Genomic DNA, 41,974 nt, shown 5'->3' on the forward strand with positions numbered 1-41,974 from the left:
ATGCTGACTGCTGAACCAGTCGCCTTGGGCAAACGAATTCCCGCTTCACGGAGTGCCTCGAACATGAATTCCATCAATAATGCTTCAATGACGCTGGGAAACGGAACGCCTTCTCGAGCCGTCGTAATGCTGAAAAGGAAATTCGTCGGCATGAGCTGTGAATGAAACGTTGTAATCGCTACAAACAACGAAGGAAGATAGAGCGAGACGGAGAAGAGAATGAGCCTTGTCCACCTCATAAGAGAAGCGAAAATGAATCGTTCGTAATAATCATCTGCTGACTGAAACGTTGACCAAAACGTCATAGGGACGATTAATGCATTTGGCGAACCGTCCGTCAGTAAAGCGACTTTGCCTTCCAAAATATTAGCCGCAACAATATCTGGGCGTTCTGTTAGTTGGATTTGAGGGAATGGAGTAAACGATACATCCTCAATCATTTCTTCGATATAACCCGAATCTAAAATCGCATCCGTTCGAATGCGGTTAACCCGTTCCTTCACCTGACTCAATACATTCTCCTGGACAATACCTTCCACATATACGATAATGACGCTTGTTTTGGATAACGAACCGATTTTGACGGATTCAAGTTTTAAGCGAGTCGATTGAATTCTTTTACGAATAAGCGATGAATTTACTTCAATTCGTTCCGTAAAACTCTCTCGAGGACCTCGAATTGATTGTTCAAATGTCGGCTCGTCAATGCTTCGGCCATCTTTTGATTTCAAATCCAGCAAAATACAACTGGATCTTCCTTCGATAAATACAGCTGATTGGCCTTGAAGAAGCAAATTGCAGACTTCTTGAATGTATCGCGTCTCGCTACTTGGGGCAACGGAAGAGATGTGAGCAGTCGTAAATAAACCACACCACTCAGAGGAATCGGGTCGAAAGAGTTCATTGTTTAGTTTGTCCGTATCGACTAATCCCGCGATATAAATGATCAGTATGCTTGGACCGCCAGGAGGATGGATGGAGCGAAACGTAATATCGAAACAAGCATCGAACAGTTGACGCAGCACTTGTTCGTTCTCCGCTTGAATTTGAGAAATGAGTGTGTCCAACTTGATTTCACCTCACATATCTTTGCCAAAGTTATTTTTCCATTAATTCTCATATTTATGCATGATGAGCATGATGACTGAAGCAGATGAAGCAAGTGAAGGACTAGCACATTTTATCATTAAGGATCCAAACGGATTCAAGTTCTTTTCGATCAACATCGGTAAAAAACGGTAATGCCAAAAGGCCCGTCCGCATGAGGTCGGGCTTTTCTGTATGGAAAGACCAAGAAATCGGTTGCCTTTGTTATATAAAATGACAATAAAACAAGCATAATCATAGATTCATGGAAACCAGCAGCTAACTTCAAAAAAACAATGTTATTTTACATGACATGGAGTTCGAAATTCCTTGACAGAATTTTGAACTCCTGATACGATCTTATTAATAACACCACAGCACTAATTATTGTCGTATCGTTGCACAAAAGGGTTGGTTTTAAATAAATCAATCTATAATTCTTGATTTTTTTAATCTATTAATAACATCATGGTATTAATCGAAGGTGGCAAAGTAATGGATATCAGCAAACACGATCAGGAGTTTATAAAGAAAAAAAATAAGAATATGGTGCTCGACCTCATAAAGAGCAGCCGTCCGATATCCAGAGCGAAGATTGCGAAGCTCACCTCGATGAGTGCCACTTCTGTAGGGCGTATCGTCAACGATCTTTGTCAAATGGGTATGGTGAAGGAAACGGAGCAATACTCCTCGGGTGTAGGAAGAAAAGCGACGATGCTAGATATTGATGCCAGTTCCGTGCTCACGATCGGTGTCGAGATGGATAAAGGATTGATCCAAATCGGCATCGTCGATTTTGACGGTCACATTATTGCTGAAAAAAGTATAACGAAGCTTTATCACTTGGATGAGCCTGCCCAGGTGGCGAGCGAGCTTTCCAAGCACATTCAAACGCTTATTGATCAGAATGATATTGTTATTTCCAAAATCATCGGAATTGGAATCGGCGTTCCGGGCATCATCGATATGTCTAAGGGAACGATTGTTTTCTCTTCGCAATTAGGCTGGGAGAATGTTCATTTCGCTGCTTTGCTGGAGGCTCATCTAAATATTCCGACTGTTATCGATAATGACCTGAAGGTCAAAGCGCTGGGCGAAACGTACTATGGCTTCGTCAAAGGATCGAAAAGAGCGGTATTGCTCGGTTTCGGCAGCGGAGTCGGTTCCGCGCTCGTTATTGATGGGATCGTGTACCGGGGAGAATCGAACATCGCCGGCGAGATTGGCCATTCAACGGTAGACCCGAATGGCATGTTATGTGAGTGCGGGAAAAGAGGCTGTCTGCAAACGTATATTGCTGACTTCACCATTATTCAGGAAGCCAATAAAGTGAAGCCTGTCACAAGTATTCAGGAAATATTCGACAGCGCTCATAATAATGAAATGTGGGCAGCGCAAATTATCGACCGTGCCTGCACGTATATCGCGATTACCGTCAGCAATGTGGTATGCATGTATAATCCGGATACGATCATTCTCGGTGGGCATTTGATTGAACAGCATGGAGAAATGCTTGAAACGGTGAAGCAAAAAGTGAATCAGTTCATTTGGGGGCCATTTAACGGGACATATAAGCTGGTGAGTTCCAAATTGCAAAGCAAAGCGGTGCTTATCGGAGCGGCGACCCTTGCGCTGCAGCAGCGATTGGATCATGAAATGTAATCAACCATCTATCATGAGGAGGAAGTCATATGGATCAAATATTGCTGGAAGAGTATCGCGGAGACACGCTCGAATGCGTGCATCGGGGACACATTTGCGGAGTTTCTTATAGCGGGGACGTGCAATATGCTGTCGGTGATACGAACGCCGTGACATTTCTGAGATCGGCCGGCAAGCCATTTCAAGCAATTCCCGTGCTGCGCCATGGCGCCGATGTCCACTTCGGGTTAACCGGAAAGGAAACGGCCATCATGATGGGGTCACATCGCGCCGAGCCGTTTCATGTTGAAGCGCTCGAGTCAATGCTGAGGAAGATTGGCGTGGTGGAAGAGGGGCTTGTCTGTCACCCGACTTACCCGCTCAGCGTCTACGCGACAGAGGATTTACTTCGCAAGCAAGCGCCTAAGCGTTCGATTTATCATAATTGCTCCGGCAAGCATCTGGGGGTTTTAGCACTCTGCAAAATGATGGGATATCCCTTGGAGACCTATTTTGAACCTCAGCACCCTGCACAGCTGGAGATTATGGAAACGCTCTCATATCTGTCGGAGTGTCCGGTTGACCAGATTCAGCTTGGCACGGATGGCTGCGGGTTCCCCGTCTTTGCGATTCCTTTGAGAAACTTGGCCACCGCTTTTCTCAAGCTGGCTTGCCCGGAGCTCATTGAGGATATGGCGACTCGTGCCGCTGTTCAGAAGATGGTAGGCCTCATGAATGAACACTATGAGATGGTTGCTGGTTCAGACCGTATCTGTTCGTCTTTGCTCATGGATTCGAATATCGTAGCGAAGGGCGGAGCGAAGGGCGTCTATTGTTTTGGACTAAAAAAAGAAAAGCTAGCCTTTGCCTTGAAAGTGCTCGACGGTTCCGAGGACGAATGGCCGTTAATTGTCGCCTCGATTTTGGAGCAGATTCAATATGTCAATACGAACACGATCCGCAGCATGTACGAGCTCGCACCGATAGAGATCAAGAATGATAACAAGAAGGTTATTGGGCGCAACACCGCTGTATTCACGCTTGAAGCCCACTCATAAGCGATATGAGCATTGTCGGGTCCGCACAAGTAAAGCTCCGGCAAGTTACATATATAATTTCGAGAAACAACGGGAGGGGTTATTTTGAAAAAAAGAATGTCAACTATGGTGATGAGCATGGTTCTTGTGCTGACGGTCGGACTTGTCGGCTGTTCCAGCGAACCTGCGGGAAGTTCCAGTAATGCCAGTGGTGCAGCTCAAAGTTCAGGCAAAAAAGAGAAAATCTCCTATTTAGATCCGCTTCCAAGCCCAGAGCGAACAGCACTCATGCAGGATTTCATCAAACAATTTCAAAGCAAAAACCCGAATATTGAAGTCGAATACACATCCGTTCCTTGGGATGAAGCGAATAAAAAATGGTTGGCGCTCGGTGCTGCCAAGCAGCTCCCGGACGTCATCAGCATCGACGACACATCTCTCGTAGCCATGTCTGCGGCTGGGTATCTCGAAAATCTGCAGCCTTACTATGACAAATGGGATCAAGTAGGCAATGTGACCGAGGCGTTCAAGCAGGCAAGAAATAAGTATCAAGGGAAGGTCTATGCCATTCCCGATGGATTTTTGCTTCAAGGCCTATTTATTCGCAGCGACTGGTTCAAAGAAAGCAACTTGCCGGAGAAAATCGATACATGGGACGATTACTTCAAGCTTTCCCAACAGCTGACGGATCCTTCCAAAGGAAGATACGGCATTTCCTTCCGTGGCGGTGCGAACGGTATTCTTCGGGCTATGGAATACGTAATGGCAGCGACGCACAGCGACAGCTGGTTTGACAAGGATGGCAAATCGATTCTTTACAAACCTGAGGCGCAAGCGGCATTCAAGAAGTTTTATGACATCTATTTGAACGGTAATTCGCCTAAAGAGTCGATAAACTGGGGCTTTAATGAAATGGTTCAGGGATTCCTAAACGGCCAGACCGCCATCCTGAATCAAACCCCTGAAGTCATTATTACGGCGCAAAAGAACATGAAGGAAGGCACATGGAACGTCGTGCCGATGCCGAAATCCGATGACGGCAAACGTTATATTTTCTGGGGGTACACAGCCGCATATGCGATGGCAGCCAACTCCGAACACAAGGATGCAGCTTGGAAGTTTATTCAATTCCTTAGCTCCCCTGAGATTAATTTGCAATATTCCATTAAAAATTCGACCATTCCGATTTACAACGACAATCTGAAGGATCCGAATTTCAGCAAAGGCCCGATCGCTGGTTATGCAGCTGCGATGGCGGACTCCAATATTGTATTCGCCGGACCGCCGAGCCATCTGACGAAGTTGGGACAATTCTCGGGTACGTTTGCCGTACAAGAGACCCAAAAATATTTGAGCAAAACGCAATCCCTCGAGGATACAATCAAGCATTTGGCTGATTTCCTGACACAGGAGCAGCAAGAGTATTTGAAAAATAATAAACAATAACATCAAGAAGCAGATAACCGGGGCGGAGTTCTGTCCCGGTTGTCTTTTCCTTATCCCAAAGGGAGGTGAAGCGGCTTTGAAATTGAGATTGAAACTATGGGAACCTTACTTGCTGATAGCACCTGCCGTCCTGATTTTGTTAGCTTTTTTTGCCTATCCGCTGCTCCAAGGACTGAAGCTGGCCTTCATGCACTATATTTTGTTTGAACCGAATGACGTTCGTTTTTCTGGTTTGGCAAACTTCAAAGCTATACTTACAGACAATAATATTGTCCGAATTTTGTTGAATTCTTTACTGTGGGTCGTTTTGACAGTCGGCTTGCAATTTGTTCTCGGATTTATGCTGGCGTTAGCTCTGAATACCAGATTTAAAGGCAAAAACATCTACCAATCGATCGTATTTCTTCCATGGGCGGTCTCTGCCTTTTTGATCGGGATGATTTTCAAGTGGATGTTCAGTGAACAGAATGGTTTGATCAACTACTTGTTGATGAAGCTGGGAATAGTGGATAAAGGCATTCCGTTTTTGGCGCTTCCGGGCTTTTCGATTTTTCCCATCATCATTGCGATGGTCTGGTACGGCGTACCGTTTTTTGGCATCATGCTGCTGGCCGCCTTGCAATCGGTGCCCAAAGATATTTACGAATCAGCAGATATCGACGGTGCTGGCCGATGGACGAAGCTATTTTCCGTGACCATTCCCTACATTAAGCCAACCATCATTCTTACGGTTCTGCTTCGGGTTATTTGGGTGTTCAATTCAGCGGATCTTATTTATATCATGACAAATGGGGGGCCTGCTAACACCTCGCATAACTTATCATCCTATATTTTCAATCAGATTTCCTATACAACGGATTTCGGTCAGGCGTCTGCTCTTGGCGTAATCATGTTAATCATCCTCATTCTATATACGTTAATTTTCCTTCGAACAACCAAATATGACGAAGCAGGTGATTTCTAAAATGACTTCCTTCGGACGAAAAGCGGCTCCCGAATTCGTTAGAATTGTTGTATTGTTGCTTTTTGCATTAGGGACACTGCTTCCGTTTTATTGGATGATTGTGACTTCTTTGAAAACAAGACAAGAAATCTATAGCGGCAAGTTGACTTTGTGGCCCAAAGCGCTAACCTGGGTGAACTATGTAGATACGCTGCAAAATACAAGTTTTCCCCGATATTTATTGAACAGCTTTACAGTTAGTATGTGTAGTGCAATTCTGGTTTTGCTTGCTTCCATCTTGGGAGGTTACAGTTTGGCCAGATATCAGTTTAAGGGAAAAAAACTGGTGCTCGTTTCCTTTTTAGCAACCCAAATGGTGCCTGTCATGGTGATTCTCGTGCCCTTGTTTATTACCTTTGGCCAAATCCATTTGTTGAATAAGCTACCTTCATTGATTATTACTTACACGGCGATGAATATACCGTTCTGCTTGATTACGATGTCCAGTTTCTTTCAGCGTATTCCGGTTTCTTTGGAAGAAGCGGCCATGATTGACGGCTGTAACAAATTCCAGACGATGACTAAAGTTGTACTGCCGATGATGCAGCCGGGGATCGTCGCGACCTTTGTGTTTGCTTTTATTGGGGCTTGGAACGATTTGTTCTTTGGCGTTATGTTTACAAATAGCGAATCTGCCAAGACGGTTCCTGTCGGTTTAAGCAGCTTTGTTCAAAAATTCGATATCAATTGGGGGCAGATGAGTGCGGCAGGTATGATCTCGCTCATTCCTGTCATTATCATGTTTGCCATCGTGCAAAAATATATCGTTGCTGGTTTAACACAAGGTGCTGTGAAAGGTTAGGTGAAACGTGTGCTACTCGAAGTTATTGCTACAAGTATGAGGGACGTGATTGCGGCGGAACGGAGTGGTGCCGATCGGATCGAACTCATTACCGGAATGGTGGAAGGCGGATTGACGCCAAGTTATGGGCTGATCGAAGCAGCGGTTCAGGCGACTAAGCTCCCCGTTCAGGTGATGATTCGCCCACACAGCTATTCATTCTGTTATGATCGTCTAGACGTTGCTGCAATGATTGCGGATATCCGCATGGTCAAACAACTCGGGGCCGCTGGCGTCGTGTTGGGTGCGCTTACCCCGGAAGGGCGTTTGGATGTGGAAGTGATAGCAAGATTGCTGGAAGAGGCCGAGGGGCTTTCCGTCACCTTCCATCGAGCGTTCGATGAGGTTCGGGATGTTGAGGAAGCGCTAGTCGAGCTTGAGAAGTTCAAGCAAATCGATCGTATACTTACCTCCGGCGGTAAGCCCAACGTCTTGGATGCTGTCGTGGAGATGAAGCGTTTGGTCGCTTGGAGTCAACAGACGTCAATACAGATTTTGGCAGGAAGCGGTCTTACAATTGCGTCACTGCTCGCATTTGTAGCCGAAACAGGCGTTCAAGAGGTGCATTTCGGCAAAGCTGTGCGCATGAATGGCGATGCGCTTAGCCCGATCGATCCCGCTCGGATCCAACAGATTAAACAACTACGGTACGAGTCTGCTAAGACGGATGCATGAAGGAGCAACTATGACAATCGATGAGTACTTTTTAGGAATAGACATTGGTGGAACCAAAATGTTGACTGCCTTGGTGGATGCTCAAGGGCGTGTACTTGCCAAAGATCAACAGCCCACTTTAGCTGCAGAAGGGGAGCATGAGGTCATCAGACGGCTGATCGATATGATTGAGGCGCTGCTGTCCTCTGTACCCAATCTCCAAGCTCGAAGCATTCAAAGTCTAGGTATCGCAACTGCGGGTATACTTGATATGAGTACTGGAACAATCGTTCTGTCGACCAATTTAGGCTGGAGAAATGTTGCCTTAGGGCCAATATTGGAACGGAGATTCGGCGTTCCGGTTCGTTTAATCAATGATGCTAGTGCAGCGGCACTGGGAGAATGGCTGGTTGGTGCAGGCAAAGGAACCGAAGACTGTGTGTATGTTACCGTGTCCACGGGAATAGGAGGCGGTGTCATCAGTGGTGGCCGCATGCTGCTGGGAGCTTCGAACAATGCAGCGGAAATCGGTCATATTAGCATTGATAGGAATGGGCCCGTTTGTAAATGCGGGAATAGAGGTTGCGTAGAAGTATATGCCGCCGGCAACTCCATAGCTCGTCAGGCCGCTGAAGAACTACGCGCCGGTAAGCTGCAAACTCCTTTGCTGGCCGATTTGGCCGGACAGGATCCGGAGAAGGTGACAGCGAAGCTTGTGGCAGAAGCCGCTTCAAGCGGTGACCCTTATTCTGTCTCTTTGCTGCAAAAAGCGGGGGAGGCGCTCGGGGTTGCGATGGTGACGATCATTCATCTATTCAATCCGGAGGTCATCATTTTCGGTGGCGGGGTTTCGCAAAGTGGGGATGTGCTCTTCGAGCCCATGCGGAGAACGATTCAAGAACTAGGAATTGAAGGCATGGTAAAAGATGTTCTGATCACCCGTTCTTCGCTCGGTGTGGAAGCGGGGGCAATCGGTGCTGCATTAGTATGGAAGTATGTAAATCAAGCCGATAAGGAGAATTCACTTGAAAATTGAAGTCATACCTGAAGAAGCCATTCGTTCCAGAGTTGCGGACTTGCTAACGGAGCAGTTGAAGCACAATCCGAAATCGGTACTGGGCATGACCACTGGCTCATCGCCGTTAAAGTATGGGATTTATCGCGAATGGATCCGGCGAGAGCAAGCAGGTGAGCTTGCATTTCATGAAGCGAAATTCGTGAATCCCGATGAGCTGGTTGGCATTCCCGCCGATCATCCGGAAAGCTATCGCTCCTATATGCGAGAGCATTTGTTCAGTCAACTTCAGACGCTTCGATCCGAGCCTCACATTCCGGATGGCTATGCAACGGATCTATTGGCTGAATGCCGGAGGTTTGATCAATTGTTGGCCGATCTTGGTTATGTGGATTGGCAACTTATGGGGTTAGGCTTAAACGGACATATTGCTTTTATAGAACCAAGTGATCACATACCGGCGAAAACGTATATTTCGCAGTTGTTCGAAGAGAATAGACCTACTCAATCGCTGCATTTTCGTTCTGAAGATGAGGTACCCAAGCGTTCGATAACGATTGGTTTGGAGGCCGTTATGAAGGCGAAGTCCATTGTTCTGGTGGCTGCAGGGGAGAATAAAGCCGACATGGTGGCCAGAGCTTTTTCTGGACCAATCACGACTTGCGTGCCAGCCTCTTTCTTACAGCTGCATGCGAATGCAACGATCATTCTCGATCCTGCAGCTGCTCGGAGAATTTCATTGTAACAAACTGTCAGGTGTTAAAGTTGATCTCATTTAAGGCCGCGTAAATCGCGGTTTTTTGTTTTAGTGGAAGTTATAAAACAAGTCTTATAGGAGTTAAGAGAACTGTAGCGCAGTCCCTGATAGTTTTGCATTCAACTGTTAAAAGGGGCTATTCTTTTTTCATTCCAGTAGCGTAGAAATGATGGTTTATTGTGCATAGAGAAAATTAGTATATTTTTCATTGACAGAACATTTTGGCAGCAGTATGATGACATAGAAAAACGAAGAGGTCCTCGTTAGGTGAGGCTCCTATACGAACATAAGCCACTGCCCGGAAACATCGAAAGATGCCAATGGGTAGAACAGGAATTGCCGGACTAAGGCTCTTCTTAAGGTGGCTAAAGAAGCGTTGTTCTTTTACGTCGTGTAGTGCCAAAGCTCGACTTGGGGGATTCCGGATATTTGCATGCTTATTTAGTATGCAGTTCTATGTCCTTCAGTTGAGCTGGGGGGCATTTTTATTTTCAAGGATTTGGGTAATTGCAGTGGCATAGCGTCAGTACGAAGAGTAAAATACTGGAGAACTAAATGATAAAAGGAGAGGGGTTGAGCCAATTTATGGGTAGTCGAGGTTTGTCTGAACCAGAACCGGAACCAACAAGTATATCGGCAGTCAGGTTAAAACTAAATACCGTAACAGAGTATGGTTCTAACTCCTCTCTTACGGGGTAAGTTGGATCTGGCTGCCTTAAAAAAGGAGGTAGTCAACATGTCCAAGATGAATTTTTTCCATAAAAAGATACAATTTAAGAAGGCTGCTCAAATTCAGGGCTTTGATATTGAGTTAGATAAGGAAAATACACGCCGCATTGACAGATTAGTGGATAACTACGAAAAGAGTATCTTATCTCACTTAGATGAAGCTTATCAAAGAAAGACAAGTTGGTCTGACCGAATTGCGGATCGCATCGCATCGTTCGGCGGTAGCTGGAGATTTATCATTTACTTCGCAATTTTTCTAATTGTCTGGATTCTCTGGAATGCACTACCTTTTACAAAGATTCATTTTGATGAACCACCCTTTATACTTCTTAACTTGTGTTTATCTTTTATTGCTGCGTTCCAAGCACCCGTAATTATGATGAGCCAAAACCGCCAAGCCGCTCGGGATAAGCACGAATCAATTATTGATTTTGCAATCAACTACAAAGCTGAACAAGAGATTGACGATATGCAGAGCCACCTTCACCGGATCGAAGGCGAGCTTATGGAGATAAAGAAACTTTTACTTGCATCTCGACAAACGAATGAATGATTGAATGACCCTACGGATGTGAACCCGCAGGGTCATTTTAGATTTGGCTTGACTTCAGGATCCTCCTGTAACTCCTCAATTTCTGTCCATCGTCGTTCAACATTAAGAATAGAGTAGCCGTTACGAGGCTACTCTATTTATAATGTTGACGGCGTTTTCATGATTAATAAGGAGGTACCCCATGAGTCCAATTAAGCCTATCGCAAATTGCTTGTCTGCAATTACTATCTTCTTGTCACTGTCGGCATGCAATCATACACCTTCCGAGCAATCGGAAAGCTTGAAGGAAAAGAGGAGTCAAACATCCGAACGTATCGGCTCTCCCCAGTTGCTGTCAGCTAGCACGCCCATTTCCGAGGAGAAAAAGTTAGCTCAGGAACAAGCTGATGTCGTGCTGATTGGGAGCGAGCTAGAAGGACTTTATTTGGCAAAAGCGGCTGCTGATGAAGGGTTACGCGTTTGTATTCTGGATCCCAGACCTGCATTTGGTGGGCAAGTATTGCAAGGAGAAATGCTATTCCTCGACGCGACAAGGGACGCCCATCGAAAGTCACTCGTCCAAGGCCGGGTAAAGGAATTATTCGACGGCTTTAAGAACGGCCAAATAAGAAAGATCCACGATTTTCAGCACTATATGGAGAAACTGGTCAAGGGTATTCCTGTTACGCAAGCAGTAAGAATTGGTCAAGTGGGTAAAGTTACTGGTGTGGATGGAAACGAACATATATCCTCTCTCACTTACACCACTAGCGATGGGGTGCAACACCATATTACAGCGTCGTCATGGGTTGAGAATACTGATTACGCTGCTTTTGTAAATCAATTACACGTGACAAGAGCGCCTGGACTTGAAAAATTATACGGACAATCGAAGATTGAATATATGGGCTCAAGTTACATGATGAAATTCAAGCATGTAAATTGGAAGAAATGGCTCTCTGTGTTTAACTCGATGAAACTGGAAGAGCGGAAGAAAAAATTCGGCACGGCTTTTTTAACGGAAAGCTATGCACTCTCATTCGACGCAGTGACGAAGGCTTATAAACCAACGAGCGATCGACTCTTTTTACGTGGCTTCAATGCGATCAATCAGTTGAATGGAGACGTGCTAATTAACGGTTTGCTTATTTTTGACGTCAATCCAGCGGATGATGCTTCTGTTAATCAGGCGATCGCTCTTGGCCAAAAGGAGATCCCGTTCATTTTAGAGCTTTTTCGTAAGAACCTCCCCGGATGGGAGAACGCTGAACTGAACGGCTTTCCTCCTTATCTTTACATTCGCGAATACAATCATTATGAAACTGCGTATACGCTTCAGGCGTCGGATTTGTTATCTGGTCGGATGTTCGACGATAACGTTAGCATCGGCGGTTACCCGATAGATTTGCAAGGTATTACGGCTAACAAATGGGGGGTCGAGATGGGGCGTCCTGACAAATACGGAATACCTCTTCGAAGTTTTGTGCTGAAGGGCTACGATAATGTCTTAATGGCCGGCAAGAACGTAGGCGCATCGGCGATCGCTTATGGAAGTGTGCGTATTCAGCCGAATACGAGCACGGCAGCCGAATCGATCGGGGTGCTTCTGGGTGAACTACGTGGCACAAAGTATACTGTTGCGAACGTACCGGCTATGGAGATGGAGCGCGTACAGCATTTGCTGGCAATGAAGTATCACATCAATGTAATAGGAGTTAGGGGAGAGAATAGGGTGCAAGGGTGGTCTAAAGATGAGTTGCAAAAGCTTGATACGGGCGAGATTAATATTACGACATACAAGCACAAAAAATAGCGAAAAAGAAGCAGTCACAGCTATGAGTCAGCTGCTGTCGGGTGACAAGAACATGTTCTCATTAACAACCGCATTAAATGCGGTTTTTTTGCGTTAGGGGATAAAATTCTTGTCAAGACCAACTGACAAGAACTTTTTCTCAATACCGAAGGAGAGGAGGGAATCAACATTGACGAGTTCCGTGGAAGGATTAGTGGACATTTAAACGAATTGATTAATAAAGTGTCAAAAATCATTTAAGGAGATAAACTCGAAAATGTTGGATATGGATAAAATCTTTTTAATTTCAGATATCCCTGGGTATACGCCCCAAATTAGCCGGCTAATGTCAATGATGAATTATGCAAGGTATACTACCTTTCAAAGCGTTCAAGGACTAACGACAGAGCAGTTAGATTTTACAATTGATTCAACAAGCAATTCAATTGGTTCATTATTATTACATTTTGCTGCAGTTGAGTATGCGTATCAATTGTATACATTTGAGCATAGAGATCTAAATGAAGATGAAATGAAGAAATGGGGAGCGGCATTAGACTTAGGGGAATTAGGTAGAGAGCAAATCAAAGGAAATAAACTTGAATACTATATTCATATATTAAATGAAATAAGGGATAAGACTTATGATTTATTTAAACTAAAGACAGACGAGTGGTTATACGAAGAGCATGAATTTTGGAATCAGAAAACGTCTAATTATTATTTTATGTGGTTTCATGTCCTTGAAGATGAGATCAATCATAGAGGCCAAATTCGTTGGCTAAGAAAAAGACTACCAATTGATATTAGATCAGGGAAAGATTGAACTAAACTTAAAACGAGAACTCGACAAGATATCATTTTTTATTAGAAAGAACAAGCCTTGAGGTTTGTTCTTTCTTTTTATGGGTATTGCTATACCGGGGGATTAAACCTTGTCAATGTTTATTTGTTAATGATCAATTCAAAGGTGGTATACTTAAAAAAGTGTATGATGAATAAACGTCCCAAGTAGCTGGAAAAGTATTCCATAGATTTCCGTTCTATTTCGCTTAATCTAGACGGAACGCTTCTTTAATAGTCAAGATGGCAAAAATCCAATGGATGAGTTTTTTCACGCATGCTTTACACTATTGTTATAATTATTTTGAGTAATAGAAACGGAGAGAGATAAGTTCTTTGAAAGCAATTTTCATTGGTATTTGCGCAGCCTTTTTTTTTGCTTTTACATTTGTGCTTAATGCATCAATGGAGTTATCTGGCGGCAGCTGGATTTGGAGCGCTTCGCTTCGATATTTCTTCATGATCCCTTTTCTTCTGTGTATTGTAATCATAAGAAAAAATCTACGATCACTCTTAAAAGAAATGAAAAAACAACCAGCAAAATGGATGTTATGGAGCTTTGTCGGTTTCGGCTTATTTTATGCTCCATTATGTTTTGCGTCTGCATACTCACCTGGTTGGTTGATTGCTGGGACATGGCAAACTACGATTATTTCAGGTTCATTGCTGGCACCGTTATTTTTTGAAACGATACACACAAAGAATGGACCGTTACAGATTAGAGGGAGAATTCCCTTTAGAGGTCTGATGATGTCATTGATTATTCTGTTAGGAATTGTTCTCATGCAAATGGAACATGCAAAGCAGCTTTCTCTCGAGAATTTATTACTGGGGGTCATCCCGATTCTGATCGCATCATTTGCTTATCCATTGGGCAATCGTAAAATGATGGACGCGTGTGAAGGCCGTGTAGATGCTTATCAACGGGTGCTAGGAATGACTTTGGCAAGTCTTCCATTTTGGTTGTTACTTTCCTTATATGGTTTACTAACCGTCGGATTACCGAGTGTAGGGCAAAGTATTCAATCTCTAATGGTGGCACTTTTTTCTGGTGTCATAGCGACGAGCTTGTTTTTCATGGCAACAGATATGGTAAGGGGAGATATGAAAAAGCTAGCCGCAGTCGAAGCAACCCAATCAATGGAAGTGTTTTTTACAATAACTGGGGAAATTGTAATTTTATCGATATCACTTCCTACTCTCTTGTCTTGGTTTGGTATTTTTATCGTCATCCTAGGCATGGTTTTACAAAGTTATGTTTCAAATAGAAAAGAGGAAGGTCTTAATATGAAATAGTCATTCAACGACATTTCAACGGCTGGTTGTACTATGTTAAAGGTTCGTTCGGTATTATGGGATCGGCTGATATTGAGAAAGACGGAAAAGTATTCTTAATGGAGCAGTTTGCTTAGGCAACTGCTTTTTGTTTGCCAAATTTACCGAGGAAGACAAAATTAGAGAATAAGTAGTGATTGATTAGTTATTTCCAGGATAAGCAAAAATATATGTAAACTTAATAGCTGCGTAACAATGAGTTTTTAAATGATAAATCGAGTCTAAATTGAACATTTTCATCAACAACCACTCTTCAATACGGAGTTTTTATTGTTGTTGTTGTTGTTTTTGCTACGTATTACAATCAAATGAGGTTACAGGTATTAAATAGGAGGGTTTTGTGATTGAAACGATTGCTCGGAGTTATCGCAGGGGCCATAGTGACTTATCAAGAACAACATATTTTAAAAGCCTACGCATTCGGATACAGTAACGCAGATCCGTTGAATCGAATCGGCGCAGTGTTATTCGGAGTTATACTTTTGGTAATTATCATGGAATTGGTAAGGCGGATATGCAGTTCAGCTTTCTTTAATGGTTTCATTGTTGCGACAGGTTTATTTCTTAGCTTCGATATCGTCGTATTCCATTGGATCTTCAAGCTTCACCGAATCACAAGTGGGTCGGAAGCGAATTTCTTGGAACCTATATTTGTTCTGTTCGGGATATTCCTCTTATGGCAAGGCATCCGCAGAGAAATGGGGAACAAAGTAAAGCCTAACCAAGACATCAGGCTCTAACCTGATAAAATTAGAGAGAGACGCACTTCATCGCGTCTCTCTCTGCAGTTAAGTCAATTGTCATAGTGGAGTAGGACTAGGTGGTACTAAACAAGGCATAGCTGTCAGAGGAATCTGGCACAGCCTTCTACATTCGTAAAGGGCCTGAAAAAAGCACATTGCCATATCTGGGTTTAGGATGGACTATCAGGTTCCACTCATCGAATACGGAAAAATACGCCGATATTTTTCTGTTCCGTAATGACGAACCCATGTTGCAGAAGACAGAGTACTGCATCCTTTACGGGGGCCCCTACTCTTAAAGATCTGCGACAAGGGAATACGCTTCCTATAATGCGTACCTTGCCGATGTTGGCAAATTTTTTTTTACTTCTGACGATAATGACCACATCCGGAAACCGGCTCATGATATCAGCTCCTTATTTTAAAGGGATATCATAAGGTATTCCTTTTCACGCAGGAATGCTTGGACACAATGAGGCATTCGGAGACGCCTCCCCAACTCGTTAAGGATTCGTGAAAGTTGAAGCGAAAGAAGCATCATGGGGAGCAATGGAAATAAAAGGACGAGCTAAAATTTGCCATTACAGACGGCGATCAACCGCAACCTATTTTAGAAAAATAATTGTACTGTATAAAAATTCCCTTCCTGGCTAATAGTAATCAAAAAAAGGAGAATCCTTTGGTGAAAAAGGTATTATTTGCTCTTTTGTTACTATTTTTATTCATAGGATGGGTTTATCTAGACATAGAAGAGGGTGTAAAAGAAGCTGCTGTGACACACCAAAGTCCTTACCACTATGCCGATTTTCAGATGTATAACGAGGGTGAAAATTTATATGATGCGCTCTTTTCCGATATTCAAAAATCGAAAGACTACATTTATATACATTTTTTTATCATCCGAAATGATGAAATTAGTAATATATTTCTTGGTTTATTGGAGGATAAGGCAAAACAGGGTGTCGAAGTCAGGTTGTCGACGGATCGAATGGGAAGCTTTCTGTTTAAGAAATCGATGCTAGAAAGATTAAGAAAGGCTGGAGTGCAATTCTCGTTTAGCGGAAAGCCTACTTTTCCTCATATCTTCTATACATTACAAAATCGGAATCATCGCCGAATGATTGTGATTGACGGGTCGACCGCATATATTGGCGGTTTTAATATGGGGAAGGAACATTTAAATCAAGGTAAGCGATTGGGGCATTGGGAAGATTATCACTTTCGTATCAGTGGAGACGGTGCTCAAGAAATGGAAAGACAATTTTTGCTTGATTGGAAAGATAACACTGGTGACAGTTTTCCTGTACATACTAGCTTCCTTAAAAGTGGAAATACACGGTATGAATATTTATTTACGGACGGAAAAGGATTGGCGGAGCAATATCAAGACTGGATAATGAAGGCAAGTAATTCAATAGTGATTGCTTCACCCTATTTTATTCCTGGGAAGAAAATTGAGGATGAACTGCTTGAGGCAAGAAAACGAGGTGTTTCTATAAAAATTTTAGTTCCGCTTAATAGTGATTTTCCTTTGATAAAACAAGCTGCATATCCATACTTAAGAGAACTCTTGAAACATGGAGCGGAAATTTATTTATATCAAAATGGTTTTTTTCATGGAAAGGTTTTTAGCGTTGATGGAAAGTATGTGATGACGGGTACCCCTAATTTTGATACTCGCACCTTTTATCTTAATAAAGAATCGATATGCTCGATTTATGATGGACCCATTATAGCTGAAATTCAGAACAAGTTACAGGATGATTTTCGGATATCCAAGCGTATTCCTGATACTTATTTTGATGAATTGAGTTTATGGGATCGTTTATTGGAGAGAACGATTTCGATAGTCTCTTTCTATCTCTAGCGAGTAAAAACATTGGATTAACGAAGGCAATGAAGTATGTACAAGCCATATTTGATGAGCTGTCAGCCTTGTGGATACTTCTACCGCCTTCGTTATCTAGAGGTACCCACTACCCAAGTGAAAGGAGGCATTCCTGCTTACTCCCTTTATCCCCCTCTGCAGGGCGAATCGCCTTAATCTTCACTTAGCTTGGTCTGCAGTTGTATTGAATTTCGGATAGGAGCATCAATCGAATCATTGTCTTGTATTACAGCAGAAATCCCTTTTGAAACATTTATTCCTTGATTTTCTCCTTCTCCTACATTCGTTTTACTATGTGAACTCCAGCCAGTCTGCTCTATGTCTCCAACAGAAATGGTTGAATTATTAGTTAGCGCATTCACGTTGATCTCAGAGAAGTTAATCACTGTATTTGTAGGTTTGTCTTGATTCCCTGTATGAATGGTAAATTGATCCGAATCGTCTATTGGAGAATCAATAACATCGTTATCATGTACAGTTCCTATACAGTTGATAACAGATGTATTTGCAAATTTGCCTAGCCCATTATTGGTTTTACTATGAGAACTCCAGCCAATAGAATAATTTACTGAGCTAACGAAAACACCAGAGCTGGAGCTGATGGAGTTAATATTAAGAGTTGTAAACGAAATCGTAACTTGCTGAGATGAGACGTTCATAAGCACTTCCTCATTTCATTTAGAGACTTTGTCCCTGGTTGGTAATTGTACCATCGTCGTCCACGATAGGTGAATCGATTAGGTCGTTATCCATAATATTCGTAATTATTCCTAACGAGTTATTCACCCCAAATAACATTCCTTGACCGATGTTCTGTTTTTCATGAGCTGACCAACCGCTTTGAACAATTTCTCCAACAGATACTGTACCGTTTCTTTGCTGCCCAGCGACATTAATCATGTTGAAAAGAATAGAAAGAGCCATGTTATCTCTCCTCAAATCTTAATACAATAAGGTATGCGCCTAAGCTTGGATTGTTTAACTTTCTTTTTTGCTATAAGTAAAGCGACAAAAAGTTAAATAATGACGAACATTGCTGGCTTCTGTTTACTGAATCCTGGTCTTGTCCCAAATGGTACTAGGAGGAATAATTTCGCCCAGCGATTTTCAATAAAGAATACCCATATCAATAACATTAAAATTGCTTCGTGCATTTGAGGATTGATATTACAAGGGCATCGGAGTTTCACGGACCATCAGTCTTCATCGAAGTCATTAAGCCAGAAAATAGAAGGTAATATCCCCGCAGTCGCAGCAGACATAGGGGATTTAACGTAAGTATAATTCCGAAAATGGACAAATTCTAATTGGCGAGGATACTTGGGGCCTACGTTTCTTGTGAAAAAAACATATTCTCGGCGATATGTCCCTGATCTGTTTTCATCTTTTCGAGCATGGTGCGCAATTCTTCAGGGCTTGCGGTTGACGTTATACCAATGTTGAGTGTTCCTTTCAGCTCGTTTACGTGCAGTTCCTGTATTTTGTAGGTGATATTTGGAGGCGTTGTATGTTTGGAGTGATCATTCATCTTCTCTTTGAGCTGGTTATCTACATGTTCTTTTAATTGAGTTTTAATTTGATCCGAAAGGTCAAATAGTAGGGGGCCGAGCAATTGATCTTTTAATTTTTTATTTTCCGCCTCTAGCTCACATTGCTTGAACTCCAACATGGCGATCCTTTGCTCAAATTGACGTATACAGGAGAGCAGATAATTATTTGCATCATACATAATGTCGCCTCCTTCAGAAATAAAATTCAGCAAATGATCACTCGTTTACGACTGGGTGTGGTGGCGGTAATTCATCGTCCTTTTGACCAGTTTCAGGCGTCTTTTCGTTTACTCCTTCTGCAATTTCAGTTGCCCTGTTGTCTGATAAAATGTTGTATCCAATATTGAGGGAACCCAAGTTGGCAATGGAGTTCACTTTAATGTGGTTAATATAAAAGTTCATACATGAGTTCTCCTTATACCAGATTACTGTTTCCCTGATCACTGATGTCAGGATCGAAAACATTGTTTCGGTCCGCATTCACAGAAGATGTGGCGTCTCCAATTACAGTATTGCCTCCCACTGCCTTAGAATTTGCAGCATTTCCTCGTAATAAATTGTCTCCGAAATTAACGACGCCTCCAGTAGCAACTTCGTTGATTCTGATGTTTATAATGTTAAACACGTTTGGCATAAAGTTCATCCTTTGTGCGTTTTAGCCGATTACATCGGCCAACTGCGCGATTGCAGTATTTGTAATGATAAAGTCCAAAATAAAAATTTCAGAAGGCTCAAAAAACTTATGAATGGGTTCTACTACTGGAAAGGGAAATAACCTGCAGTTCTAAGATAAGTGCTTTGTTACGCACAAATCAGTAGTTACCGTCTGGTTCATCCGATCCCAACTCCCATTCATTCACTCTGTGATGTAGTGTATTCATTTTCCTGGGCATCTGTGTCTGAAATTGCTGAGGTTGGATAAGGGTAACAGATTCAAGGCAAAGGAAAAGTGTTTAGTTCACCTATAAGCTCGGTAGAGAAAGGAGGTACCCCAAATGAAGACGTAATTGTGAGGGCATTCCCCCTTAACTGTTCAAGATTATGAGTGAATTCAATCGGGTGGCTAGTCGGATGAAGGTCGATTAGAAGAGTAACCAAGACTATGCAAAAAAAAAGTTCACCAATAAAGGTGAACTAGGGAAAAATAATTTAAGAACGCATTCCTATCTCAGCTCTGCGAGACTATTCGACGATTCAGATGCTTGTGTTATGCGAATAGCTTAGGGTTCGGACCATATTGATTATCATGGGAATCACTATCCAAGCAGCTAAATACAAGGAGAATAATCGAGCCGACAATCGGGATCAAACCTATTAAAATCCACCATCCGCTTCTTCCCGTATCATGAAGCCTTCTGAATGTAACAGCCAGCGAAGGCAGGAGAACAGCCAAGGAATAGATTCCTGTAAGCACACTTCGAAGTCCAACAACTAATTCCAAAATTGTAAGTACAATACCGATAATTGCACTAAAAAGTGTGAACATCCAATACTCTTTGCGTCGTGCCCTTCCTGAAAATCCTACGTAATTTTGCAATACTTTCAAATACCATTCCATTTTACAACCTCCTTCATCATCTACAAAAACCTACAATTACCCATTTGTCTACTATATATTACAAAATTCGCGGCAATTTGTGAACTAAAATTTCGTAAATTTTTGATTAAATCGACATAAAAATACATCGTTATCATTCTGTGAATACGGTTTACAGATGAAAGTGACATTAAACACAAACAGATCTTGATTATGAGGTATGCTTCTTTTTATGGAAAACCACTTACCGTTCATAAACTACGGCACACCTTCGCTACCCGCTTCTACAGAGAAGAAAAAGATCACCTGCAGCTGCAAAGCTACTAGGCCTTTCTGACCCTAAAACTACAGTAATTGATTCGCAAATAGGTCAAAGTAAGATGGACGAAGCAGTTGAGCGAGTTGATAAATGAGTGGAATTGTAGAAGTTCAATAAGTAATTGCTGATTAAGTAATCCTCTTTTGTTATGCCAATGAAATGACACAAAGTTCCCCCGAAATTCAGAAGAGTAGGGGACTTCCTGTCATTATTTACATTATCGCAATCACGACTTATACTATTTGCATACCATTCAGCAGGATACAGCTGTAGAAAACACTTCAACGCCTAAATAGCATTTAATACAAAGGTGGGTTGACTTTCGTTGTCATATACAGGAGTCACTCTAGGCAGAGTAGCGTATCAATGTTTGATCCCTATACGTCTATTTTATCAAGTAATAAATGAAAATAGGGTTCAGAAATGAAATAAAAATTACTTATTATCGCCTTATCTTCGTTGGATGTTTTTGGAAATCGAATGACGAGAATCCTTCGTATAACAAAACCAGCAATGCTGAAATGGTGATAAGGGAAGAGACATGAGGTGTATCATGAATAAAAAAGCGCTAAGCATCATTTTCCTTGTCATAGGCGGCCTGGCGCTGCTGCCATATCCTTTCATGATGATTGGAAACATCATGCAGATTGCTGGGAGTCGATCGGGCGACGAGAGCGCGATGTTAATATTCGTCGTATTCTCTTTCGTGATCGTATCGAGCTTGTATTTGATTACTTATTTGGTGTGTTTGATTCTCGCTATCGTCAAGCGGAAGCGAGGAATCTTACTGATTTCGACCATTCCACTTTTTCACCTTCTCCTGCTTTTTGCGTTGCTATTGGTTTGGTTCTTAATTGAATAATAATCAAACGTTACATCGGGATCGGTCAAAGGCTAGGGTTCAGCAAATAAGAAGTGATGATAAAGTCCAGTTAGTTCGGGGCAATTCCTCCAATTGGAGCGAATTCGTACGAGTTAGCCGGACTTTTTTGTTAAAAGAGCGCTAATACTCGCCAGTCTAAGGGGAGAATAGAATTTTGTCTGGCAAAATAAAGGGGGGTTTAACGATAAACCATCCATTGGGTTGTTTAACGAACTTTAGCCTGAAGTCTCTATTCCTCAAAATTAGTAACATTTTCGGATGGGGGATGGCTTCTTTGTTATAAGAAATAATAAAAGTTGTAGTAACAAAACTTGGAAATTGATATACTGGTGATGACGAACGTGCGTTCTATTCTTGGCGGAGTGATTTTCTGCGCAAACGATCGCGTAATATCTCCAAAGTATATTCGTTGGTTTGTGTCGAAAACATTAAAATCAAAAATTGGAAAAAACTGACTTACATGCCAAAAGTGGAGGGATAGTTAATGTCAAATGGGGGATTTCCAAGAAATGAGATTGAAAGATCGGGTTATACACTAGTATTTCAAGACGATTTTGAGTTCGATGACTTAAACCATGCGAAGTGGCTTCCTTATTATTTGCCCCAATGGAGCAGCCGTGAAAGCTCCAAAGCAAAGTATAGAATCGAAAATAGCCTTCTCATCTTACAAATAACCGAGGACCAGTTACCGTGGTGTCAAGAGTTTAATGGAGATGTGAAAGTAAGTAATCTTCAGACAGGGGTATATTCGGGTCCCGTTGGCAGTCAATATGGTCAACACAAGTTTTCAAGTAACTGTCTTGTCCGAGAAGAGCAAGCGGTTGAAAGACTGTTTACGCCTCAGTATGGATATTTTGAAATACGGGTAAAAGGAATCAGAAGCCCCTATAACGTTTGTGCATTTTGGATGATCGGCTTCGAGGATCAACCCTATAAATCAGCCGAAATATGCCCTTTTGAATTGAAAGGTTGGAATGTGAGTTCCGATAGATGTACGATTGGTTTTGGCATCCATCCATTCGGTGATCCGGAGATTCATGATGAATTTTTAGAGAAGGAATTTCGCTTTGACCCTACTCAGTTTCACCTTTACGCTGTTGATTGGACTGAACAGGGCGTTGAATTTTATATCGATAACGAATTGATATATACATCTGACCAATCACCGCGATATCCAATGCAATTGATGCTTAACATTTATGAAATTCCTTCACCCGATAATGCTTCGGTTGTGACGAAAGTATATCCCAGCGAGTTTATTATTGATTATGTGCGTTGTTATCAGAAAAATGGTTGATTCCAAAGCATTCTGCCTATAAGTACTACTATTTAGTTAATTAAGTTAACGGCGGGCTTTAGTTCAACAAACTACAAAGTGAGGATGTAGGACTTACATTTAATGACGACTCCAACATACCCGATGAAGAAAATGTAATAGCGATTGCAAAAAGATGGTCTGTGTCACCATTCCATTAATGGATAGTGGAAATACAAAATAGGAATTGGTCTGATCGACAAGACTCAATAATCTATTTGTGCCTGTTAAAGTAACGGGCAGCATGCGCAACATTGTTGTCTTCAAAAAAATTCAGATTTCCACTTGTATATTACGTAACGTAAGGATTTATAATGAACGTAGCAGCAGGACAAAACACAGGACAACGGAAAAAAAATCGAACAAAATAAACTTGAAATCGAAGGAGGAACGAACATGAGAAAACTCGTATTGTTTATGCATATGTCGCTGGACGGGTATGCGTCGGATTCGAAAGGGGGACTCGATTGGATTCCGTACAACGAGGAATTAGAGAAATACGCCGAGGAGATCGTAGCAGAAGTCGGAGCACCAGTTTATGGACGCACGACGTATCAGATGATGGAGAGCTACTGGCCCACGATGCTGGATGATCCGAATGCGTCGAGTCACGAAATGGAGCATGCCAAATGGCTGCAAGATGTTAAGAAGATCGTCATTTCCGGGACGATGGACAAGGTGGAATGGAACAATACAATGCTGATCAAGGACAATATCGCAGAGGAAATCAAGGTGCTCAAGGAGCAGCCTGGCAAAAATCTTGTCATCTTCGGCAGCCCGGGAGCGGCGAAGACGCTGCTTGAGCTCGGCCTGATCGACGAATTCCTACTGACGATTTGTCCAGTCGTCCTGGGCAGCGGAAAATCGGTATTCGACGGCGGCGTCGAGAAAATTAGGCTCAAGCTGCTGTCCAGCCGATCGTTCAAATCGGGCATTATCGCGACCCGCTATGAGTTGGAGAAATAGTCACGCTGTACAAGGTGCTCCGCTCTAACGGGGAACGTTATTTTAATTAAACAGCCTGCCGGCGTTATCCGGCAGGCTTGATCATTAGCGGCATTAGAGTCATTTCCAAATTTAAACCGCTCGCTACATTATAAAAAACCGAACGCATAAAGAAAGAACAGTACCCAGAGCACTGATAACATATATGCGAAATGAGGTTTATTAAAATGCAATCTAAGCATAGGAAACATTGCACAATACAAGAAGAAAGACCACCAATAATTCCATCCGCCCTCGTATGAAATAAAACCGAAAAGATATTGAAACCCCTCCAACAGTGAAAAAGCTAAAATAAACCCAACTGTATAAAAGATTTTGTTCCTCGCGTTTGTACTTGGAAATTTAGATAAAAATATAAAAGCAATTAATGGATTTATGATGTAATTATGAATGGTTTCGTTGATGGTATGACCAAGAGCCGAATGGAGAATCCACAATTTATTTTGGTTGGTATAAAAATAATAAGTAAAGTTCATTAGTGCTATGTATAACATAGTAGCTTGAAATTCTCTTATTTTAAACCAATCGCCCAAGCGTAAAGAAACTAATAATAGGCAAGTCGCTTCAATAATATAAAACATCGGCGGTATCTCCTTGAAAGTTACTTACAGTAGTTTCTCCAATAAAGTTTATAAGTAACTTACTTTATTAAATTTTAAGTATATGTTCGCTTAATTTAGAACAGGGGCGCTTTATTTTGGATTGCAGGAGGTTAGATTATGATATCTGTTAAAGCACGGGCAACATTTAGTCCGGATGGTCCGTTCAAACTGACCACGATAAAGCGCAGGGATCTTGAGCCGCATGATGTCCTTATTGAGATTAAATACGCTGGTATTTGCCACTCTCTCTGATATCCATACGGCTCAGTTCGGGGACACGAGATTGCTGGTATTGTTACTCAAGTTGGTTCGGAAGTCAAAAAATATACCGCTGGTGACCGAGTTGGGGTAGGCTGCATGGTTGACTCCTGTCGGGAGTGTGATCCTTGTCGTAAGGGAGAAGAACAATATTGCCTCAAAGGAAACACAGACACCTATGCAGCATTCGACAGATACGGGCAATATACGCAAGGCGGCTATTCCACACACATTGTCGTGACGGAAGATTTTGTGGTTAGAATTCCTGATGGTATGGAGCTTGACGTAGCTGCGCCGCTCTTGTAAGATCGAGGTTATTTCCGCTAAACAGATTGATGAAGCCTGGGAGCGCGTATTAGCTTCAGATGTCCGATATCGATTTGTAATCGACATCAGTACGATGGAGAATTAAATAACGAGTAACCCTAGTCGCATAATTGGGCACACCTACATCGGTGTGCCTCTTTGATTGGCGTTGAACGCTCATCTTGAATGGACATACCAATATGTTTTCTGTAAAGAGAATAGAAAAACTGGACTCATGAATTTTTTACGGAAGTGTTAGAGCAAATCTTAGGTGGGAGTTTTTTACTGCAGAGGAGAAACATCAGCGAGTGTGTAATGCGCGACGCGGAGGGGAGGTATATAAATTGGTAATTTTCCAATAATATAAAGATATCTCATATCGGAGTGAATGTTGTGCATAATTCTTATTGGTTTTTTGCTTTACTTATTTCAAGCACAATAATATTCTGTTTTTTATTATTAAAGAAAAGAAATTTCCAAACTGTATTACTTTATTTAACAATGGTTGGATATGGTTATATCATCGAAACCACGATTTTTAATTTCTTAGGAAGCTATGATTATTACCCGAACCTTATTAGGCATAATTCATTTTATGATAGTGAATTGGGAGCATTTTTCTCAAACGCGCTATCTTTACCGGTCATTGCAACCCTGATAGCAACTTTCCAATTAAATTGGTTTTGGATCGTCTTTTTTTCAGGATACTTTGTTGGCATTGAATGGTTATTTTTAAAGCTCCATATCTATACACATCACTGGTGGAGATTAGAATATACGGGATTGGGTCTACCGATATATTTTGTTTTAGCTAAAGTTTTTTATAAATGGATTTTACTTCCTTCAAAAGGATTCAAACATTATTTTATGCTTTATTTAATTACTGGCTCCATTTCTGCGAGCGCCCATATTCTTCCGATGCTCTTTTTCTTGAATCGATTTTATCGCCCTGGATGGTTCGAAAATGAAGGTCGCGATTCCATCGCATTCTCAGCAATTTATTATTTGTGCGCAAGCCTTTTCTATTGTTTAATTGTTAAAGTCAAGTGGAAAACGAAATGGATAAAATACATCTTATCAGGTTTATTTACTTATATCGTGAATCTAGTTCTAATAAAGTTTGGAATCCTTTACAGTCTTGTTTGGTGGGACCAGATGTATTATGTTTGTTTATCCTTATTGCTTATCGTGCTTGTTAAGATCATAGATACAAGATTATTTAATCCGAACTAACCATCAGGTGCTACTCTCATTAGAGAAATGCACCTGTTTTGCCGTTTAGAATATGTTTAAGATCTATCCAACAAGAGCTTTTTTATTGATTCAATAGGCAAAAGCTTTTGTAGTGTTCATTTAACTTTGATTTGAAATTCTGTAGACTCATTTTTTTATTTTGTAATTCTGCTCCTTTTAAGAAACTTGTATTTTCCTTAATTGTTCCCGGGCATAAGAGCTTGATTAGAATTGGAGTTTACAAGAAACGAATCATAATTGCTCATACCACTTTTCCTAAAATTATAATTATTGTACTCAAAGGAAAATCATTATTAATCTGATTATCCGCTTTTAATTCTGTTTTATGTCAAAATAGACACGCATTCAGCCTAAATGTTTCCATTAAGTATATTTTATATGAAGTCCATACAGATGAGTTTATTTAAAAATAAACTTCTACTCAATAATTACAAAATTATGTTTCCTTAAAGAAAGCGAAGAAAAGCGTTTCACGTGAATTTTCTGCCGCGTGGCAGGCACCGGATCTACGTAGGCAAATTTGTGTCATTAGACAACAAGTGTCCGGCGATACAAACATGAGTGAACGTTCTTATCAAAAGCATGAGTAATCTTGGGCAATGAATCTGATACTGCATAGTTTAAGATCATTCGCACTTAACCGTATCACAAAATGGCGAATTTTGTCGAATGCTATTAGACCTCTAATTTAAATTTAGAGGTTTTTTCGTGCGCTTGGCAGCGCATCGACTAAAGAATGAAAGTCTCTAGCATGCGACGAGGAGGCGGAAGTGTAAAGCTGACCAATAGTGCTCTGTCTGTGAGGTAGGGTGCGGATGATTGTGTAATCTGCTGTGGGTTAAAGTTCTTACCTGCAATACCCATACCGGCTTTAATCAACGCAATAGTAATCTAAGAATAGATCAATAATCGATGGGGATAGGTCATTGTTTAGAAGAAATCAATGACGTAAGATATCAATATCGCAATCAAATGAAAGCGAATTCAACTCAAGTATGGCGTCAAAATCCTTGATAAGCCGTTGGGCTGAGTAGAGTTGACTGCTGCCATTTCAGCACTTCATATTTTTTTTGGATATCGTTATTTGTCAATAAATTCGTTGAATATAAAATAGGGGGCCTGACATGGTACGAATAGAAAAATACAGCAAGAAAAGCATCCCAATAATAAAATTCCTCTTTATTATGCCTTTTATGGTTCTACTTGGTGTCTTTGCATACTACCCGCTATATGGTTGGGTTTATGCATTCTTTGACTATACGCCGCCGATTCCGCTATCCCAATCGCCGTTTGTGGGTTTGAAGTGGTTTCATACCTTGGTCGAAAACCAAGTAAAGATCGATCAAACGCTTCAAATTCTCAAGAACACGTTTGGGATGAGTGGCTTGAATCTGCTATTCTCCTGGCTTCCAATGATTTTTGCCATATTCCTGACTGAGATCAAGTCTGTACGGTTCCGGAGGTTCATACAGACGGTAACAACCTTGCCGAACTTTATCAGCTGGGTATTGGTCTATTCACTGGCATTTTCAATGTTCTCTAGTCAAGGTATAGTCAACAGCCTTTTGAAACAACTTGGATTTATCGATTCCCCGATTTTACTTCTTCAAAATTCCGACCATGTTTGGATTATGATGTGGATATGGACAACCTGGAAAACATTGGGTTGGTCAGCCATATTGTATATAGCAGCAATTATGGGCATAGATGATTCGCTATATGAAGCGGCCTATGTAGACGGTGCGACAAGAATGAGGGTGATCTGGCATGTTGTATTGCCAAGTATGGTGCCAACCTATTTCGTATTGTTGATGCTCCAAATTGCGAGTTTCCTGAATAATGGTTTAGAGCAATATTTTGTATTTCAAAATGCATTTAATAAGGATTCCATACAGGTTTTAGACTTATATGTTTACAACCTTGCAATGGGAGGCGGCAGCTATTCGGTGTCCGTTGCAATCAGTGTGCTTAAGAGCTTGATCAGTGTTGTGCTTCTCTTTTCTGTGAACGGACTATCAAAAAGATTAAGGGGAGAGAGTATTGTATGAGTCATACAGCAGCAGGGCTGGCGCCAAATGATAAAGTGCCCGGTAGTCATCTCACCAGAAAAATGAAAGTCCAAGTCAGCGCAACAGACAAGATGATTACTGTTTTAATATATGGGTTGTTTTCTCTGTATGCGCTTATATGTGTATATCCATTTTACTCCATCATTATTAATACCATAAGCGCTAATGATATCAGTGCCAAAGGTGATGTTATCTTCTACCCGATAAATATCCAATTCCATAACTACGTGGATGCGTTTAAAATACCGGGATTGTGGGATGCTGCCGTTGTATCTGTAGCAAGGACCGTGATTGGAACCACGTTGACGGTAGGGGCTTCCGCTTTTCTGGGATTCATGTTTACCCAGGAGGATATGTGGAGGAGAAAATTTTGGTATCGCTATACGGTTTTAACCATGTTTTTTAATGCCGGCGTTATTCCTTGGTATTTGACAATGAGGTCTTTGCATCTGACAAACAATTTTTTGGCCTACATTCTGCCGACGATTGTAGCTCCGTTTTTTATCATTCTTGTAAAAACTTTCGTGGAATCAACGCCGAAGGAATTGCAACATGCGGCAAGTATCGACGGCGCCGGGACCATGACTCTTTTTTTCAAGATCATGTTGCCTATTTGTAAACCCATATTAGCTACAGTTGCTATATTTGCAGCAGTGGATCAGTGGAATTCCTTCCAGGATACGTTGTTGTTAGTCACGGAGAGCAAACTTTATAGCTTACAGTTTATTCTATACAACTATATGAATCAGGCAAGTTCCTTATCCAGCATGGTAAACCTGCAGAATGCCGGCTCGACAGCGATGTCAAGTCTGGCAACGAAGCAAACGACGACTTCCATTCGAATGACGGTGACTGTTATTGTTGTAGCGCCTATTTTGTTGGTTTATCCGATTTTCCAAAGTTTTTTTGTAAAGGGGATTATGATCGGTGCAGTGAAAGGATAATTTGCACCGGATTAATAAATTGAAAAATTATGGGGGTTGAGTATGCATAAACCTGGTAAAGCAATAAAAAAATCGGCGTTGTTATTGTTTGCTAGCCTTTTCATGGTATCGGTCGCATTAACCGGCTGTGGAGAAGAATCTAATAATAAGTCTGCATCAACGGAACCAAGTAAGTCATCGAACCCAGGTACTGAAGCTACATCCAAGGCACTAGATCACAGTAAACCGCTGACCATAACTGTTTTTGACAATGCAGCAAATTATCAAGGAGAGCAGAAAGGGTGGTACGGAAAGCTTATTAAGGATAAGTTCAATATCACTCTGAACATTCTTGCTCCGCAGATTGCCGGCGATCAGCTATACAAGACAAGATCGGCAGCAGGTAATTTGGGCGATCTCCTGATCGTCAGTAACAATCAGTTGGAAGAATTAATTCCGGCCGGTCTGATTATGGACCTCACGGATAAGATCAAGAATACGCCGAACCTGTCCAAATATGTGGACAATCATTTCAAACCTTTCAATGCAGCATTCCAAAAAGTAAATCCTAGTGGCAAGATTTATGCTTTGCCGACCTTTGAGGCCGATACTTCACCAACGACATACTCGGAACAAATCCCTTACTCAAGCCCAATAATGCCTTGGGATTATTATAAGGGTGTCGGGGCTCCCAAGCTGAACAATCTGGATGATCTTTTGAATGTACTGAAACAAATGCATGAGAAATATCCGAAGACTCCGGACGGTAAACCGATCGCTCCAATCACGTTGTGGAAGGATTGGGACAGCAGAGGCACTATGGAAAATGCACGCTGGTTGAGCAATTGGTACGGTTATGAGCAGCCAGAAGGAACCACGACCATGCAGTTAAATGCAAAAGGCGACGTCGTTCCCCTCATCGATGACAACAGTATGTATAAGAAAATTCTGCAATTCTATTTTAAAGCAAATCAGATGGGTTTGGTTGACCCTGACTCGCCGACCCAGGATTGGAACAAAGTATCGGAAAAGTTGACCAACAAGCAGGTATTTCTTTTGTGGTACTCATGGGAAACAGGGTTCTACAATACAATTGAAAGAGGTAAAAAGGGTGATGGGAATGTTGCTATTCCGATCGCTGACACGCACATCATTCAGTCAAGTGATGCCTATTACGGCAATGGAAGAGCGTTTGCTATCGGTTCCAAAGCCAATGATCCCGATCGGATCATGGAATTCATAGATTGGCTGGCTTCTCCTGAAGGCTTGCGCTACTATGTGAACGGATTTGAAGGCTTCAACTACGAAAAGACGGCAGATGGTAAATTTAAGCTGACCGAAGTAGGTCAAACCGCATTCCAGAAAAATACACCTGTTCCAGATCAGTACGGAGGCGGCGGATATCAGGACGGACAAAGCAAGCTCAACACGATGATTATAAGCGATTTTGCCAAAGATCCAATGACAGGAGAGTTCTATAACAGTAATTACTGGGCTGCAACAATTGAAGCGAACAAGACAGCGCTAACGACGGATTGGCAAAACACCTATAATGCAGAAAACGCAACTGATTACTACTTGAAACATAAGATGATCGATATCGTCCCCAATATCAATACAAGTCTAGGCAGCGATTCATCAGATATTAAAAACAAACGCAGCCAGATTTCTGACTATGTAAAGAACACATCTTGGAAAATGGTATTTGCAAAGAATCAAGCAGAGTTCGACAAACTTTGGGAAATGATGAAGAAAGATGTAATAGGCCTCGGTTGGAATGATGTCTTCGCCTCGGATACGGCAAAAGCGCAACAGATTATTAAAATGCGTACCGATGCATTAGCTAGCAAGTAAAAATCATAATTTTATAATGAATGAGGGATATGTATTATTTATATTTCCCTCATTCATTTTCTGGTTCTAGACAAATACACAGACTGTCGATGATCTATTGCAGACCCTTGCGAAGGCACTTTAGTGGAACGAGTTCGCTTAATGAAAGGACAAGGGGATTATGTCAGAGGCCTGAATTTATCTCAATGGAGTCATGCATGGACAAACGGCAGACAACAGCAAATTCTGTACCATCCGTCGGATCTGGGAGGACGTAGAAAGGTGAGCGTGATCCTTCCGATAGGCATTCGCTTCAGGAACACGGGCACTTTCCGGTATGCACTGAGTTTTTGGCAGGGGGTTGCGAAGCAGACAGAATGTTGCGTGTAGAGAATAAGTGTTATCACCATAACCAGCTGCTCCATTTCAATGAGCATCTAGTTTTCGATCTAGGCAAGAGTGCCGAAGGAGCTGACGTTCCCCTACTTTATTGACTGTTTTCAAACGGTAATATATGCTAATAAAAAATTGATGTATTCTCATTTTTTGATACTGGAGGATCATGATGGCCAACATTTTCTATGTTGAGTATGATGCCCTGCACGAAAGCAATTTTGTGTTCGATATTCCTGAGGGCCATAACTGTTGGCTGCTCGTCGTGACCCATACACCTGCCCTGTTCTGGGTCAATGAAGAATTGAAGGAGTTCCCAGCACACAGTGGAGTTTTATACCATCCCCATCAAAAAATTTATTACCGGGCCAGCGCGGAACAATATAAGAACGACTGGATTCGTTTCGAATCCAACGAATCGTATGTAACCGAAACATCGCTTCCATTCGGAGTGCCATTTTCATTGAATGACCCTGAATATTGCCACAAAATATTTCAACTTCTCGTCAGTGAACACTCTTTTCAAAAAGATTATAAAGAATCATCCATTGACTGCTTACTGAGAACCCTGTTTAACAAGCTGCTGGAATCTTACTTTCATGAAGTGATTACGCCCAAATACTATAACTTGTTAACGCTTCGGACTGCCATTTACAGTAATCCTAGCCAGGACTGGGCGGTTCCGAGAATGGCCAATTCTATCCACATCAGTCCTGGGTATTTGCAGACAATTTACAAGAAGACCTTCGGGGTTTCTTGTATGGATGACGTGATTACAAGCCGCATCCGCCAAGCCAAGGAATATTTATTGCATGGCTCTCTCTCCACTGCAGAGGTCGCTTATCGCTGCGGATATAACAACGTGGAGCACTTCTGCCGTCAATTCAAGCGTATTACGGGCTTTACACCAAGAAAGTTTCACAAGCAGATGAAAGGCGAGTCTCTTGAGAGGGCCGCCAAACCGTAACTTACACAACAAAACAGGCGACTCTTCGCCAAACGTCCTACGTGGTTGCATGTACCATTGAATCCCGAAACAGTGATCTTTTGGACGAAGTCAGCATGAAGTTCGGTACCTGCGGCATTTTGATTGTTTCGAATACAAGCCTGCTGATTAGAAATAGAATCCGATTGTAAAGTGATGGAGGCAATCATTATGGGTGATGCACGTTTAGAGTACAAAGAAAGACTATTTTTTCACTCTGCAGCCAAGCATTGGGACGAAGCTTTTCCGATTGGCAATGGACGGCTGGGAGCTATGATTTTCGGAGGGCCATGCTCCGAACGATTGCAGCTTAATGAAGATTCCTTATGGTATGGAGGGCCGAGGGATCGGCATAACCCGGATGCTTTGGCACATCTTCCGGAAATTCGCCGCCTCATTTTTGAAGGAAAGCTCAAAGAAGCCGAGTCCCTCGCTTCGCTTGCCTTAACTGCAATCCCTGAAACCCAGCGTCATTATGTGCCGCTCGGCGATCTGTTTCTTCATTTCCAAACATTAGACAATAACCAAGTCATCGATTATGAACGGGAGCTCGATTTATCAGAAGCAGTGGTCAGTATTTCCTTTAAGGCGGGTAAGGTTCATTATCGTCGCAAGATCTTTGCGAGCTATCCGGACGGCGCGATTGTGATTCGATTGACGGCTAATACGCCGGGCCAAATTTCCTTCACAGCAAGAATGGGAAGGGAAAGGTTCCGATACGTAGACCGTATCCGCACAGAAGAAGGTAATTCGATCTTGATGAGCGGCAATAGTGGCGGAGGTGTTAACTATTGCGGTGTGTTGATGTGCAAACCAGAGGGAGGCCAAATGCGTACGATTGGGGAGCACTTGGTCGTGACCAATGCCGATGCTGCCACATTGGTCATTTCCGCCGCCACGGATTTTCGAGAGTCCGACCCTGAATCCGCAGCGTTTGCGAATGCCAAGCGTGCTGCATCACGGGCGTATACCGATTTATTAACGGCCCACATTGAGGATTATTGTAAACTGTTTGATCGGACATCGATAAGGCTTGATGCTGCATTCAATGCTGTGGAACAAGACACTTCCAAACGATTGGAACGGATGAAAGCTGGAACTGAAGACCCCGGACTTCAAGCTTTATATTTTCAATATGGCCGTTATCTGCTTATTGCTTCAAGCAGACCAGGATCTTTACCTGCGAATTTACAAGGGATTTGGAATAAGGATATGTTGCCGGCCTGGGACAGCAAATTTACCATTAACATTAATGCGCAAATGAACTATTGGCCGGCTGAGATTTGCAATTTACCCGAATGCCATGAGCCTCTTTTTGAATTGATCGAACGGATGATTCCAAACGGTCGCCGAACCGCTCAAGTCATGTATGGCTGTGGAGGCAGTTCTGCCCATCACAATACTGATATTTGGGCGGATACCGCACCGCAGGATCTTTATCTACCCTCGACATATTGGCCCCTTGGCCTAGCATGGTTATGTCTGCATCTTTGGGAACATTATCAATTCGAGCGGAATGAGGCTTTTCTGAATCATGCTTACCCGATGATGAAAGAAGCGGCTGCTTTTCTTGTTGATTATATGGTCGAACTTCCTAGTGGAGAGCTTGTCACTTGCCCCTCTGTCTCACCTGAAAACACATATAGATTGCCGAATGGGGAAACTGGCGTGCTTTGCTATGGGCCATCCATGGATATCCAGATTGCTCGTGAATTGTTTCTCGCATGTCTAGCGGCAGGTGAACAGTTAGAGACGGATATGGACTTCTTGACAACGCTTAAACTTACAATGGATAAACTGCCACAGCCTCAGATTGGGCGTCATGGACAAATACAGGAGTGGATTGAAGATTATGAGGAAGTGGAGCCAGGACATCGTCATATCTCACACTTATTCGCCTTGCACCCGGGAACACAGATCACCCCAGAGAAGACACCTAGCCTAAGTGCTGCTGCTCGCCGGACACTTGAGAGACGACTTGCAAACGGAGGGGGACATACAGGCTGGAGTCGCGCCTGGATTGTGAATTTTTGGGCTCGGCTTGGAGATGCGGAAGAAGCATACAAAAATGTAACTGCCCTATTGACGCACTCCACATTGCCCAACCTGCTCGATAACCATCCACCATTTCAAATAGACGGCAATTTTGGCGGGACTGCGGGTATCGCGGAAATGCTGCTACAAAGCCATGCTGACGCCATTCATTTGTTACCAGCTCTCCCTAAAGCTTGGTCCAATGGTGAAGTAACGGGGCTTCGCGCCCGCGGTGCGGTAACGGTAGATATGGCATGGAAGGACGGTCAATTAAAGCATGCTGTACTGAAGCCAGATTATAAAGGGGTGTATCGTATTCGTTGCAATCTGCCCATCCAATTATGGATGGAAGGGGAGATTTACGAGCCAACGCAACTCGACGCATCAAATTATTCATTTGAGGCGGAGGCAGGGACTGCGATTCATGTACGTGCTAAGCCCGAATCCAAGCCCGCGAATTGAGATTTCGGTTTTATCGTTTAACCAATACTCCTTAGAATAGAGATGTTCGGATTGTTGAGGACATGGGCATTATCTTTCTGCCTGCTCCAAATTCGCATTTGCGGATCAGGATGAAGGCTTGAAAACCAAAGCGGATGAGATTGTTGATATCAGCAAAAACATAACTAAGCTGCCGGTACGATCGGCAGCTTAATTTTGTAAAAGAGAAGCATAACATATTAAGTATAATTAATTATGATAAGTTATTTCTGATATATATATTTCTAAATGCGCGGAATGAATGCAGATGCAGGGTAGTTTTGTAAGGAAAAACAGAAATTTCTGCGTTAGTTAATAACAGGGAGTAAATCGCCCCATTAAAGGCCGCAGAAATCGCAGTTTTTCGTTAGTTATGGAGAAATTTACCGGTAGGGAAGCATGGGTGAATTGCAATATAATGAAGGAAATTACTGACTGCTGTAGAATAAAGTGTTAGCATTCAGCAATCGGCTTTTTGCTTAGAATTCAATATTCCAGGAGGAATTATGCAAGTGAAGTCCATTCTTTTCCCAGCTAGATTGTTGTCATTTATACTGATTTTCTGTTTCATCGTCAGCTTTCTCCCTAACGAAAGAGCTTACGCCGACTCATCGTCGTTTCATTATCAGCGATTTCCAGAATCAACCGTAGGTATTTCGCGCCCCGAGATTGGATTTACATTTCTCACAACGACTTTCAAAGTCGAAAACATTTCCTTCCAAATGCTGCTGGATGACCAAGAAGTCAAGGGATCTTGGGACCAAGCAGCGAGTAGCTATACGTATATGCCGAAAGTGGATTTGCAGCCCGGTGAACATCACGTAGACTTGTTCATAAATATGTCAGGCTATCATCCTCTATCAGAGAGCTGGACGTTCAATATTGCCAAACAGGCCGTCACTTCCGTGCCTGCTTCGCCTACAACCGAGCAGCAACAAGGGCTGAAGGTCGTGAATGATTATCGAAAATTATTCGGTCTTCAACCCCTACGCTGGAGCCAGGACTTGTCGCGAGCTGCTCAACTGCATGCTACTTACTTGCAAAATAATCAAGTAGATGCTCAAAAGGTTTCTCTCCATACCGAAGACAGCTCCAAAGCAGGTTACATCGGTGAAACCTTAGCGCAGCGTGCTCGATATGTCAATTATACTGGCGTGGGGATGGGGGAGGACGCATCCTTCGGGATGAGCAGTATGAATGATGCGATTGACAGCTTGTTTGATGCGCCATATCATCGAATTCCATTCCTCATGCAGGAAGCGACGGAAATAGGGATCGACCGCGAGGGCAGCTACTTCGTCATGGATTTTGGCTTCAATCAGCAAGCACCAACAACACAGTTAGTTGTTTCACCAGCTCCAGGAGATCGCTATGTGCCAACTGATTTTAATGGACACGAGTCGCCGGACCCGCTTCAAATTCATCGTGGAGCCGCCACTTATCCAGTAGGCTATCCGTTACTGGCTGTGATCTCTGGCCAATCCGTAACTAACATCATGCTGGATGAAGCAGATTTAGTGGATAGTGAAGGGAAATCGGTAAGTATTTTGCACGATACGCCAAACAGTGATAAAGAATTGGATAATGCCGTTATGCTGATTCCGACAAAACCGCTGCTTCCGGATTCACGCTACTCCGCACATATAAAAGTTTCGTTTATGGACAACGGTCAAGCCAAGACATTGCAAAAGGACTGGAGCTTTCAAACGGAACCTGCTTCATCCGTAGGTAAGCAAAAGCTGCACGAAAACTCGGATCTTTATATCAAACAACTGCAAGCGACTGGGGGCGTACCTCACGTTGTTACATTTAAACTCCAGGAGAGTGCCTTTACGCTAGATGGGATTAAGTTGCCTGCCAGAATGGAGCCAGTTATTATCGATGGATCTTCATACCTCTGGGTAAGAGATCTGGCTGGTGCCCTCGGAGCTTCCGTCACATGGGACGAGACCAAGCAAGCAGCTATTTATACTAAAAAAGGGAAAACCATTACCTTCTTTACAAATAAAGCTGCCTATGCGGATGAAAATCTGGAGCGGGAAACGCAGACACCGGCAAAACTTTATAATGGCACTACGTTGATTCCCGTGAGACTGATGTCCGAAGTTTTAGGAGCAAGAGTGCAATTTGACGATAAGACGAAAGTTATAACGATTACTTATTAATTCAGAAAAAAAAGCGGAAGATAAGCTTCCGCTTTTTATTATGTATAGAATCAGCGCTTAGATTCTCCTTTTTAGCTTAAAGTAACGGGCAGCTTGCTTCCTAAATGTGCTAATATAGATAGAGATTATGAGTTGATGATTGTCGGGTGAAAGGTACATGATCTCATTAAAGACCTCTTAAATAGCGGTTATTTATGTTTATTGGATAAAAGGTTATGGTAAAATTTACAAATACCAGTGATTATATCTGAGAGAATTTCTTCCCTATAAAAGAAAATAAGCGCCCTTTAGCATTTTGGGGATAGAGGGCCTCTAGTTAATTTAATGTAAGCCATTCTGAATGACGCCGCTGGCAGAAAAACGCGGAATTCCAAATACAATTTTTTGGGGGGGATATTATGAAGCCAAGAATTACTGTACTAACTTTAGGTGTAGATGATTTAGAGAGGGCATTAACGTTTTATCGAGATGGACTTGGGTTTCCAACGGAAGGTATAGTTGGTACAGAATTTGAACATGGTGCTGTTGCGTTTTTTGATTTACAGGAAGGCTTAAGAATGGCGATTTGGAAACGTAAAGATATTGCGTTTGATACCGGACTTGTTCAAAACATGCCAAGTTCTACGGAATTCACGATAGGTCATAATGTAGGAACCAAAGAAGAAGTTGATTCGGTAATGGAACAAGCTAAGAAAGCTGGCGCGACAATCACAGTTCCAGCCCACAGCACATTTTGGGGTGGTTATTCGGGTTACTTTCAAGATCCAGATGGACATTTGTGGGAAGTAGTATGGAATCCTCAGTGGGAAATTAAAGAATAATCCTCTGAGTCTGAGTCATATCGGATTAAACAAACTAATAATGAGCGGATAATGCTGTTTCATTCTGGAATAGGATAAATAGTAGAATAAATGGAAGCTTCGAACTAGGGAGGCTTTAAAATGGAATGCCATGTTAACAAGGGAACAATTAACTATGAAGTATGTGGAGAGGGAAGTCCAGTTATTGTGTTACATGCGATGGGGACAGACCATCGATCAATGATGTATTGGCTTGAACCCATTTTTATGGAAAGAACAGGCTGGCAGAGAATCTATTTGGACATTCCTGCTCATGGAAAAAGTGCAATCACTGAGCAAGTAAAGGGTACTGAAGATATGCTTGATATGATCATTGAGTTTATTGATGCAGTACTTCCTAATCAAATGTTTTCAGTTATTGGAGCTTCATTTGGGGGCTACTTGGCACAAGGTATAGTACACAAAAAAAGAGAGTTAATAACGGGGATTTCCTTAATTGCCTCTGCTCTTCATTTACCAGGAAGTGAAAGAACTCTGCCTGCAAAGGTTGTTTTTGAAGTAGATACAAGTTTATTTGTTGAACTTGATGATGATGTTTTAAATGCTTTTCAATTGCTTATGGTACGTCAAAACAAATCAAACTTATTAACTTTTTTAAAAGAAGTTCAGCCAGGAAGATTGCTCGCTAATCGTAATTTTCTATCATCTGATTGGAAGAAAGAAGGCTATTATTATAAGTTTGATCCACTTAGCTATTTTGAACAACTACAACAACCAATACTTATCGTTTTGGGGAAGCAGGATTCGATATGTGGTTATGAAGATCATATGAAAATTTTTGGAAATTACAGTCACGCTACTATTGCAATACTCGATCATGCAGGACATATGATTCAAATTGAGGAAAGGGATGTTCTTACGAGTTTGGTGACGGACTGGCTTCTTAGAATTAAAAATCGTTCAACTAACGAGAACTATAGCTAACAATTTGACATATCGCAAAACTGCAATGTATAATAGCGACATGGCCAACCAAATTGAAATTTTCAAGGCACTATCCAATGAAGCGCGCATTCAAATTTTAGAATGGCTGAAAGATCCAACAACTCATTTTTCACCCCAGGAAGGGGCTGATTTAATCACAGTTGGGGTATGTGTAAGTCAAATCACTGAAAAATTAAACATGAATCAATCCACTGCTTCGCAATATCTCTCCATGCTTCAAAGAGCAGGATTGGTCCACGCTACACGATTAGGGAAATGGACTTATTACAGAAGGAATGAAGATGCGATTAAAAATATTGGTCAGTTCCTTCAGAAATAAGCTATTCAGGAATATAGAAAACTGAATTCATTTATTGGATTCAGTTATTCTAAGAATATCATATCGACAATTTGCAAATTGTAAATTTTTTTAGTTTTAAATATTGAGATTTTGCGATATATAAATATATCATTTAAGGAGGTGAGATACTTGTAGTAAATTTGTCATCCTTGTTTCAGCATAGTAATTAATTCGAAAGTTACCAGCATGCGTGTTCGGGTGTCATGCTAGTTCCTAGATACTTGTTTTGATATTCTCAAAATGAATAAGAATTTAGTATTATGGTGCCCCAATAATAAAGGTACTTCATGACTAACAAACGTTTAACAAGCACATTTGGATGCATGTTGCCCGAAAGCTGGGTGTAGCTATACCGCTTTATAGCAATCAGAAATTACATTTTAATTAGAGAGAGGTAAAACGAAAATGGAAAACTTTGAATTTCATAATCCTACTAAGATCTTGTTTGGAAAAGGTCAAATAAGCAACTTGAAAAAGGAAATTCCTGCTTATGGCAAACGCATTTTGCTATTGTACGGAGGCGGCAGCATAAAAAAAATCGGACTTTACGATAAGGTCATTAGTGAACTCAAAGAAATCGGCGCTTATATCATTGAGTTAGGAGGCGTTGAACCGAATCCTCGACTAACGACTGTCATTACAGGGATTAACCTTATAAGAGAAAATCAGCTTGATTTTATTCTTGCAGTCGGTGGCGGCAGCGTCATTGATTGTGCTAAAGCAATTGCCGCGGGCGTTCCCTACGATGGCGACGTATGGGATATCGTGACTGGTAAGGCGAAAGCCCCATCCAATTCTGTACCGATTGGCACAGTAATCACGATAGCGGGAACAGGATCAGAGATGAACGGAAATTCCGTTATCACGAATTGGGAAACGAATACGAAAGCATTTTTTAACTCCAATCATGTACTTCCAAGATTCAGTATTCTAGATCCAGAGCTTACATTCTCTGTACCTCTGGACCAGACGATATACGGCACCGTTGATATTATGGCCCATGTCTTCGAACAATATTTTCATGCCTCGAGCAATGCACCTCTTCAAGAGAGAATTGGTGAAGCGATTCTTCGCACCGTCATCGAGACAGCACCTAAGCTCGTGAACGATTTGAACAATTACGAATATCGCGAAGTCATGTTGTTAAATGGTACATTGGCCTTAAACGGACTTACTGGAATGGGCGTTAATCCGGATTGGGCAACGCATCTTATCGAACATGCCGTATCTGCCGTCCATGACATACCGCATGGCGGGGGAATCGCGATTATTGCCCCGCATTGGATGGAACATGTCGCGGCTGTACGTCCGGAGAAAGTCGCACAACTCGGTGTACGTGTATTCGATTTGGACCAAACAGGGAAAACAGATGCTCAATTAGCAGTGGAAGCGATCCAGTCTCTCAAGAATTTTTGGGCCTCCATTGGAGCGCCTACAAAGCTTTCGGACTATGGAATCGATGACAAGGAAATTGAACTGATGACGGAAAGGTCTATGCTTGCCGATCAAATTGGCAACTATATTCCTCTTACAAAAGAAGACGTCAGAACGATTTTGAGAAATTCTTTATAATGAACGATAAGGATGGGCTGTCTCATAGAGACGGCCCCCCTTATAAAGCGATATAGAGTAACTTTTTCTGATGGATCTTTCATTTGAGAACAATATGATATTTAGGTTTAGACACATCCTTTGCAAAATAAGGATGCTGAAGTTAAGACTATTAAGCAAAAATGATAGAAAGAGGAGATATGTTTATGGTAACCCCACAAGTTCCTATTGGCTCTGGTTTCGGGGCTTCATCAACTGCCGCTGAAGTTATCAAAGGAATTGATTTAACCGGTAAAAACGTCGTTGTCACTGGCGGTTATTCCGGCATTGGATTGGAAACCGTTCGCGCATTCCATGCCGCCGGCGCCAAGGTCATCGTGACTGCTCGAGATATGGAGAAAGCGAAGGCAGCCCTCAGAGAAATGCCGGATGTGCTGATAGACTATTTGGATCTGCTTCATCCGGCATCGATCGATGCTTTCGCTGATCGCTTCTTTAGCCAATTCGATAAACTCCACATACTGGTTAATAATGCGGGCGTTATGGCAGCTCCGCTAACACGGGACGAACGAGGATATGAATCCCAGTTTGCAGCTAATCATCTCGGCCATTTCCAGTTAACTTGTCGCCTTTGGCCAGCGCTCGTTCGTGCGGAAGGGGCGCGAGTCGTATCCCTGTCTTCCTATGGGTATATTCGTGGTGGAATCGACTTTCACGATCCGCATTTCAAACAACGTGAATATCATCCTTGGGTTGCCTACGGGCAGGCAAAGCGCGCAAACGCTTTGTTCGCTGTCGCGCTCGACTCGATCGGAATGAGCCAAGGAGTACGCGCTTTTTCCGTTCATCCGGGCGGAATTGTAACGGATCTGCAGCGGCATTTGTCCCAGACTGAACTGGACGCTCTTAAACTCTTTGATAAAGCTGGTAAGCCGATTATCGATCCTGAAGGCGTCGACAGAAAAAGTCCGCAGCAAGGCGCGGCAACAAGCGTTTGGTGTGCAACGAGTCCACTGCTGGAAGGT

The 41,974-nt window shown here is 42.2% G+C and carries 37 protein-coding genes, 1 pseudogene and 1 riboswitch; of the genes and pseudogenes, 30 read left to right on the plus strand and 8 right to left on the minus strand.

Annotated elements, in window-relative coordinates; genetic code table 11:
- On the minus strand, positions 1–1,067 hold a 1,067-nt coding region (locus O9139_RS26085; RefSeq protein WP_270884681.1), incomplete at its 3' end, for a spore germination protein.
- Between the two features lie 514 nt (positions 1,068–1,581).
- Between O9139_RS26085 and O9139_RS26090 the strand changes: the two genes are divergently transcribed.
- The 14 genes from O9139_RS26090 to O9139_RS26155 all read left to right on the plus strand — a co-directional run bounded on the left by O9139_RS26090 (position 1,582) and on the right by O9139_RS26155 (position 17,321).
- Positions 1,582–2,748, plus strand: a complete 1,167-nt coding sequence (locus tag O9139_RS26090; protein ID WP_270884682.1) for an ROK family transcriptional regulator — start codon at positions 1,582–1,584, stop codon at positions 2,746–2,748.
- A gap of 29 nt (positions 2,749–2,777) precedes the next feature.
- The gene (locus O9139_RS26095) at positions 2,778–3,785 is read left to right on the plus strand and encodes an asparaginase (RefSeq protein WP_270884683.1); all 1,008 of its coding nucleotides are present in this window, start codon (positions 2,778–2,780) and stop codon (positions 3,783–3,785) included.
- An 84-nt stretch (positions 3,786–3,869) separates the two neighbouring features.
- Positions 3,870–5,210: an ABC transporter substrate-binding protein gene (locus tag O9139_RS26100; RefSeq protein ID WP_270884684.1), complete on the plus strand. Its 1,341-nt coding sequence runs from the start codon at positions 3,870–3,872 to the stop codon at positions 5,208–5,210.
- Positions 5,211–5,286: 76 nt separating this feature from the next.
- Positions 5,287–6,174 (plus strand): carbohydrate ABC transporter permease, encoded by an 888-nt coding sequence (locus tag O9139_RS26105; protein WP_270884685.1) that lies wholly within the window; start codon positions 5,287–5,289, stop codon positions 6,172–6,174.
- A gap of 241 nt (positions 6,175–6,415) precedes the next feature.
- On the plus strand, positions 6,416–7,015 hold the full coding sequence (locus O9139_RS26110) for a carbohydrate ABC transporter permease (RefSeq protein ID WP_270884716.1): 600 nt from the start codon (positions 6,416–6,418) through the stop codon (positions 7,013–7,015).
- On the plus strand, positions 7,016–7,729 hold the full coding sequence (locus O9139_RS26115; protein WP_333742941.1) for a copper homeostasis protein CutC: 714 nt from the start codon (positions 7,016–7,018) through the stop codon (positions 7,727–7,729).
- A gap of 10 nt (positions 7,730–7,739) precedes the next feature.
- A complete protein-coding gene (locus O9139_RS26120) occupies positions 7,740–8,744 on the plus strand; it encodes an ROK family protein (RefSeq protein WP_270884686.1) in 1,005 nt (334 codons plus the stop codon).
- Positions 8,734–9,468 carry a glucosamine-6-phosphate deaminase gene (locus O9139_RS26125; protein WP_270884687.1) on the plus strand — a complete coding sequence of 245 codons (735 nt, stop codon included), beginning with the start codon at positions 8,734–8,736 and terminating at the stop codon, positions 9,466–9,468. The genes O9139_RS26120 and O9139_RS26125 overlap by 11 nt, the downstream gene beginning before the upstream one ends.
- Positions 9,469–9,732: 264 nt before the next feature.
- A riboswitch (M-box (ykoK) riboswitch) is annotated at positions 9,733–9,904 on the plus strand.
- 312 nt (positions 9,905–10,216) lie between these two features.
- Entirely contained in the window at positions 10,217–10,762 is a 546-nt protein-coding gene (locus O9139_RS26130) for a DUF1003 domain-containing protein (RefSeq protein ID WP_270884688.1), read from the plus strand.
- A 181-nt stretch (positions 10,763–10,943) separates the two neighbouring features.
- Entirely contained in the window at positions 10,944–12,554 is a 1,611-nt protein-coding gene (locus tag O9139_RS26135) for an FAD-dependent oxidoreductase (RefSeq protein ID WP_270884689.1), read from the plus strand.
- Between the two features lie 256 nt (positions 12,555–12,810).
- Positions 12,811–13,359: a DinB family protein gene (locus O9139_RS26140; RefSeq protein WP_270884690.1), complete on the plus strand. Its 549-nt coding sequence runs from the start codon at positions 12,811–12,813 to the stop codon at positions 13,357–13,359.
- A gap of 353 nt (positions 13,360–13,712) precedes the next feature.
- Positions 13,713–14,672: a DMT family transporter gene (locus tag O9139_RS26145; protein ID WP_270884691.1), complete on the plus strand. Its 960-nt coding sequence runs from the start codon at positions 13,713–13,715 to the stop codon at positions 14,670–14,672.
- A gap of 383 nt (positions 14,673–15,055) precedes the next feature.
- Positions 15,056–15,451 carry a DUF2243 domain-containing protein gene (locus O9139_RS26150; protein WP_270884692.1) on the plus strand — a complete coding sequence of 132 codons (396 nt, stop codon included), beginning with the start codon at positions 15,056–15,058 and terminating at the stop codon, positions 15,449–15,451.
- Positions 15,452–16,136: 685 nt separating this feature from the next.
- Positions 16,137–17,321, plus strand: coding sequence for a phospholipase D-like domain-containing protein (locus O9139_RS26155; protein ID WP_270884693.1), 1,185 nt, complete (start codon positions 16,137–16,139; stop codon positions 17,319–17,321).
- Between the two features lie 173 nt (positions 17,322–17,494).
- Here O9139_RS26155 and O9139_RS26160 read toward each other — a convergent pair whose 3' ends face one another.
- The 6 genes from O9139_RS26160 to O9139_RS26185 all read right to left on the minus strand — a co-directional run bounded on the left by O9139_RS26160 (position 17,495) and on the right by O9139_RS26185 (position 20,450).
- Entirely contained in the window at positions 17,495–18,001 is a 507-nt protein-coding gene (locus O9139_RS26160) for a hypothetical protein (RefSeq protein WP_270884694.1), read from the minus strand.
- 19 nt (positions 18,002–18,020) lie between these two features.
- The gene (locus O9139_RS26165; RefSeq protein ID WP_270884695.1) at positions 18,021–18,266 is read right to left on the minus strand and encodes a hypothetical protein; all 246 of its coding nucleotides are present in this window, start codon (positions 18,264–18,266) and stop codon (positions 18,021–18,023) included.
- Between the two features lie 403 nt (positions 18,267–18,669).
- On the minus strand, positions 18,670–19,071 hold the full coding sequence (gene gerPC, locus O9139_RS26170) for a spore germination protein GerPC (protein WP_270884696.1): 402 nt from the start codon (positions 19,069–19,071) through the stop codon (positions 18,670–18,672).
- A gap of 37 nt (positions 19,072–19,108) precedes the next feature.
- Entirely contained in the window at positions 19,109–19,294 is a 186-nt protein-coding gene (locus O9139_RS26175) for a hypothetical protein (protein ID WP_270884697.1), read from the minus strand.
- Between the two features lie 13 nt (positions 19,295–19,307).
- Positions 19,308–19,535 carry a spore germination protein gene (locus O9139_RS26180; RefSeq protein WP_333742943.1) on the minus strand — a complete coding sequence of 76 codons (228 nt, stop codon included), beginning with the start codon at positions 19,533–19,535 and terminating at the stop codon, positions 19,308–19,310.
- 564 nt (positions 19,536–20,099) lie between these two features.
- Positions 20,100–20,450, minus strand: coding sequence for a DUF805 domain-containing protein (locus O9139_RS26185; protein WP_270884699.1), 351 nt, complete (start codon positions 20,448–20,450; stop codon positions 20,100–20,102).
- A gap of 851 nt (positions 20,451–21,301) precedes the next feature.
- On the opposite strand from O9139_RS26185, the gene O9139_RS26190 reads away from it, so the two are divergent.
- The 3 genes from O9139_RS26190 to O9139_RS26200 all read left to right on the plus strand — a co-directional run bounded on the left by O9139_RS26190 (position 21,302) and on the right by O9139_RS26200 (position 23,912).
- Entirely contained in the window at positions 21,302–21,610 is a 309-nt protein-coding gene (locus tag O9139_RS26190) for a hypothetical protein (protein WP_270884700.1), read from the plus strand.
- Positions 21,611–22,115: 505 nt separating this feature from the next.
- Complete coding sequence (locus O9139_RS26195) at positions 22,116–22,928, plus strand: glycoside hydrolase family 16 protein (RefSeq protein WP_270884701.1); 813 nt, start codon at positions 22,116–22,118, stop codon at positions 22,926–22,928.
- 414 nt (positions 22,929–23,342) lie between these two features.
- On the plus strand, positions 23,343–23,912 hold the full coding sequence (locus O9139_RS26200) for a dihydrofolate reductase family protein (RefSeq protein ID WP_270884702.1): 570 nt from the start codon (positions 23,343–23,345) through the stop codon (positions 23,910–23,912).
- Positions 23,913–24,040: 128 nt separating this feature from the next.
- On the opposite strand, the gene O9139_RS26205 is transcribed toward O9139_RS26200, so the two are convergent.
- On the minus strand, positions 24,041–24,532 hold the full coding sequence (locus O9139_RS26205; RefSeq protein ID WP_270884703.1) for a CBO0543 family protein: 492 nt from the start codon (positions 24,530–24,532) through the stop codon (positions 24,041–24,043).
- 138 nt (positions 24,533–24,670) lie between these two features.
- On the opposite strand from O9139_RS26205, the pseudogene O9139_RS26210 reads away from it, so the two are divergent.
- From O9139_RS26210 to O9139_RS26270, 13 genes and pseudogenes are all read left to right on the plus strand, one after another.
- Positions 24,671–25,114 (plus strand): annotated as a pseudogene (locus O9139_RS26210) (alcohol dehydrogenase catalytic domain-containing protein); the annotation flags it as partial.
- A 396-nt stretch (positions 25,115–25,510) separates the two neighbouring features.
- Positions 25,511–26,350, plus strand: a complete 840-nt coding sequence (locus O9139_RS26215) for a hypothetical protein (protein ID WP_270884704.1) — start codon at positions 25,511–25,513, stop codon at positions 26,348–26,350.
- A gap of 1,145 nt (positions 26,351–27,495) precedes the next feature.
- A complete protein-coding gene (locus tag O9139_RS26220; RefSeq protein ID WP_270884705.1) occupies positions 27,496–28,419 on the plus strand; it encodes an ABC transporter permease subunit in 924 nt (307 codons plus the stop codon).
- Entirely contained in the window at positions 28,416–29,384 is a 969-nt protein-coding gene (locus O9139_RS26225) for a carbohydrate ABC transporter permease (RefSeq protein WP_270884706.1), read from the plus strand. The genes O9139_RS26220 and O9139_RS26225 overlap by 4 nt, the downstream gene beginning before the upstream one ends.
- A 42-nt stretch (positions 29,385–29,426) precedes the next feature.
- Positions 29,427–31,217 carry a type 2 periplasmic-binding domain-containing protein gene (locus O9139_RS26230; protein WP_270884707.1) on the plus strand — a complete coding sequence of 597 codons (1,791 nt, stop codon included), beginning with the start codon at positions 29,427–29,429 and terminating at the stop codon, positions 31,215–31,217.
- 541 nt (positions 31,218–31,758) lie between these two features.
- The gene (locus tag O9139_RS26235) at positions 31,759–32,556 is read left to right on the plus strand and encodes a helix-turn-helix transcriptional regulator (RefSeq protein ID WP_270884708.1); all 798 of its coding nucleotides are present in this window, start codon (positions 31,759–31,761) and stop codon (positions 32,554–32,556) included.
- A gap of 189 nt (positions 32,557–32,745) precedes the next feature.
- Entirely contained in the window at positions 32,746–35,070 is a 2,325-nt protein-coding gene (locus tag O9139_RS26240) for a glycoside hydrolase family 95 protein (protein WP_270884709.1), read from the plus strand.
- A gap of 530 nt (positions 35,071–35,600) precedes the next feature.
- A complete protein-coding gene (locus tag O9139_RS26245) occupies positions 35,601–37,253 on the plus strand; it encodes a stalk domain-containing protein (protein ID WP_270884710.1) in 1,653 nt (550 codons plus the stop codon).
- A gap of 398 nt (positions 37,254–37,651) precedes the next feature.
- On the plus strand, positions 37,652–38,074 hold the full coding sequence (locus O9139_RS26250) for a VOC family protein (RefSeq protein ID WP_270884711.1): 423 nt from the start codon (positions 37,652–37,654) through the stop codon (positions 38,072–38,074).
- 120 nt (positions 38,075–38,194) lie between these two features.
- A complete protein-coding gene (locus O9139_RS26255) occupies positions 38,195–39,037 on the plus strand; it encodes an alpha/beta fold hydrolase (protein ID WP_270884712.1) in 843 nt (280 codons plus the stop codon).
- 40 nt (positions 39,038–39,077) lie between these two features.
- On the plus strand, positions 39,078–39,377 hold the full coding sequence (locus O9139_RS26260; RefSeq protein ID WP_270884713.1) for an ArsR/SmtB family transcription factor: 300 nt from the start codon (positions 39,078–39,080) through the stop codon (positions 39,375–39,377).
- Positions 39,378–39,803: 426 nt separating this feature from the next.
- Positions 39,804–40,970 carry an iron-containing alcohol dehydrogenase gene (locus O9139_RS26265; protein ID WP_270884714.1) on the plus strand — a complete coding sequence of 389 codons (1,167 nt, stop codon included), beginning with the start codon at positions 39,804–39,806 and terminating at the stop codon, positions 40,968–40,970.
- A gap of 185 nt (positions 40,971–41,155) precedes the next feature.
- On the plus strand, positions 41,156–41,974 hold an 819-nt coding region (locus O9139_RS26270; RefSeq protein WP_270884715.1), incomplete at its 3' end, for an SDR family NAD(P)-dependent oxidoreductase.

Origin of the sequence: Paenibacillus aestuarii (assembly GCF_027789125.1) — a bacterium.
Taxonomy (GTDB): domain Bacteria; phylum Bacillota; class Bacilli; order Paenibacillales; family NBRC-103111; genus Paenibacillus_E; species Paenibacillus_E aestuarii.

Coding starts and splice junctions, on each gene's coding strand:
- O9139_RS26130 (WP_270884688.1), top strand. CDS start 10,217: ATGTCCAAGATGAATTTTTTCCATAAAAAGATACAATTTAAGAAGGCT.
- O9139_RS26180 (WP_333742943.1), bottom strand. CDS start 19,535: ATGAACTTTATGCCAAACGTGTTTAACATTATAAACATCAGAATCAAC.
- O9139_RS26165 (WP_270884695.1), bottom strand. CDS start 18,266: ATGGCTCTTTCTATTCTTTTCAACATGATTAATGTCGCTGGGCAGCAA.
- O9139_RS26140 (WP_270884690.1), top strand. CDS start 12,811: ATGTTGGATATGGATAAAATCTTTTTAATTTCAGATATCCCTGGGTAT.
- O9139_RS26240 (WP_270884709.1), top strand. CDS start 32,746: ATGGGTGATGCACGTTTAGAGTACAAAGAAAGACTATTTTTTCACTCT.
- O9139_RS26260 (WP_270884713.1), top strand. CDS start 39,078: ATGGCCAACCAAATTGAAATTTTCAAGGCACTATCCAATGAAGCGCGC.
- O9139_RS26265 (WP_270884714.1), top strand. CDS start 39,804: ATGGAAAACTTTGAATTTCATAATCCTACTAAGATCTTGTTTGGAAAA.
- O9139_RS26225 (WP_270884706.1), top strand. CDS start 28,416: ATGAGTCATACAGCAGCAGGGCTGGCGCCAAATGATAAAGTGCCCGGT.
- O9139_RS26195 (WP_270884701.1), top strand. CDS start 22,116: ATGTCAAATGGGGGATTTCCAAGAAATGAGATTGAAAGATCGGGTTAT.
- O9139_RS26110 (WP_270884716.1), top strand. CDS start 6,416: ATGTGTAGTGCAATTCTGGTTTTGCTTGCTTCCATCTTGGGAGGTTAC.
- gerPC (WP_270884696.1), bottom strand. CDS start 19,071: ATGTATGATGCAAATAATTATCTGCTCTCCTGTATACGTCAATTTGAG.
- O9139_RS26120 (WP_270884686.1), top strand. CDS start 7,740: ATGACAATCGATGAGTACTTTTTAGGAATAGACATTGGTGGAACCAAA.
- O9139_RS26230 (WP_270884707.1), top strand. CDS start 29,427: ATGCATAAACCTGGTAAAGCAATAAAAAAATCGGCGTTGTTATTGTTT.
- O9139_RS26250 (WP_270884711.1), top strand. CDS start 37,652: ATGAAGCCAAGAATTACTGTACTAACTTTAGGTGTAGATGATTTAGAG.
- O9139_RS26235 (WP_270884708.1), top strand. CDS start 31,759: ATGATGGCCAACATTTTCTATGTTGAGTATGATGCCCTGCACGAAAGC.
- O9139_RS26135 (WP_270884689.1), top strand. CDS start 10,944: ATGAGTCCAATTAAGCCTATCGCAAATTGCTTGTCTGCAATTACTATC.
- O9139_RS26090 (WP_270884682.1), top strand. CDS start 1,582: ATGGATATCAGCAAACACGATCAGGAGTTTATAAAGAAAAAAAATAAG.
- O9139_RS26205 (WP_270884703.1), bottom strand. CDS start 24,532: ATGTTTTATATTATTGAAGCGACTTGCCTATTATTAGTTTCTTTACGC.
- O9139_RS26220 (WP_270884705.1), top strand. CDS start 27,496: ATGGTACGAATAGAAAAATACAGCAAGAAAAGCATCCCAATAATAAAA.
- O9139_RS26160 (WP_270884694.1), bottom strand. CDS start 18,001: ATGAACGTCTCATCTCAGCAAGTTACGATTTCGTTTACAACTCTTAAT.
- O9139_RS26095 (WP_270884683.1), top strand. CDS start 2,778: ATGGATCAAATATTGCTGGAAGAGTATCGCGGAGACACGCTCGAATGC.
- O9139_RS26175 (WP_270884697.1), bottom strand. CDS start 19,294: ATGAACTTTTATATTAACCACATTAAAGTGAACTCCATTGCCAACTTG.
- O9139_RS26255 (WP_270884712.1), top strand. CDS start 38,195: ATGGAATGCCATGTTAACAAGGGAACAATTAACTATGAAGTATGTGGA.
- O9139_RS26190 (WP_270884700.1), top strand. CDS start 21,302: ATGAATAAAAAAGCGCTAAGCATCATTTTCCTTGTCATAGGCGGCCTG.
- O9139_RS26200 (WP_270884702.1), top strand. CDS start 23,343: ATGAGAAAACTCGTATTGTTTATGCATATGTCGCTGGACGGGTATGCG.
- O9139_RS26185 (WP_270884699.1), bottom strand. CDS start 20,450: ATGGAATGGTATTTGAAAGTATTGCAAAATTACGTAGGATTTTCAGGA.